Source organism: Saccharopolyspora sp. NPDC045941 (assembly GCF_056431445.1).
In genome coordinates, this window is the sequence record NZ_JBWKKU010000043.1 from 1 (window position 1) to 55,701 (window position 55,701).

The 55,701-nt window shown below is 70.1% G+C and carries 61 protein-coding genes (1 of these 61 only partly in view); 50 read left to right on the plus strand and 11 right to left on the minus strand.

Going from position 1 to position 55,701, the window contains the following annotated elements; genetic code table 11:
- Positions 1-181 precede the first annotated feature (181 nt).
- Complete coding sequence (locus AC07FN_RS29600) at positions 182-2,731, plus strand: DUF4118 domain-containing protein (protein WP_478398560.1); 2,550 nt, start codon at positions 182-184, stop codon at positions 2,729-2,731.
- Complete coding sequence (locus AC07FN_RS29605; RefSeq protein WP_358575767.1) at positions 2,728-3,408, plus strand: response regulator; 681 nt, start codon at positions 2,728-2,730, stop codon at positions 3,406-3,408. Before AC07FN_RS29600 ends, AC07FN_RS29605 begins: the two co-directional genes overlap by 4 nt.
- A 61-nt stretch (positions 3,409-3,469) precedes the next feature.
- Here the strand turns inward: AC07FN_RS29605 and AC07FN_RS29610 are convergent, their stop codons facing one another.
- From AC07FN_RS29610 to AC07FN_RS29630, 5 genes are all read right to left on the minus strand, one after another.
- The gene (locus AC07FN_RS29610) at positions 3,470-3,883 is read right to left on the minus strand and encodes a hypothetical protein (RefSeq protein ID WP_452616520.1); all 414 of its coding nucleotides are present in this window, start codon (positions 3,881-3,883) and stop codon (positions 3,470-3,472) included.
- A gap of 52 nt (positions 3,884-3,935) precedes the next feature.
- Positions 3,936-5,501 carry a putative T7SS-secreted protein gene (locus AC07FN_RS29615; RefSeq protein WP_478398561.1) on the minus strand — a complete coding sequence of 522 codons (1,566 nt, stop codon included), beginning with the start codon at positions 5,499-5,501 and terminating at the stop codon, positions 3,936-3,938.
- Entirely contained in the window at positions 5,501-5,821 is a 321-nt protein-coding gene (locus tag AC07FN_RS29620; protein ID WP_478398562.1) for a hypothetical protein, read from the minus strand. Before AC07FN_RS29620 ends, AC07FN_RS29615 begins: the two co-directional genes overlap by 1 nt.
- A 26-nt stretch (positions 5,822-5,847) precedes the next feature.
- Entirely contained in the window at positions 5,848-6,339 is a 492-nt protein-coding gene (locus tag AC07FN_RS29625; protein ID WP_478398563.1) for an SseB family protein, read from the minus strand.
- Between the two features lie 202 nt (positions 6,340-6,541).
- A complete protein-coding gene (locus AC07FN_RS29630; protein WP_478398564.1) occupies positions 6,542-6,787 on the minus strand; it encodes a hypothetical protein in 246 nt (81 codons plus the stop codon).
- Between the two features lie 185 nt (positions 6,788-6,972).
- On the opposite strand from AC07FN_RS29630, the gene AC07FN_RS29635 reads away from it, so the two are divergent.
- The 12 genes from AC07FN_RS29635 (at position 6,973) to AC07FN_RS29690 (ending at position 14,847) form a co-directional block, all read left to right on the plus strand.
- Positions 6,973-7,767, plus strand: coding sequence for a helix-turn-helix domain-containing protein (locus tag AC07FN_RS29635; RefSeq protein ID WP_478398618.1), 795 nt, complete (start codon positions 6,973-6,975; stop codon positions 7,765-7,767).
- A gap of 45 nt (positions 7,768-7,812) precedes the next feature.
- On the plus strand, positions 7,813-8,010 hold the full coding sequence (locus AC07FN_RS29640; RefSeq protein WP_478398565.1) for a DUF397 domain-containing protein: 198 nt from the start codon (positions 7,813-7,815) through the stop codon (positions 8,008-8,010).
- A 112-nt stretch (positions 8,011-8,122) separates the two neighbouring features.
- A complete protein-coding gene (locus AC07FN_RS29645) occupies positions 8,123-8,494 on the plus strand; it encodes a hypothetical protein (protein ID WP_358575768.1) in 372 nt (123 codons plus the stop codon).
- Between the two features lie 10 nt (positions 8,495-8,504).
- On the plus strand, positions 8,505-9,110 hold the full coding sequence (locus AC07FN_RS29650) for a DUF3558 domain-containing protein (protein ID WP_478398566.1): 606 nt from the start codon (positions 8,505-8,507) through the stop codon (positions 9,108-9,110).
- Between the two features lie 8 nt (positions 9,111-9,118).
- Positions 9,119-10,381, plus strand: a complete 1,263-nt coding sequence (locus AC07FN_RS29655) for a hypothetical protein (protein WP_452616529.1) — start codon at positions 9,119-9,121, stop codon at positions 10,379-10,381.
- Between the two features lie 2 nt (positions 10,382-10,383).
- Positions 10,384-11,187: an ESX secretion-associated protein EspG gene (locus AC07FN_RS29660; RefSeq protein ID WP_478398567.1), complete on the plus strand. Its 804-nt coding sequence runs from the start codon at positions 10,384-10,386 to the stop codon at positions 11,185-11,187.
- Between the two features lie 83 nt (positions 11,188-11,270).
- Complete coding sequence (locus tag AC07FN_RS29665) at positions 11,271-11,963, plus strand: hypothetical protein (protein WP_478398568.1); 693 nt, start codon at positions 11,271-11,273, stop codon at positions 11,961-11,963.
- 37 nt (positions 11,964-12,000) lie between these two features.
- Positions 12,001-12,315 (plus strand): type VII secretion target, encoded by a 315-nt coding sequence (locus AC07FN_RS29670; protein WP_478398569.1) that lies wholly within the window; start codon positions 12,001-12,003, stop codon positions 12,313-12,315.
- A gap of 14 nt (positions 12,316-12,329) precedes the next feature.
- Positions 12,330-13,094 (plus strand): hypothetical protein, encoded by a 765-nt coding sequence (locus AC07FN_RS29675; protein WP_478398570.1) that lies wholly within the window; start codon positions 12,330-12,332, stop codon positions 13,092-13,094.
- Positions 13,091-13,609: a hypothetical protein gene (locus AC07FN_RS29680; RefSeq protein WP_478398571.1), complete on the plus strand. Its 519-nt coding sequence runs from the start codon at positions 13,091-13,093 to the stop codon at positions 13,607-13,609. The genes AC07FN_RS29675 and AC07FN_RS29680 overlap by 4 nt, the downstream gene beginning before the upstream one ends.
- Before the next feature lie 94 nt (positions 13,610-13,703).
- Positions 13,704-14,327, plus strand: coding sequence for a nucleoside/nucleotide kinase family protein (locus AC07FN_RS29685; protein WP_478398572.1), 624 nt, complete (start codon positions 13,704-13,706; stop codon positions 14,325-14,327).
- A gap of 328 nt (positions 14,328-14,655) precedes the next feature.
- A complete protein-coding gene (locus AC07FN_RS29690; RefSeq protein ID WP_478398573.1) occupies positions 14,656-14,847 on the plus strand; it encodes a hypothetical protein in 192 nt (63 codons plus the stop codon).
- Positions 14,848-14,909: 62 nt separating this feature from the next.
- Here AC07FN_RS29690 and AC07FN_RS29695 read toward each other — a convergent pair whose 3' ends face one another.
- Both AC07FN_RS29695 and AC07FN_RS29700 read right to left on the minus strand, forming a co-directional pair.
- Positions 14,910-15,098, minus strand: coding sequence for a hypothetical protein (locus AC07FN_RS29695; protein ID WP_478398574.1), 189 nt, complete (start codon positions 15,096-15,098; stop codon positions 14,910-14,912).
- On the minus strand, positions 15,095-15,574 hold the full coding sequence (locus AC07FN_RS29700; RefSeq protein ID WP_478398575.1) for a hypothetical protein: 480 nt from the start codon (positions 15,572-15,574) through the stop codon (positions 15,095-15,097). The genes AC07FN_RS29695 and AC07FN_RS29700 overlap by 4 nt, the downstream gene beginning before the upstream one ends.
- 145 nt (positions 15,575-15,719) lie before the next feature.
- Here AC07FN_RS29700 and AC07FN_RS29705 point away from each other — a divergent pair, with 145 nt between their 5' ends.
- Positions 15,720-16,013, plus strand: a complete 294-nt coding sequence (locus AC07FN_RS29705; RefSeq protein WP_132484840.1) for an acylphosphatase — start codon at positions 15,720-15,722, stop codon at positions 16,011-16,013.
- 224 nt (positions 16,014-16,237) lie between these two features.
- On the plus strand, positions 16,238-19,960 hold the full coding sequence (gene smc / locus AC07FN_RS29710; protein WP_478398576.1) for a chromosome segregation protein SMC: 3,723 nt from the start codon (positions 16,238-16,240) through the stop codon (positions 19,958-19,960).
- Here the strand turns inward: smc and AC07FN_RS29715 are convergent.
- Positions 19,936-20,229 carry a zf-HC2 domain-containing protein gene (locus AC07FN_RS29715; protein WP_452616540.1) on the minus strand — a complete coding sequence of 98 codons (294 nt, stop codon included), beginning with the start codon at positions 20,227-20,229 and terminating at the stop codon, positions 19,936-19,938. The two genes, smc and AC07FN_RS29715, sit on opposite strands and share 25 nt — an antisense overlap.
- Before the next feature lie 247 nt (positions 20,230-20,476).
- Here AC07FN_RS29715 and AC07FN_RS29720 point away from each other — a divergent pair, with 247 nt between their 5' ends.
- Positions 20,477-21,112 carry a hypothetical protein gene (locus tag AC07FN_RS29720; RefSeq protein ID WP_478398577.1) on the plus strand — a complete coding sequence of 212 codons (636 nt, stop codon included), beginning with the start codon at positions 20,477-20,479 and terminating at the stop codon, positions 21,110-21,112.
- A gap of 334 nt (positions 21,113-21,446) precedes the next feature.
- Here AC07FN_RS29720 and AC07FN_RS29725 read toward each other — a convergent pair whose 3' ends face one another.
- Positions 21,447-22,955 carry a sodium:solute symporter gene (locus AC07FN_RS29725; RefSeq protein ID WP_478398578.1) on the minus strand — a complete coding sequence of 503 codons (1,509 nt, stop codon included), beginning with the start codon at positions 22,953-22,955 and terminating at the stop codon, positions 21,447-21,449.
- Positions 22,937-24,130: an anhydro-N-acetylmuramic acid kinase gene (locus AC07FN_RS29730; RefSeq protein WP_478398579.1), complete on the minus strand. Its 1,194-nt coding sequence runs from the start codon at positions 24,128-24,130 to the stop codon at positions 22,937-22,939. Before AC07FN_RS29730 ends, AC07FN_RS29725 begins: the two co-directional genes overlap by 19 nt.
- 114 nt (positions 24,131-24,244) lie before the next feature.
- On the opposite strand from AC07FN_RS29730, the gene ftsY reads away from it, so the two are divergent.
- The 27 genes from ftsY to whiG all read left to right on the plus strand — a co-directional run bounded on the left by ftsY (position 24,245) and on the right by whiG (position 49,655).
- Positions 24,245-25,666 (plus strand): signal recognition particle-docking protein FtsY, encoded by a 1,422-nt coding sequence (gene ftsY, locus AC07FN_RS29735; protein WP_478398580.1) that lies wholly within the window; start codon positions 24,245-24,247, stop codon positions 25,664-25,666.
- Between the two features lie 195 nt (positions 25,667-25,861).
- Positions 25,862-26,293, plus strand: coding sequence for an SRPBCC domain-containing protein (locus AC07FN_RS29740; RefSeq protein WP_478398581.1), 432 nt, complete (start codon positions 25,862-25,864; stop codon positions 26,291-26,293).
- A 3-nt stretch (positions 26,294-26,296) separates the two neighbouring features.
- A complete protein-coding gene (locus AC07FN_RS29745; protein WP_358306723.1) occupies positions 26,297-26,626 on the plus strand; it encodes an ArsR/SmtB family transcription factor in 330 nt (109 codons plus the stop codon).
- A gap of 53 nt (positions 26,627-26,679) precedes the next feature.
- Positions 26,680-27,321: a DUF899 family protein gene (locus AC07FN_RS29750; RefSeq protein WP_478398582.1), complete on the plus strand. Its 642-nt coding sequence runs from the start codon at positions 26,680-26,682 to the stop codon at positions 27,319-27,321.
- Between the two features lie 218 nt (positions 27,322-27,539).
- On the plus strand, positions 27,540-28,229 hold the full coding sequence (locus AC07FN_RS29755; protein ID WP_478398583.1) for a FadR/GntR family transcriptional regulator: 690 nt from the start codon (positions 27,540-27,542) through the stop codon (positions 28,227-28,229).
- Positions 28,226-29,446, plus strand: coding sequence for a CynX/NimT family MFS transporter (locus tag AC07FN_RS29760; protein ID WP_478398584.1), 1,221 nt, complete (start codon positions 28,226-28,228; stop codon positions 29,444-29,446). Before AC07FN_RS29755 ends, AC07FN_RS29760 begins: the two co-directional genes overlap by 4 nt.
- A 121-nt stretch (positions 29,447-29,567) precedes the next feature.
- Positions 29,568-30,908, plus strand: coding sequence for an ammonium transporter (locus tag AC07FN_RS29765; RefSeq protein ID WP_478398585.1), 1,341 nt, complete (start codon positions 29,568-29,570; stop codon positions 30,906-30,908).
- The gene (locus AC07FN_RS29770; protein WP_132484864.1) at positions 30,905-31,243 is read left to right on the plus strand and encodes a P-II family nitrogen regulator; all 339 of its coding nucleotides are present in this window, start codon (positions 30,905-30,907) and stop codon (positions 31,241-31,243) included. Before AC07FN_RS29765 ends, AC07FN_RS29770 begins: the two co-directional genes overlap by 4 nt.
- Positions 31,244-31,773: 530 nt before the next feature.
- Entirely contained in the window at positions 31,774-32,358 is a 585-nt protein-coding gene (locus AC07FN_RS29775; RefSeq protein ID WP_478398586.1) for an AAA family ATPase, read from the plus strand.
- A 305-nt stretch (positions 32,359-32,663) separates the two neighbouring features.
- On the plus strand, positions 32,664-34,406 hold the full coding sequence (locus AC07FN_RS29780) for a DEAD/DEAH box helicase (protein ID WP_478398587.1): 1,743 nt from the start codon (positions 32,664-32,666) through the stop codon (positions 34,404-34,406).
- Positions 34,407-34,633: 227 nt separating this feature from the next.
- Positions 34,634-36,178, plus strand: a complete 1,545-nt coding sequence (gene ffh, locus AC07FN_RS29785) for a signal recognition particle protein (RefSeq protein ID WP_478398588.1) — start codon at positions 34,634-34,636, stop codon at positions 36,176-36,178.
- Positions 36,175-37,251 (plus strand): metal-dependent hydrolase family protein, encoded by a 1,077-nt coding sequence (locus AC07FN_RS29790; protein ID WP_478398589.1) that lies wholly within the window; start codon positions 36,175-36,177, stop codon positions 37,249-37,251. Before ffh ends, AC07FN_RS29790 begins: the two co-directional genes overlap by 4 nt.
- A gap of 116 nt (positions 37,252-37,367) precedes the next feature.
- Entirely contained in the window at positions 37,368-38,189 is an 822-nt protein-coding gene (locus AC07FN_RS29795) for a CPBP family intramembrane glutamic endopeptidase (protein WP_452616553.1), read from the plus strand.
- Positions 38,190-38,298: 109 nt separating this feature from the next.
- Entirely contained in the window at positions 38,299-39,051 is a 753-nt protein-coding gene (locus AC07FN_RS29800; RefSeq protein WP_452616554.1) for a CPBP family intramembrane glutamic endopeptidase, read from the plus strand.
- 191 nt (positions 39,052-39,242) lie between these two features.
- Positions 39,243-39,683 carry a 30S ribosomal protein S16 gene (gene rpsP / locus AC07FN_RS29805; RefSeq protein WP_132484878.1) on the plus strand — a complete coding sequence of 147 codons (441 nt, stop codon included), beginning with the start codon at positions 39,243-39,245 and terminating at the stop codon, positions 39,681-39,683.
- Positions 39,680-39,919, plus strand: coding sequence for an RNA-binding protein (locus AC07FN_RS29810; RefSeq protein ID WP_010305954.1), 240 nt, complete (start codon positions 39,680-39,682; stop codon positions 39,917-39,919). The genes rpsP and AC07FN_RS29810 overlap by 4 nt, the downstream gene beginning before the upstream one ends.
- 8 nt (positions 39,920-39,927) lie before the next feature.
- The gene (gene rimM, locus AC07FN_RS29815) at positions 39,928-40,467 is read left to right on the plus strand and encodes a ribosome maturation factor RimM (RefSeq protein WP_478398590.1); all 540 of its coding nucleotides are present in this window, start codon (positions 39,928-39,930) and stop codon (positions 40,465-40,467) included.
- A gap of 72 nt (positions 40,468-40,539) precedes the next feature.
- Positions 40,540-41,352 (plus strand): tRNA (guanosine(37)-N1)-methyltransferase TrmD, encoded by an 813-nt coding sequence (trmD, locus tag AC07FN_RS29820; protein WP_478398591.1) that lies wholly within the window; start codon positions 40,540-40,542, stop codon positions 41,350-41,352.
- Positions 41,353-41,544: 192 nt separating this feature from the next.
- On the plus strand, positions 41,545-41,904 hold the full coding sequence (gene rplS / locus AC07FN_RS29825) for a 50S ribosomal protein L19 (RefSeq protein WP_132484884.1): 360 nt from the start codon (positions 41,545-41,547) through the stop codon (positions 41,902-41,904).
- Between the two features lie 271 nt (positions 41,905-42,175).
- On the plus strand, positions 42,176-43,090 hold the full coding sequence (gene lepB / locus AC07FN_RS29830; RefSeq protein ID WP_452616558.1) for a signal peptidase I: 915 nt from the start codon (positions 42,176-42,178) through the stop codon (positions 43,088-43,090).
- 7 nt (positions 43,091-43,097) lie between these two features.
- The gene (locus AC07FN_RS29835) at positions 43,098-43,850 is read left to right on the plus strand and encodes a ribonuclease HII (RefSeq protein WP_478398592.1); all 753 of its coding nucleotides are present in this window, start codon (positions 43,098-43,100) and stop codon (positions 43,848-43,850) included.
- Between the two features lie 33 nt (positions 43,851-43,883).
- Positions 43,884-44,207 carry a DUF2469 domain-containing protein gene (locus AC07FN_RS29840; protein WP_009943624.1) on the plus strand — a complete coding sequence of 108 codons (324 nt, stop codon included), beginning with the start codon at positions 43,884-43,886 and terminating at the stop codon, positions 44,205-44,207.
- 344 nt (positions 44,208-44,551) lie between these two features.
- Complete coding sequence (locus AC07FN_RS29845) at positions 44,552-44,953, plus strand: YraN family protein (protein WP_452616559.1); 402 nt, start codon at positions 44,552-44,554, stop codon at positions 44,951-44,953.
- On the plus strand, positions 44,954-46,474 hold the full coding sequence (locus AC07FN_RS29850) for a YifB family Mg chelatase-like AAA ATPase (protein WP_478398593.1): 1,521 nt from the start codon (positions 44,954-44,956) through the stop codon (positions 46,472-46,474).
- Positions 46,474-47,634, plus strand: a complete 1,161-nt coding sequence (gene dprA / locus AC07FN_RS29855; protein WP_452616620.1) for a DNA-processing protein DprA — start codon at positions 46,474-46,476, stop codon at positions 47,632-47,634. Before AC07FN_RS29850 ends, dprA begins: the two co-directional genes overlap by 1 nt.
- Positions 47,635-47,746: 112 nt before the next feature.
- Positions 47,747-48,721 (plus strand): tyrosine recombinase XerC, encoded by a 975-nt coding sequence (locus tag AC07FN_RS29860; protein ID WP_478398619.1) that lies wholly within the window; start codon positions 47,747-47,749, stop codon positions 48,719-48,721.
- Positions 48,696-49,655 (plus strand): RNA polymerase sigma factor WhiG, encoded by a 960-nt coding sequence (gene whiG, locus AC07FN_RS29865; protein WP_478398594.1) that lies wholly within the window; start codon positions 48,696-48,698, stop codon positions 49,653-49,655. The genes AC07FN_RS29860 and whiG overlap by 26 nt, the downstream gene beginning before the upstream one ends.
- 43 nt (positions 49,656-49,698) lie before the next feature.
- On the opposite strand, the gene AC07FN_RS29870 is transcribed toward whiG, so the two are convergent.
- Positions 49,699-50,265 (minus strand): M23 family metallopeptidase, encoded by a 567-nt coding sequence (locus AC07FN_RS29870; protein WP_478398595.1) that lies wholly within the window; start codon positions 50,263-50,265, stop codon positions 49,699-49,701.
- A gap of 404 nt (positions 50,266-50,669) precedes the next feature.
- Between AC07FN_RS29870 and rpsB the strand changes: the two genes are divergently transcribed.
- The 6 genes from rpsB to AC07FN_RS29900 form a co-directional block, all read left to right on the plus strand.
- On the plus strand, positions 50,670-51,518 hold the full coding sequence (rpsB, locus tag AC07FN_RS29875; RefSeq protein ID WP_478398596.1) for a 30S ribosomal protein S2: 849 nt from the start codon (positions 50,670-50,672) through the stop codon (positions 51,516-51,518).
- A gap of 190 nt (positions 51,519-51,708) precedes the next feature.
- On the plus strand, positions 51,709-52,524 hold the full coding sequence (gene tsf, locus AC07FN_RS29880; protein ID WP_478398597.1) for a translation elongation factor Ts: 816 nt from the start codon (positions 51,709-51,711) through the stop codon (positions 52,522-52,524).
- A 241-nt stretch (positions 52,525-52,765) separates the two neighbouring features.
- Entirely contained in the window at positions 52,766-53,512 is a 747-nt protein-coding gene (gene pyrH / locus AC07FN_RS29885; RefSeq protein WP_093262788.1) for a UMP kinase, read from the plus strand.
- Positions 53,513-53,675: 163 nt separating this feature from the next.
- Positions 53,676-54,233, plus strand: a complete 558-nt coding sequence (gene frr, locus AC07FN_RS29890; protein ID WP_132484902.1) for a ribosome recycling factor — start codon at positions 53,676-53,678, stop codon at positions 54,231-54,233.
- 36 nt (positions 54,234-54,269) lie between these two features.
- Positions 54,270-55,115: a phosphatidate cytidylyltransferase gene (locus AC07FN_RS29895; RefSeq protein ID WP_478398598.1), complete on the plus strand. Its 846-nt coding sequence runs from the start codon at positions 54,270-54,272 to the stop codon at positions 55,113-55,115.
- 422 nt (positions 55,116-55,537) lie between these two features.
- Positions 55,538-55,701: the beginning of a class I SAM-dependent methyltransferase gene (locus AC07FN_RS29900; protein WP_478398599.1), read on the plus strand. Its footprint extends 568 nt past the window's final position; only the first 164 of its 732 coding nucleotides appear in the window; its start codon is at positions 55,538-55,540; its stop codon lies off the right edge, out of view.

Sequence of the window (55,701 nt, forward strand, 5' to 3'; positions counted from 1 at the left end):
CGGCAGCCCCCACACGCCCACCGACGGGATTGCCGATCACCACCAACAACGAAGATCAACAACCCCGCTAGCAAGCACCCACCGGCGGATCCGGGCATAGCGGCACAAAGTACGCACGGGCCGGAGGCGGTACTCGGTGAAGGCAACCGCTAATAACAGCGGTTCGTAGGAGACTGGAAGCGTGGCGGACAAGGGGCGAAGGCGCGGCGAGTTGCGGATCTACCTCGGTGCGGCGCCCGGGGTCGGCAAGACGTACGCGATGCTCAACGAGGCGCAGCGGCGCATGGAGCGCGGCACCGACGTGGTCGTCGGTTTCGTGGAGGACCACGGCCGCGCCAAGACCGCCGCGCTGCTCGACGGCCTGGAGGTCCTGCCGCGGCGGCGGGTCAGCCACCGCGGTGTCGAACTCACCGAGATGGACCTCGACGCGCTGCTGGCCCGGAAGCCGGAGGTCGCCATCGTCGACGAACTCGCGCACACCAACGTTCCCGGCTCCCGCAACGAGAAACGCTGGCAGGACATCGACGAACTCCTCGACGCCGGGATCAACGTGCTGTCCACGGTCAACGTGCAACACCTGGAGACCCTCAACGACGTGGTGGAGACGATCACCGGCGTCCGGCAGCAGGAAACCGTGCCGGACGAAGTGGTGCGCCGCGCCGAGCAGATTGAACTCGCCGACATCACCCCGGAAGCGCTGCGCCGCCGCATGGCGCACGGCAACGTCTACGCGGCGGACCGGGTGGATGCCGCGCTGGGCAACTACTTCCGCACCGGCAACCTGACGGCGCTGCGCGAGCTCGCACTGCTGTGGCTGGCCGACCAGGTCGACGTGGCGCTGCGCCGCTACCGCGCGGAGAAGAAGATCACCGACACCTGGGAGGCCCGCGAACGCGTCGTGGTCGCCGTCACCGGTGGCCGCGAGAGCGAGACGCTGATCCGCAGGGCCCGCCGGATCGCGGCTCGCGCGGGCGCGGAACTCCAGGTGGTGCACGTGCTGCGCGGCGACGGGCTCGCCGGGGCGTCGCCGACCGGCATCGCGCGCGCCCGCAAGCTCGCCGATGCCGTGGGCGCCAGCTTCCACAGCGTCGTCGGCGACGACGTGCCCGAGGCGCTGCTGGAATTCGCCCGGGCGGCCGACGCCACGCAGCTGGTGATCGGCACCTCCCGGCGGTCCCGCTGGGCGCGGCTGTTCGACGAGGGCATCGGCGCCGCCACGGTGCAGAAGTCCGGGCCGATCGACGTGCACATGGTCACCCACGCCGAGGCAGGTGGGCGGCGATTCCTCCGGAAGATCACCAGGAATCCGCTGTCGTCGGCCCGCCAGCTGTGGGGCTGGGCGCTGTCGGTGCTGGTGCCCAGCGCGGTCACCGCGGTGGCCTACTTCTTCGGCGATGTCGCGCTGTCCACTGACGTCGTCGGCTACTTCCTGGCCACCGTCATCGTCGCGCTGGTCGGCGGGATGGCCCCGGCGATAGTCGCCGCACTGCTCTCCGGCGGGCTGCTGAACTTCTTCCTGACGCCGCCGCTGTACACGCTGACCGTGTCCGAGCCGCAGAACCTGGTGACGCTGGTCGCCATGATGATCGTCGGCATGCTGGTGGCGATCATGGTCGACCGGGCCGCGCGGCTGGCGGAGCAGGCCACCAACGCCCGCACCGAAGCCGCGCTGCTCACGTCCTACGCCCGCACCGTGCTCACCCACCCCGATCCGCTGGCGCGGCTGCTGGAGAAGGTGGTGGAGAACTTCGGCCTCACCTCGGCGGCGCTGCTGGAACGCACCAAGGACGGCTGGCACGTGGCGGCCTCCACCGGGGCGCTGCCCTGCACCAGACCCGAGCAGTCCGATGTGGACATCGAGGTCAACCCGGACGTCCACCTGGTGCTGAAGCGCCCCGGCAACAGGCCGCTGCCGGCCGCGGAGCGCACCGTCCTGGAAGGCGCGGCCGGGCAGGCGCTGGTCGCGCTGCGCCAGCAGCGGATGGCCGCGGAAGCGCAGGAAGCCCAGCGGCGAGCGGACGCCACCCAGCTGCGCACCGCGCTGCTGTCGGCGGTCGGCCACGACCTGCGCACCCCGCTGGCGTCCATCAAGGCCTCGGTGAGCAGCCTCCGCGCCGCCGACCTGCAGCTGTCCGAAGAGGACACCGCCGACCTGCTCGCCGGCGTCGAGGAATCCTCGGACCGGCTGACCGGGCTGGTGGACAACCTGCTGGATTCCTCCCGGCTGGCGACCGGGGCGATCGCCCCGAGGCTTCGCCCGGTGAGCTACGACGAGGTCGTCGCGGGCGCGCTGGCCGTGCTGGACGGGCGGCAGCACATCGACGTCGACATCGACGAGAGCCTGCCTCCGGTGCTCGCCGACGTCGGGCTGCTGGAGCGCGTGGTGGCCAACGTGGTGCAGAACGCGCTGAAGTACGGGCGAACGAACGGCGACCGGATCAGGGTGCGGGCGAGCGAGCACGCGGCGCGGGTCGAGCTGCGCGTGGTCGACCACGGGCCGGGGCTGCCCGAAGACGCGGCCGAGTCCGCGTTCGCGCCGTTCGAGCGGCTGGGCGAGCACGGCGAGCGCGGCGACACCGGGGTGGCCGGGGTCGGGCTCGGCCTGAGCGTGGCGCAGGGTTTCATGACGGCGATGCACGGCACGATCCGAGCCGAGGACACCCCCGGCGGCGGGTTGACGATCGTGCTCTCACTCCCGGTGGTCGCCGCTGACGGACAGGGGAAACGATGACGAGGGTCCTGGTTGTCGACGACGAGCCGCAGCTGCTGCGCGCCTTGCGGATCAACCTGACCGCGCGCGGCTACGAGGTGCTGACGGCCACGGACGGGTCGTCCGCGCTGCGCGCGGCCATCGACGGCAAACCCGATGTGGTGATCCTCGACCTCGGCCTTCCGGACATGGACGGCAACGAGGTGATCGCGGGGCTGCGCGGCTGGACGACGGTGCCGATCATCGTGCTGTCCGCGCGCACGGACTCCACGGACAAGGTGCACGCCCTGGACGCCGGGGCGGACGACTACGTGACGAAACCCTTCGGCATGGACGAGCTGCTGGCGCGCCTGCGCGCGGCGGTCCGGCGCGCCAGCACCAGCGAGGCGGCCGACGAACCGGTGGTGGAGACCGCGACGTTCACGGTGGACCTGTCGGCGAAGAAGGTGCTGCGCGAAGGCATCGAGGTGCACCTGACGCCGACCGAGTGGGGCATGCTGGAGGTCCTGGCCCGGAACCGGGGCCGCCTGGTGGGCCAGAAGCAGCTCCTCAAGGAGGTCTGGGGACCCCAGTACGCGAACGAAACCCACTACCTCCGCGTGTACCTGGCCCAACTCCGCCGGAAGCTGGAACTGGACCCGAGCCACCCCCGCCACCTGATCACCGAAGCGGGCATGGGCTACCGCTTCGAACCGTGACCTCCGGACCTCAGGCGCGGAAACAAGCCTGAGGTCCGATCACCAACCTCGCTCGATGGAGCTAGGCGCCGACGGTCTGGCTGTGGTACTTCATCTGCTCGTCGGAGCGGACGACCTTGTTGGAGTCGTGCATCGACGGCGCGAGCAGGTCCACGGTCTCGACGACGCCCCGCCCAGGAACTTCGATCACGCCCCGATCTCCGGGGAAGTACCGGGGATCGAGGGCGTTCGGGGACCAGACGTCGTAGCGGCACCCCTGGGTGAGCAGCATGATCCAGTTCGGTTCCAGGTGGTTGAGCCGAACCATGAACAGCGCGTAGAACAGGTTCGCGCTCTTCTCCGTGTAGGTGTTGGCGCCCACGGTCACCCACACCTGCACGTCGTCGCCGATCACCTGCCAGGTCACCCGCGCGTCCAGCGCGCCTGGCTCGCCGGTCTCGGGATGCTTGGCCCACACCCGGACCAACCGGGACACCGGAGCTCCCCCCTGCGGTGTCGGTTGCATGTTTCCTCCTCTTGGACGTTGGTCAGAGCCTGCTGCGAAGCAGGTTTTCACGTTCGACGAGCCGCGATAGCTCGCTGCGGATCTCAGCCGCCCTCGCGGGCGGTGGCCCCTGGTCCAGGGCTTGGGAGAGCTTTTCCTTGACCCCTTCGATGGACCGCAGTTCTTGCAGAAGATCGGCCTCGGTGCGAGGTAGCGGCTCGGATGGCGGTTCTGGGCGTTGTGGCGCCTCCGGCTCGTGCGGATGGGGATCCGGCGCGTCGTGCGGATCGGGCCGGTGGCCGTCGTCCATCCAGCTGTCGGGCATGTCGTCGTCCCAGTCCGGCCTCGGGCGGCCCGGCGTGTCCGTGCCGGGGCTGTACGACGGTTCCGGCGGTGGTTCGGGTTGGCTGCCCTGCGGGCCGAAGGGCTTGCCGTCGTCCGGGGTGTACCCGTCGTACGGGCTCGGCGGTGCGTCGCGGAAGGGGCGGTCCATGGGGAGCGAGTCGTAGTCGCCCCACGGGGTCGTGGGCGTTTCCGGGGCGTGGCGGGCGGTGTTGCCGAGACGATCCGCCGTTCTTCCCACGTCGGTGGCTTTGCCCAGGTCACCGAGGCCGTCGCCGATCTTGCCTGCGATCTTGGTGGCCCTGGTGGCCACGCCGGCGCCGCCGAAGGCCGAGGCGACCGCGTCCGGGGCCATCGAGCCGAGAGCCTTCGCCGGGTTCTGCTTCCAGCCGTCCACGTCGACGATGGTTTTGGCCGCCTGGTAGGGGTTCTCGACCACGGACATGATCGTGGTCGAGGCGGCCTTGTCGAACGCGGCCTTGCCTTCGGGGTCGATGCCCCACATGCCGGGCTGGCTGTAGAGGAATGCCTCCCCGAGGCCCCACAGGCCCGTGCCCACGCCCACGACGCCCTCGACGGCGCCCGCGCCGAAGTCGTAGAGCAGATCCCCCGCTCCTTGGAAACCGTCGACGAGGTTCGCGCCGATCTGCGCGAGTTTGCTCGGCTTCGCCGGCGCGGCCTGGACCGCTTCCAGGACGATCCGGGTGGCCCGCTCGTCCGCCGCCTGCACGGCAGCCTTGGCCGCGGCGATCTGGGCCTCGGCCCGGGCCCGAACCTCGGCGTTGGGATCGGCGAACGCGCTCGGCGCGACGTCCGAACTCCCGGATTCGTACGCCTTGACCGCCGCGTTGTGCTGCTTCGCCGCGGCCAGGGACGCCTCGTTCGCGCGGTCGAGTTCCTCCTTGGCGCGCGCGGCCTTCTCCTTCTCCTCGGCGAGGACCTTCTGGTAGTCGAGAACGGCCTTGCCCGCGTCGCCGAAAGCGTCGGCCGCCGCCAACCACTCCGCCGGGGCCTTGTCGAGGTAGCTCTCCCGGAAGGCGTCGCCCGCCTGGCCGGTCCAGCCGCCGGAGTCGATCGACTTGATGCCCTGACCGGCGCGGTCGAACGCGCCGCCGAGCTTGGTCAGGTGTTCGCCGACTTCGGCGACCGTAGCCGGATCGCCCGGGATGACGTCCTGCGCGACCACCCCGGCCATCTGGCCGAGCTTGTGCAGCTCGTGCCCGGCCTCCGCGACGTCCTGATCGAAGGTGGTGCTGTTGCTGACCATCAGCCCTCTCGCAACGTCTCGACGAGCTTCTGCTGCGCCTCGGCATCCATCTGCTGGTAGGCGGCGCGTGCCTCGCCGAGCGCGTCCACGGCGGCGTTGCCGTCTTCGACCAGGTACCGGATGCCGAATTCCCAGGCGTCGCCGAAAGCCAGCAGCGCGGCGCCGAGCGAGCCGGGCCCGACGTGCGGGGCCGAGTCCAGCATCTTCTCGCGCACGCCCATGCCCTGCGCCCCAGCGGCTGCGAATCCCCACCCGGCCATCTCGCCGAGCTCGGCCACGGCGTCCCGGATGCCCGATTCGGCGCTCTCCAGGGCGCCCACGTTTACGGTGAAACCGTTGTGCGCCATCACCTTCCGCTTTCAGTCAGTGCGATTTCGTCGGGCACGAGCCCGCGAACCGGCGCGAGCGCGGTGCCGTGCTCGCTGCCCGGATCGAGGACCAGTCCGGTGCCCCTGGGCAGCGCGGGAAGGCACTGGTCGATGAGCTCGGCGCCGGTCAGCTCGCCGTAGCGCACGGTGTCGGCGCCGCGGCCGGCGGCGCGGTAGAACTCGGCCATCCGGCTCAGCGAGGTGAACACCCCGAGCCAGGACAGCTCGCCGTCGCGCCCGGTCGGCAGCGCGAACCCACCGTCCTCATCGGACACCGCTACGTAGAGCACCGTGCCGCGCAAGGCGGCGGCGAGCTGCGCGATGGTCGCCTGGTCGGTGCGGAACAGGCGCAGGGCGTCGAGCAGCTCGGCGGCAGGTTCCGGCTCCGGCTCGTCGAAGATCGAACCGGTCAGCCGAAGTACGCCCTGGCTGGGAAAACCCGTGCCCGGACGGCATTGTGCAAGCGTCATGGAGCCACGCCTCCCCAGCGCGGATCATGGAATCAACGGGGCGGAACAGTACCCAAGCGGACAGGTGCCGAGTGCCCATTTGATCACTACGTACCGTGTCGAGAAGATCACGGTCCGGGTTGCGCCGTTCGGCGGTAAGTGGTCGTGAGTACTTCGGATCGCCATGGCGGACCAAAGCACTCACGACCGGTGACGCGCCTGGTCAGCGGGCCGCGAGGTCGGCCTCGACCTGGGCGATGGCCTCGTCGAAGGCGCGCCGGAACGCCGCTACCTCCCACGGGTGCAGGCGGAACGACTCGGTGTCGTCCGGCCCGCACACCTCCAGCTCGCCCGCCCCGACGCCGATCGAGCACACCGCGAGCTCCCCGCGCGAATCCCGGCACCGCAACAACCACTCCCGCTGCGGCCGCGACTCCTGGACCGGAGACTCCTCAGCGCTGCTGGCCATCTCAACCTCCCGATGTTGAATCCGGTGGACACTAGAAATAATCGGTTGCGTGCATTTCTTCTCTCAAGTACACGATTCAGTGATGGATCATCGGAGGTCACGGCGATACCGTTTTCCATCGATGCAAGGAGGTTTCAGTGGCGCGTCGTGCAGGCCCTTCGGTTCGCTCTCGACGGTTGGCGCAGGTGCTGCGCAAGCAGCGCATCGCTGCGGGGCTGACTGCGGCTGAGCTCGCGAGGGCGACCGGAATGTCGGCGAGCAAGGTCAGTCGTTTCGAGAGCGGAGAGAGTGGGATCTACCTGGACGACCTGGAGAAATTGCTCGACTTCTACCGGTTGCCGAAGAAGCGTCGCGTTGAGCTGATGGATATCGCTCGGCACGCGGAAGAACGCGGCTGGCTGAGGATCAGGAACGCCAACCTCCCCGCCGACTCCCAGACGTGGACAGACTTCGAGGATGAAGCGAGCGGCATTCTCGACTACGAACCGTTCGGGTTGCCTGGCCTGCTGCAGACGCCTGAGTACGCCCGGACGATCATCGGAGCCACAGGTGGTGAGCTGCTGGATGGCGAAGTCGATGCTCTGGTTGCGAACCGAACCGTTCGGCAAGGGCTGCTGACCAGGAAAGATCCAGTTCGCTTGCATGCGATCATTGAGGAATCGGTTCTGGCGCGGCGTTTCGGTGAGGACGGCGCTTGGGAACGACAGATCCGGCACTTGATCGACTCGACATCGCGCCCCAATGTGACGCTCCAAGTGCTTGGCAGTGACGTTGGTCTCCATCCTGGTTTGAACGGGCCGTTCATTGTTCTCGTCTACGACGCCGAGCCGAGCTTGGTTTGGCTTGAGAACCGGATTTCAAGCCTGGTCTTGGACGAGGATGAGCAGATCGACGTCTTCGCAGGAATCTGGGATGAGCTTGCAAAACTTGCTATGACGCCAGCTCGGTCCGTTGAGCGATTGGGCGAGCTACTTGACTGAGCTCCGCCTCTGTTAGAAGGCTTTGCGGAGTGCGATCATGACCTCATGGCCAACTACGACTTCTCGCGTGTGACCTGGCGGAAGTCCAGCCGTAGCTCTACGACCGCCAACTGCGTCGAGATCGCCAGGCGAGACGCTGTTGTCGGGGTTCGGGACTCGAAGGATCCAGGTGGCGGTGTGCTGGTCTTTTCCGCCGCTCGGTGGGCCGACTTCGTCGATGGGCTCATGCGGATCCGCGCATAGGGGCGTTGGGTTGGTGTGAAGTTTCCGAGAGTTGGTGCGGGGCGGGAAGTCGCGCTGCTAGGGTCGGCCTTCGACCGGGTGATCAGACGCCGCGACCTGGGGGTTTCCCGCGATGACGACGCCAGCACCACCTCCGCCGCCGGTTCCGGGGGGCGCCGGTCAGACCATCACCGTCAACAAGGACAACGTCCTCGAAGTGCGCAAGGTCATCCTCGCGGCGGCCGAGGACGCGCAGTTCAAGCTGTTCAGCCTCGCGCACAACTTGGCTGTCAACGCTCCGGCCGACGACGAGATCAGCTCGACCTCCGCAGCGGTTTGGTCGGCGAACCTGCTGGGAAATCCGGACTCTCACTACGCGCGCCTCATGCAGTACGTGGACAACGTCTTTGAACTGGGAAGGCAACTCGAAGAAGCCGCCAAGCAGTACGGCTTCACCGACGATGAGATCGCTGCGTCCTTCCAGCTGCAGCAGAACCAGGTGTGAGGGGAGTCCCGTGCGGTTGCGCTTCGGGCATGGCTTGATCGGGCTGGCCGCTGTTTTCGCGCTTGCCGGGTGCACCGTGAATGGCCCGGATCCGGAGCCGCCGAGCTCGGCTCCGACTTCGGAGGCCGCGTCATCTTCTTCGCTGGACCTTCCGCAACGCCCGAAAGAGCTCGCGATCGCGGGCAAGCAGGACGCGGAGATCTGCACCTGGCTGTCTCCCGGGCAGAAGGCACCGCTCCAGGTGGGTGGTGGTCGCCCAGTGGTCAAGAACGGAAACAACTACAACGGGTGTTCTTTCGCCGGAGCCGCAGGCAAGGTCAACTTCGGGATCTCGCTCCGGGTGGTGCCCGAGGGTTTGGACGCCTTCGCGCCGAAGATCGCAGCCGTGAAGGCGAAGACCGCGAAGACGTATGAGGTCAACGGTTTCGGCGCAGTGCAAGCGCAGGTTCCGGGCGCTGAGAGCCTCGGTTGTGCGGTGTTCGTCGACGCAGCCGGAGGGCAGACGCTCTACGTCGACCTGAGCCTCACCACTCCCGGCGGCATGAACAACGACCAGATGTGCGAGCGGGCGAAGCAGGCCGCCGAGGCGGCCGTGACGACCTTGCAGGGTAGCTAGGGGGAGTCGTGACCAGCATCGATCCGATCCGGGACATCCGGTTCGAGGGGATGGACATCCCCCAGCTCCAAGAATGGATCACCCAGATCAAGCAGGGGCGCGGCGCGGAGTCGATGCAGGGCGCGGTGCGCGCGCTGGACGAGTGCGTGCAGGTGGTCGTCGATCTCGACGAGACGCTGCGGCGCGAGCTCGGCAAGCTGCAGATCGCGTGGGAGGGCAACGCCGGGAGCCTCGCGGCGGCGGCGACCCAGCAGCAGTCCGTCTTCATGGCCGACGCCCCGGATCCGCTGAAGGCGTCCGCGGACAGCGTCGACGCGCAGGGCCGGGGCTACGAGTCCGCCCGCAACGGGCTGCCGAACAACGACGAGCTCAAGCACAAGCAGTCGGAGAACGCGCTCGAATGGGCCGGCGGTGCCTTCGGCTACGAGAGCGACTACGACGAAGAAGCCAAGAACATCGAGGGCCAGAAGCAGGCCGCGCAGGCCGCGCTCAGCTCGTACCGCAACACCTCGGTCAGCCAGGCCGATTCGTACCAGCCGCTGCCCGAGATGCCGCCCGCCACGGTGTCCGCGCAGTCGGCGTCCGGGACGAGCATGCCGAGCGTCGGCGTGGGTTCGGTCGGCGGCGGCTACTACGGCGGCGGCTCGGCGGTCGACGGGGGCACGCCCGGTGTCGTGGGCGGCGGGAACGTCGGTAGCGGCAACATCGGCGGCGGAATCAAGCGCGGCGACGGCGTGGGTGCGCAGGATCCTGGTGACCGCAGCGGCACGGGTCGGCACCCGGACGAGCGCGAGACCGGCGGCGAGGCGGACCAGACGCCGGAGGCCGCCGCGACGAGCAGCGGCATCAACCCCGGCACGGTGCTGGGCATCGCCGCAGGTGGTGCGGCGGTCGCGGGTATCGGTGCCTACGCCGCGAGCAGGATGCTCGGCGGCCGGGGCCCGGCCGCGGCATCGGCCGGCGGTGGCTCGGCTTCCGGGCTGAGCCGAGGCGGTTCGTCCGGCATCGGCGGCGGTCCCGGCGACACGATGGCCGGGCGCTCCGCGGGCAACACGCCGGGCAGCCGCCCGGCGGCCGGTTCGATGATGGGACCGGCGGCGACCCGCGGCGAGAAGCGCAGCGAAGACGCGGAGCACGAGAACAAGTACGTCGCCGACGAAACCCCGTTCGACGACGAACGACTGGTCGCGCCGCCGGTGCTCGGGCACTTCGAGCCCGACGACGAAGCCGACGACGAATCCCCGGACGACGAGCCGAAGAAGCGGGACTGACGTTGCGCCCTGGAGCAGAAGCCGATCCGATCGTGCTGTCCGCATTGGAATTCGATGTGGTCTGCGAGGCGGAGAAGCTCACCGAGCGTCGGCACATCATCCTCAACGTGCCGAGCCCGGGAGCGACCTACTCGGAGCGCGCGCAGCTCGTCGCGGACGTGTGGGCCGGGCTCCGCGAGCGCCGCCTGGCGGAGCCCCACCGCGACCGGGTCGACGTCGACTTCGCGGACCTGCTGGGCCTGCTGGACCGGCCGCAGCGCAGCATCGACGTGCGGATCTGGGCGGACCGGTCGATTCGCGCCCTGGCGTCGGCGAACGGCGGCATGGGCCTGCTGACCATTGTGGACGGCGACATCGTCGAGCTGACCCCGATCCGGGCGAGCTCGCTGGTGGAGGCGGCGGTGTCGGTGGCGGGCGACGTGCCACCGGGACCGGGACGAGCGGTGAGCCTGCCCAACGAGGTCCTCCGCGAAGCCAGCGACTACGCGGGCCCGAACAACCCGCTGCTGCTCACCGATGAACTCCGGGCCCTGGGCATCGCCCCGGACGACGCGGCGGACGTGGCGAACATGGCGGACGGAATGGGAATCCGGGGCCAGTTCGGCGTGGAGGTCTGCCCGAACCGAGGCGGCAGGCCGGAGCGGGCGAACCGGGTGGTGGGGTTCCACGACACGGACAAGGGCCGCTACAGCCACGTGGTCCGCCCCAGCGGAGACGGCCGCCGCTGGAGCACGATAGCCCCTGCGGACAACGCGAGGATCGCGGAGTACGCCCGAGAACTCCTCGCCGAGGTCTGGGACGACTGAGAAAACCGGCTCGCCGATCGGGCACGGGCGGGAACCATCGGCGGCTTGGAACCGTCGTACCCAAGAACGGGAGGTACTGCGGGATGAGTTTTGGTCGGCATCAACCCGACGACTGGGAATACGACGACACCGATTGGCTGGCTCAGGCCGAACCGACCCGGGCATCGACGGCCGTCGACACCGTGGTGGGGCAGGACCCGTCCGGCGTCGTCTCCGTCAGCTCGACATTCGACGCCGAGGTCGTGTCGGTGGCGCTGGCGGACAACTGGCGACAGGTCGTCGACCCCCGGCAACTGCACGTCTGCGTCGTCGCGGCCGCGAACGCGGCAACGATGCTGGCGCTGGGCAAGAAGCTGGAGTCGGCGGACCTCGAAGGGACCGATCAACCCCAAGCCGCACCCGGTTACGACGATTCGCCGCTGAGCTCGCAGGACATCACCAGGCTGCTCGACGAGGTCACGGCGGATCTGAACGCTTTCACGCAACAGCTCACCGCCATCGCCGACCAGACCGTCACCGCGGAAAGCCCCGGCCGCAACGTCAGCGGCACGGCCCAGCGAGGTCAGATCCTGCAACTGTCGCTCGACCCGAACTGGGCCTCCGCGGCGCGGAACTCGGAGATCGAGACCGAGCTCGCATCGTTGCTCGCAACGCTGCAGAGCAAGTCGACGCCGACGGATCTGGCGGGCGGGCCGCGCAGTCGCGCGATCGACGAGTTGAACGATTTGGCGTCCAATCCGCAGCTGCTTCTCCGGCGACTCGGGCTCGGTTCCTGACCGGTCGATGTCGTCGCACGCATGGAGGTGAAAAACGATGACCAGTGCTGGAATCGGCGTGGCGTTGGAGGCTATGCGCTCCGACGCCAAGACCTGGGACACGGCCGCCGGGGACCTCGACGGCCCGCTGAACACGATCGGAACGTTGCAGATCGACCCGGCCTCCTTTTCGATGTGGGCGGTCGACCGGGGGGTCGACACGACCTATGACGAGGCGCGAAGCGCGCTGGAGGACATGCTGAAGCAGGCTGCCGACTACTTCCGCGAGATCAGCTCGGACCTGACCGAAGCGGCCGCGCAGTACGAGCGCGACGACGAGCAGGGCAAGCACGGAATCCAGAACGCGTACTGAAGCCGGGGATGGCAATGACGAACACCCTCGTCGCGCAGGCAAGCGACAAGTCCAACGACCTCAACGAGAAGATCCAGGACTTCTTCAACAAGGTCAACGACCTGATGAGCTGGGTGCCGGACTTCCTCTCGCACCTCATCGAGCCCATCAAGCAGGGCATGCAGGCGCTGGCCCAGAAGGTCCAGGAGTTCTGGGACCGGATCACCCAGCTCTTCGAGCAGCCCGGCGACTCGGACAAGCTGCGGGAAACCAGCGACAAGTGGGCCACCGAGGTCGGCGACAAGGCCGGGGAGATCGCCGGCGACATCAACCTGCAGAAGCTGAAGGCCAACGTCGAGTGGACCGGCAAGGCGGCCGAGGCTTACAAGGCGCTGGTTCCGGCGCAGGGCGACGGGCTTTCGTCGGTCAAGCTGATGGCGATGCAGATCCGCAATTCGCTGAACAGCCTGGCGAACGCGCTGGATGCGTTCTGGCTCGCGATCGGCGTCGCCCTGGGCGTGTTCGTCGTCGGTGCCGTGGGCGCGATCGCGGCGGCCTGCACCGTCGTGGGCATCCCGGCGGCGATCGGCGCGATCGCGACCGCGGCGGGCGTGTCCATCGGGTTGGTGACGACCGCGATCATGTCGATGAACAGCTTCACCACCACCATCGAGACCGAGCAGACCGCGATCAAGCAGAAGATCACCGACCTCGGCGACAAGTGGTCGCGCTCGGACCAGGACCTGTCCGACGGGAGTGTGAGCGACGGCGACGGATCGGACTGGAAGGTCACCCAGTGACCGTCCACCGGCCGTACTGGGAGCACGTCCCCGTGCCGGACGACGTCGCGCGCAGGATCAGATCAGGCGCGGTGCGGTTCGGTGCGGGTTCGCTGGTGCTCAGCTTGGTGGCGGGGATCGCGATCCTCGTGCTGGGGTTCGGCCTGCCGACCGCGCACCACCCGATTTCCGGCATCGCCGTCATGCTCGGCGGTATCTCGGCGTTCTTCCACTTCTTCTCCAGCATCACGGTCATTTCCGGGCGGTCCTACGTCAAGAACGGTCAGCTCAACAAGACGGCTGCCGGTAAGGCATGCCGGCTGCTGGCGGTCTTCTGGGGCGGGACCATCGCGACGTCGCTGGGCAGCTGCGGCCTGCTGGCCATGGTCATTCGCTCGTCCGGACGCTCGTCGGTCCTCCCGGAGGTGCAGTACACGCCGGCGATCATCGGCTACCTGCTGCTCCTGCTGGTGCCATGCGTGCTGTCCGCGGTCAACTTCTTCATCGGCCGCCACCTGCTGCGCCCCGCCGCGTAGCACCGGGCACCGGCGCAGGAGATCGCTCGGGAATTTGCCGCGGCCGCGGGTTCGGGCCCGCGTAGCCTGGGCGACGGCTGTGCGGAGGTGCGAGTTGGTCGGGTATTCGGAGTTGGTCGAGCGGGCTCGGGCGCTGGCCGGCAGCGGGCAGCGGCGGATCCTGGGGATCGCCGGGGCTCCCGCGGCCGGGAAGGGGTTCGTCGCCCGGCGGGTCGTCCGGGAGCTCGGCGGTTCCGCCGTTCTCGTGCCGATGGACGGTTTCCACCTGGCCAACTGCCAGCTGCGGCGGCTCGGGCGGGCCGACCGGAAAGGCGCTCCCGACACCTTCGACGCCGCCGGGTACGTCGCGCTGCTCCGGCGGATCCGGGAAGGCGGGCCCGGCGCCGTATACGCGCCCGAGTTCCACCGGGAGATCGAGGAGTCCTACGCCGGGGCCATCGCCGTCGATCCCGATGTGCCGCTGGTGATCACCGAGGGCAATTACCTGCTGCTGGATTCGCCGCCGTGGTCGGCGGTCCGGGAACTGCTCGACGAGGCGTGGTTCCTCGCGCCCGATGACGATGTCCGGGTGCGGCGGCTCATCGATCGGCACATCGGTTACGGGCGGACTCCCGAGGAGGCCGAGGAATGGGTGCACCGCAGCGATGAGCGCAATGCCGCCATCATCTCGGCCAGTCGGGACCGGGCCGATCTGGTCGTCGTCGGCGACCCCGAATGATTTCCTGAATTGCATCTGAATAAGTTTCAGAAATGCGGTACGATGTTGTCTACCGGCCTGCGGGGCGAGCTGGACGGCTCGTCGCCAATGTGCGGGAGATCTGCTGGGCAACTCGCTGACCTGCAAGAACATTGATCATTGACCGCTGGTCAATCGGTTAATTCGTTCGCTCATTGTTGGCCGGAAAACCTGCCGGAATGCTGGCTATGTTGGTTCCAGTCCGATTCCGGACGGCATTTCGAAAACCCGAGGAGAGGCGATTTCGCTCGGCGGAGAAGCCGAATCGCGAAACTCCCGGGTGAACGGTCTCAGCGAGGAGTGAACAATCATGACCAGCAAGCTGGCTCGCGTTTTCGCAATCGGCGCTTCGGGTGCTGTGCTGTTGGGCGGGATGCTCGTCGTCGCGCCGGTCGCTTCTGCGAGTGCGCAGGGATGCACGGGCACCAATCTGCGCACCGATCCGGCTCTCTTGTGCACCACCGTCGACGGTGAGAGCGCGACCCGTGCGCTGGTGTTCTGACCGCCACCCGGCATTTACTAGCACGATTCCGTGACGATGGGTGCACGGGTGGGCGCGCAGCGTCAGTGCTCGGCGAGTTCCGCCCGCACGTCGTCGGGGATCCGGCCGGTGTGGTCGATGGGCGTCCACGGCTCGCTGCGGATCCACTGGGAGCCGCAGCCGCGGCAGGCCAGCAGCGGAAACCCGTTGAGCTCCTTGGGCGTCCGATGCCACGAGCACAGCGACCGGCAGGCGTGGACGGCCAGCGTCACGCGTCTTCCCCGGACGTTTCCCATTCGGTGGTGTCCGTCGGCACCGGGTCCTCGGTGGGGGTCGTCGTCGGGGTGGTCGGCTTGCTCGTCGTCGGCAGCTCGGTGGGGGGCGTCGTCGGTCGCGTCGGCGGCGAGGGCTGCTCCGGCGGCGGCGGAACCGGGAAGTCACCGGGGTTTTCGGTGCTCGTCAGCGTGGTCGACGACGTGGTCCAGCTGGCGGTCGTGGACGTCTCCGAGGTAGCGCTGCTGCTCAGCGTCGGCGGGGGCAGCAGCGGCGGCGTGGTCCACGTCTCCGCCGGCCGCGACGTGGCGGTCGGCTTCAGGGTGAAGTCCGGCGTCGCCTCGTCGTGCTGCTGCGCGCCGGCGACCATCGCGGCGGTCGTCGCGAAGACGGTGGCCACCGCGATGCCGGACGCGGCCAGCATCACCAGCTGCTTCGGCCGGGCATCCGGGTCTTCCGGCAACATCGGGTCCATTGCGTGCCCCACTCGTCGGGCGGCCTGCGCCGGGTGCCCCGAAACCCCAGGCTCCCAGCCGAATCGGGCGGATCATACCGGCAGCCCGAGCAAGCGCGGTCGTGGATGCGAGCCAACACCGCGCGTGCGGCGGCCGTGCGGCATCATGCCGGGCGTGACCGATTCGCAACAGGCACGACTGACCGCTTGGGTGCACGGGCGGGTGCAGGGCGTGGGTTTCCGCTGGTGGACGCGTTCCCGGGCGCTGGAGCTCGGCCTGGTGGGCAGCGCGACCAACCGGCCGGGGAGCCGGGTCGAGGTGGTCGCCGAAGGGTCCCGCGAGGCCTGCGCGAAGCTCCTGGCGGCGCTGCGCTCCGGCGAAACCCCGGGGCACGTCGACCACGTCGCCGAGCAGTGGTCCGAGCCCAAGGGCGGGCTGACCGGTTTCGTCGAGCGCTAGCAGGAGTTTCGCCTGGTCCGAAGCCGTGCGCGCGTTGTGTCGCTATAACAACCAAAAGTGCGCACGGGTCCGGGCGCGCCGGGCGTTGATCTCCAAGTGCCCGGTGCGCGGGGAAAATCGCCGCAACCAGCGGTTCTGCGCAGTCGCGAGTGGCCGCAGCGGTAGGCTTCACCGGATGTGACCGCCGGTGAACCGGACGAAACACGGGAAGGTCGATCGCAGCCGTGCACCTTAAGAGCCTGACGCTGAAGGGGTTCAAGTCCTTCGCCTCGGCCACCACGCTGCGCTTCGAACCCGGCATCACCTGCGTCGTCGGCCCCAACGGCTCGGGCAAGTCCAACGTGCTCGACGCGCTGCGCTGGGTGATGGGCGAGCAGGGCGCCAAGGACCTGCGCGGCGGCAAGATGGAGGACGTGATCTTCGCGGGCACCGCGGGCCGCGCCCCGCTGGGCCGTGCCGAGGTCACGCTGACCATCGACAACTCCGACGGCGCGCTGCCGATCGAGTACACCGAGGTCTCCATCACCCGCCGGATGTTCCGCGACGGCGCCAGCGAGTACGAGATCAACGGCAACACGTGCCGGCTGATGGACGTGCAGGAACTGCTATCGGACTCCGGCATCGGCCGCGAGATGCACGTCATCGTCGGGCAGGGCCAGCTGGCCAGCATCCTGCAGGCCAAGCCGGATGAGAACCGCAGGCTCATCGAAGAGGCCGCGGGCGTGCTCAAACACCGCAAGCGCAAAGAGAAGGCGCTGCGCAAGCTCGACGCGATGCAGGCCAACCTGACCCGGTTGACCGACCTGACCAGCGAGCTGCGCCGCCAGCTCAAACCGCTCGGCAAGCAGGCCGAGATCGCCCGCAAGGCGGCGACCGTGCAGGCCGACCTGCGGGACTCCCGGCTGCGCCTCATCGCCGACGACCTGATCACCGCGCGCGCCGACCTGGCCCGCGACGAAGCGGACCAGGAAACCGCGCGCGCCAAGCGCACCGAGGTCGAGCGCGCCCTGCAGTTCGCGCAGTCCGAGGAGAAGACCCTCGAAGAGCAGGTCGCCGCGGACGCGCCGAGGCTGACTCGCGCGCAGGAGACCTGGTACCGGCTGTCGGCGCTGGAGGAGCGGCTGCACGGCACGCTGCGGCTGGCCGCCGAGCGCCACCGGCATCTGACGGCGCAGACCGAGGAGCACCGCCCCGGCCGCGACCCGGATCAGCTCGACGCCGAGGCGGAAGAGGCCGCGGAGCAGGAGATCGAGCTCCGCGAGCAGGTCGAAGAGGCCCGCGAGGTGCTCAACGAGGTCGTGCTGCGCCGCTCGGAGCTGGAATCCGCGCTGAAGCAGGCCGAACAGGCGCACCTCGCCGCGGTGCGGGCGATCGCCGACCGCCGCGAGGGCGCTGCCCGGCTGTCCGGTCAGGTCGAATCGCTGCGCAGCAAGGTCAGCGACACGGCCGACGAGATCGAGCGGCTGTCGGATTCGCTGGAAGAAGCCACCGGTCGGGCCGAGGAAGCGGAGCGCGCGCAGGCCGACGCGGAGGAGGAGAGCGGCGGCTACGACTCCGACGACGCCGGACTGCAGGAACGCCGCGAAGGCGCAGCCGAAGCGCGCGATGCGGCGCGCGCCCGCGTCGAGGAGCTCGTGAAGGCCGAGCGGACGGCGGAGCGGGAGATCGCGTCCTGGAAGGCGCGAGTCGAAGCGCTGTCGATGGGCTTGCAGCGCAAGGACGGCGCCGGCGCGCTGATGTCGGCGGGGGACCGGGTGCCGGGCCTGCTCGGCACGGTCGCGGCGCTGCTCAGCGTCGAGCCGGGCGCGGAGGCCGCACTCGCCGCGGCGCTGGGCGCGGTCGCCGACGCCGTCGCCGTTCGCGGTGTCGCGGATGCGGTGACGGCCCTGGAACTGCTCAAGGCGGACGAGGCGGGCCGCGCCGGACTGCTCATCGGTTCCGCCGTGGACGTCGACCGATCGGGCTGGCCGCAGCTGACCGGCTCGGCGCGCTGGGCGGTCGACCTGGTCACCGCGCCCGACGGGCTGCGCGGGGCCGTGGCCACGGCGCTCGACAAGGTCGCGGTCGTCGACGAGCTGACCGACGCCCGGGAACTCGTGCAGCGCCACCCCGAAGTCCGTGCCGTGACGGCGAACGGCGACGTGCTCGGCGTGCACTGGGCGATCGGTGGTTCCGAAGACCGGCAGAGCACCATCGAGGTGCAGGCCGCCGTCGACGAAGCCGAACGCGAACTCGCCGCCGCCGGGCGACGCCTGGAGCAGCACTCAGCGGCGCTTGAAGGCGCGCGAGCCGAAGAAGAAGCGCGGCGCGCCGAAGTGCGGGCCGTGCAGGAGCAGATCAACGACGCCAAGGTGCGGCGAGCCCGCAGCACCGAACGGCTTTCCAGCCTGCAACGCGCCGCCCGCGCCGCCGGCGCCGACGTCGACCGGATCCGGCAGCAGCGGGTGAAGGTCGAGCAAGCCCGCGAACAAGCCCTGGTCAAGCTCGCCGAACTCGAAGAGCGGCTGAGCGTCGCCAAGTCCGAACAGGACGAGGCAGCGGAGCCGGACACCGGCGAACGCGACCGGCTGGGCACCGAGCTCAACGCCGTGCGGCAGCAGGAAATGGACGCCCGCCTCGGACAGCGCACCGCCGAGGAGCGCGCCCGGGCCGTGCAAGGGCGCGCCGACCAGCTGCGCCGCGCAGCGCGCCACGAGCGCGAAGCGCGTGCTCGCGCGGAAGCGGCGCGCAAGGCCCGGGAACGCGCAGCGCGCGTGACCCAGGCCGTGGTCACCGGGGCCGAGACGGCTCTGGAGCGCATCGCGCGATCGCTGAGCGCCGCGACGGAGGAGCGGGACGTCGCGCAGGCGAAGCAGAGCGAGCACGAGCAGGCGCTCGGCGCCTTGCGAGCGCGCGTGCGCGAGCTCAGCGGGGAGCTGGAGAAGCTGACCGATGCGGTGCACCGCGACGAAGTCGTGCGTGCGGAGCAGCGGTTGCGCATCGAGCAGCTGGAAACCAAGATCATCGAGGATTTCGGGATCGGCCTGGACGACCTGGTCGACGAGTACGGGCCCACCGTGGCGATTCCGCCCGGCCCCGCCGAGATCGCCGAGTACGAGGCGGCCAAGGAGCGCGGCGAGGACGTCAGCCCGCCGCCGCCGATGCCGTTCGACCGGGCCACCCAGGAGCGCCGCGCCAAGCGCGCCGAGAAGGACCTCTCCTTGCTGGGCAAGGTGAATCCGCTGGCGCTGGAGGAGTTCGCCGCGTTGGAGGAGCGCTACAAGTTCCTCTCCACCCAGCTGGAAGACCTCAAGGACAGCCGCCGCGACCTGCTCAGCGTGGTCAAGGAGGTCGACGACAAGATCCTGGAGGTGTTCGCGTCCGCCTTCTACGACGTGGCCGCGGAGTTCGAGACCGTCTTCAAGGTCCTGTTCCCCGGCGGCGACGGGCGGCTGACGCTCACCGACCCCGAGGACATGCTGACCACCGGCGTCGAGGTCGAGGCCCGGCCGCCGGGCAAGAAGGTCAAGCGGCTGTCGCTGCTCTCCGGTGGGGAGAAGTCGCTGACCGCGGTGGCCATGCTGGTGTCCATCTTCCGCGCCCGGCCCTCGCCGTTCTACGTGATGGACGAGGTCGAGGCGGCGCTGGACGACACCAACCTGCGGCGCCTGATCACGCTGCTGGACCAGCTCCGCGAGACCTCGCAGCTGATCATCATCACGCACCAGAAGCCGACCATGGAGATCGCCGACGCCCTGTACGGCGTGACGATGCGCGGCGACGGCATCACGCAGGTGATTTCCCAGCGCCTGCGCGGCGATTCCGGCAAACGGCGCAAGGACGACGCACCCGACGCGCCGCCCGAAGGCGACGTCGCCGCGGTGCTGGACGGCTCGGCGGCGCCGGAAAGCGTTGCGGGAGAGCCGGATCCGGCGCCCGAGGATCAGGCCGACGTGCCGAGGGCGTAGCCGACGCCGAAGGCGACGAGCGCCGCCACCAGCGCGAAGCCGAACACCACCGACCAGCCCGGCCGGACCGGCGCCCCGCGGGCCGGCTTCGGATCCCGCGGTGAAATCCACTGCGGCGCAGCACGATTCCACAACTCCGGCCGCCCCAGCTCGGTCCGGCACGCCGCGCACTCCGACAGGTGGGTGCGCACCGTCAGCCATTCGACGTCGCTGAGCACGCCCGCCGAATAGGCGTTGAGCTTCGCCCGCAGATCCGCATGATCCTGCACCGCAGCCCCCATCCGCAGCCTCGGTGATCGCTTGGGTAGATCATCGACCCGTGGCGACTCCCGCTGAAGCCCCGGGGGTCGGGCAATGGTGTCGTCGGCCACCTCGGTTCAACCTCCGGAACGGTATGCGGGACGATGTTTCCGCGGTCCGGCGTCGATCCTCGGGGGCAGACGCCGACCGGACACCGGGCGCGGAGTTCCCGCATCACCCCGAGTGCGGGGTCCCACCAGGTACAGGAGGCTTTCCATGACCAACCCGTACGGCCCCCCACCGGGGCAGCAGCCGTACCCGCAGCAGGGCCCGCCGATGGCGCCGCCCGGCGGCTACGGCCCGCCGTCCGGCCCGATGCCACAACAGCCGATGCCACAACAGCCGATGCCGCAGCAGCCGATGCCGCAGCAGATGCAGCCGGGAATGCCGCAGCAGGGCTACCCGCAGCCGCCGGCCCCGGCCGCGCCGCAGGGCCAGCCGATGGCGCCGCCCGCGCCCGGCATGGGACGCATCATGATCGACTGCTCGTACTTCTGGCTGGCGTTCATGCTGATGTTCTTCAAGCCCCAGCTCACCATCAACGGGCAGCCGGGCCCGATCCTGACCTGGGGCAAGACCCCGGTCGACCTGCCGCCCGGCCAGTACCAGATCGGCATCCACGTCAACTACCTGTGGCAGGTCGGCCTCGCGACCGCGGTGATCCCGGTCAACGCCGGTCAGCAGGTCGACGTCCACTACGCGGCGCCGGTGATCGTCTTCCTGAACGGCGCCATCGGCCCGACCCCGCAGAAGGCGCCCGGCATGGGCCTGGCCATCGGGATCATGGCCGGCAGCGTCGCGCTGTGCTTCCTGATCATCCTGCTGTCGGTCATCTCGACCGCCATGAGCTGAGCCGCCCGCCCGCGGCCGATCGCCCGCCGTGACCGCAGTTTCAATTGATGTTTTTCCAACCTCGTTTTGCGTGGCGGTGCGGGTGGCGGAACCTCAGAGGCTTCCTGGTCTGTGGGTGCCCTGACTTATGTATGTCCAATACACGGCGTCAGGGCCGTCCTCGCCAGGAAGCCTCTGAGAACCCGCGGCGGTGCAGGTGTCGTAGGTGGGCTATGCGCCTGCGGCGCATGCGACAGCCCGTCGACGTGCAGCTTTGCGACCCGCGACTGCGGGTTGACCAGGATGAAGAACGCTCAATTGAAACTGCGGTCACGACAGCAAGAACCGCGTGCGGTCAGGCGTTGTCGGCCTGCTCGACGGCGGCTTCGGGAGCCGGCCGCGGGTGGCGCAGCGACAACAGCCCGCCCACCACGAGCGTCACGACGACGCCCAGCGGCGTGTACCAGGGGAACGCGAGCGACTTCTCGCCGCCTTCGCCGTCCGGGAAGGTCACCCAGAACACGAAGAACAGCACCACCACGAGCGTCGCCACGAACGCGATCACCGCGTCCGCCTGGCGGGCCCGCTTCACCAGCAGCCCCAGCAGGAAAGCGCCCAGCAGCGCGCCGTAGGTGTAGCTGGCGATGCTCAGGCCGACCTCGACCACCGGGTTGTCGGTGCTGCTGAACATCGACGCGAACACCACGAACACCACGGCCCAGACCAGGGTCCAGCCCTTGCCCATCCGCAGGACGGTCGCGTCGTCGAGCTTGCGCTTCGAGATCCGCTGGTAGAGATCGCTCACCGTGGACGTGGACAGCGAGTTCAGCGACGACGCCAGGGTGCTCATCGCCGCGGCCAGGATGCCGGCGATCAGCAGGCCGGACAGCCCGGGCGGCAGGTCGTTGACGATGAACTGCGGGAACAACTCGTCCTTGCTGGCCATGCCCAGGTCCGCCGGTTGGGCGCCCTTGAAGAACGACCACAGCATCGTGCCGATGAACAGGAACAGCGCGAACTGCAGGAACACCACGACGCCGCTGGCGATCAGCGCCCGCTGGCTGTCCCGGAGGTCCCGGCAGGCGAGGAGCCGCTGCACCATCAGCTGGTCCGCGCCGTGCGAGGCCATCGCGAACACCGCGCCGCCGATCACGGCGGTGAAGAACGCGTACTGGTCGGTGATGATCGACGAACCGAAGTCGAAGAGCTGGAACTTGCCCTCGGCGACCGCGGTCGCCATCCAGTCCCCGGGCAGCCTGCCGAACAGCACCACCGCGGCGCAGATCGCGCCGCCGACGTAGACCGCCATCTGGATCGCGTCGACCCACACCACGGCCTTGATGCCGCCGAAGTAGGTGTAGATCACCGTCATGACCGACAGGATCAGCACGATCTGCCAGTACGACATGGTCACGCCGAAGGCCGCCAGCATCACCTTCACCGGGATCGCGGTGGCGAACAGCCGCAGGCCGTCGGCCAGCAGCCGGGTCACCAGGAACGTCACCGACGCGGTGCCCTGCAGGCCGGAACCGAACCGCTGCCCCAGGAACGCGTAGGCGCTGACCAGGTTCCCGGCGTAGTACTTGGGCAGCAGCACGAACGCCACCACGATCCGGCCGATCAGGTAGCCGATCGCGAGCTGGAGGTAGGTGAAGCTGCCGAGGTAGGCCACCGTCGGCACGCTGATCACCGTCAGCGTGGACGTCTCGGTGGCGACCACCGAGAAGCACACCGCCCACCAGGGCAGCTGGCGGCTGCCGACGAAGTAGTCCTGCGAGCTGCGTTGCCGGCCGCTGAGCAGCATCCCGAGCACCGGCATAGCGATCAGGTACAACCCGATCACGACTAGGTCGAGAGATCGCATAGCGCCTCCTGTGCGGTGTGGCCGGGCTGCATTCGCAGCCGCCTCGGCTGCTCGATGGCGGGCTCGGGCAGCCGGAGCGGGCCGGCTCCCGGGGTGATGCTGCCCAACAAGCGGGGCCCGTTGGCTCCGGTGGTGCCCGGCGCGTTGCCGCTGACGCCGTGCCAGGTGAGGAATCCGAGCAGCGCTGTCAGGTACGCCTCCTTGCCGTCCGCGGGCATGCCGAGGTCGTCGCTGACGACCAGCGGCGCGTCCAGCAGGCGGCGCAGGGCGGCGAGCAGGACAGGATTGCGCACCCCGCCGCCGGACGCAACGACCTTCGCGGCCTGCTCGTTGCGGCATGCGTCGGCGATGGTGCGCGCGGTGAGCTCGGTCAGCGTCGCCAGCAGGTCGCCGTCGTCGACCTGGGCGGGCAGCTTGTCCAGCGCCCGGGCCAGGTAGTCGGCGTTGAAGTGCTCCTTGCCGGTGGATTTCGGCGCCGGCCGCCGGTAGTAGCCGTCGGCGAGCAGCACTTCGAGCAGTTCGGGGTGGACGGTGCCGGTCGCGGCGATGCTCCCGTCGGTGTCCTGCGGCGTGCCGGTGATCCGGCCGGCCGCGAGGTCGATCAGCGCGTTCCCGGGGCCGGTGTCGTAGGCCAGCGCCCGCCGCCCGCCGACCACGGTGATGTTGGCGATGCCGCCGATGTTCAGCGCGATGGTCGTGCCGGGCTCGTCGGCCAGCCACAGCGCGTCGAACACGCCCGCCAGCGGGGCGCCCTGACCGCCGGCGGCGACGTCGCGGGCCCGCAGGTCGGACACCACCGGCAGGCCGGTGGCCTCGGCGATCCACGCGGGCTGCCCGATCTGCAGGGTGCCGCGCGCCCGCCCGCTGCCCTGGACCCAGTGGTAGATCGTCTGCCCGAGCGATGCCACGAGGTCGGCGCGGCCGCCCGCGAGCTCGACCCCGAGCCGGGCCGCGGCGGCGAACTGCTGCCCGACGTAGGTGTCGAGCCGGCACAGGTCTTCGGCGCTGCAACCGGCCGGGGGGAGCACGGCGCGCAGCTTCTCGTGCAGCGCGTCCGGGTAGGGGAGCACGGTGGCGCCCAGCGGCCGGAGCTGCACGGTGTCGCCGTCCAGCCGCAGCTCGGCCACGGCGACGTCGACGCCGTCCATCGACGTGCCGGAGAGCAGACCGATCACGCGCCACCAACCCACATGTGTGGTCTATTGCACAGCGCATGGTAAATGCAAGCGTCTCGCGCTCATTGTTGGTGATTTGCTCACTTGGTGTGCCGGGCGCGTTCCGAGGCCGGTATGACCAGGTGGGAGGATGGGCGAGTGACCACCGAGAACCTGATTCTGATCATCGTCGCCGTCGTGGTGGTGCTGGCGATCGCCGTGGTCGCCGGCGTCGTGCTGAACCGCCGGCGGCGGATCAGCCTGAGCGAACGGGACGAGACCGCGGGCCAGGCCGAGTCCGTCAAGGGCGGCGGGTATCGCGCCGACAACGGGATCAGCCTGTCCAGCGGCGGCACCACAACGGCGGCCCCGCCGGAGCATCCGGCGGGCGAGCGCACCGAGGTGGAGGGCCAGCCCGGGGTCGGCGACGACGCGGCGGTGCCCCGCGACACCGAGCGGCGCGGCATCGTGGACGTGCCCCTGCCGGACGGCGGCACGGTGACCGAGGAGCCGCCGGTCAAGGAGCCGCCGGTCGAAGCGCCGGCCGAGATTCCGGAGCAGGAGCGCGCCGAGCCGGTGCCGGAGCCAGCGCCCGCGGTGCCGGAGGAGATCGAGGAGATCGAGCCGACCTCGGGTCGGCTGGAGCGGCTGCGCGGCCGGCTCTCCCGCTCCCGGTCGACGTTCGGCCAGGGCTTGCTGGGCCTGCTCGGCGCCGGCGACCTGGACGAGGACTCCTGGGAGGAGATCGAGGACACCCTCCTGCTGGCCGACCTGGGCGCGGCGACAACCACGGAGATCACCGAGCGGCTGCGCACCGAGATCGCCACGCGCGGCATCCGCACGCCGGACGAGGCGCGCGCGCTGTTGCGCGAGGTGCTGGTGGACGCCCTCGGCCCGGACATGGAGCGCGCGGTGCGCGCGCTGCCGCACGGCAACCCGGCCGACGGCGGCAAGCCGGCCGTGGTGCTGGTCGTCGGCGTCAACGGCACCGGCAAGACCACGACCACCGGCAAGCTGGCGCGGGTGCTCGTCGCGGACGGCCGGACGGTCCTGCTCGGCGCGGCCGACACCTTCCGCGCCGCGGCCGTCGAGCAGCTCGCCACCTGGGGCAGCCGGGTGGGCGCCGAGGTGGTGCGCGGCAAGGAAGGCGCCGACCCGGCGAGCGTGGCGTTCGAGGCGGTCAGCCGCGGCAGCGACACGGCCGTGGACGCGGTGCTGGTCGACACGGCCGGCCGCCTGCACACCAAGACGGGCCTGATGGACGAGCTGGGCAAGGTCAAGCGCGTCGTGGAGAAGAAGGCCCAGGTCGACGAGGTCCTGCTGGTGCTGGACGCGACGACGGGCCAGAACGGCCTGACGCAGGCGCGGGTGTTCTCCGACGTGGTGGACGTGACGGGCATCGTGCTCACCAAGCTCGACGGCACGGCCAAGGGCGGCATCGTCTTCCAGGTCCAGCGGGAACTGGGCGTCCCGGTGAAGCTGGTGGGCCTCGGCGAAGGCCCGGACGACCTGGCCCCCTTCGAGCCGGGAGCCTTCGTGGACGCCCTCCTCGGCTGAGAAGTCCGACAACAGCCCCCCGCGCTCCAGGCGCGGGGGGCTGTTCGTTTCTCGCGCCTTCCGATCCGCGGCGGCCGGAACTTTCCCCGGGCAGGTGTTCTGCTCGCGTGAGCGACATCAAGGCATTGACGCAACTGGTTGGTTGCCATATTGTCGCAACCAACGAGTTGCGATAAGGCTCTGCCGGAGGACGCCATGGGATTTCCCGACCGGATCGAACGGACCACGGATCTGGCCCATCCGCCGAGCAAGGTATGGGCGGCGCTGACCACGCCCGAAGGGCTCAGCGGATGGTTCGGCAACGACGCCGCCATCGACCTGCGCCCGGGTGGGGCCGCACGGATGAGCTGGCCGGAGGGTCCGGTCGCCGACATTCGCATCGAGCGGGTCGAGGAGCCCCGCGTTCTCGGTTTCACCTGGCGAGTCGACGGCATGCCCGAGGGCGATCCGCGGCGGACGTACGTGGAATTCACGCTCGAACCGACGCTGCAAGGCACTCGGTTGACCGTGGTGGAGACCGGCTTCGCGCAGCTGCCGGAAGGCAACTACCGCACCGGGTACGACTCTCACGCCGAGGGGTGGGCGCGCGAGCTGGGTGAACTGGTCGGCTACCTCGACGCCGCCTAGGTCATGCCGCCCGACAACGAAGCGATCGCCGAGCAGGTCTTCGTCGCGCTCGCCGACCCGACCCGGCGCGGGATCCTCGCCGAACTGGCCTCGGGTGGCCCGGCCACCGCCACGGACCTGGCCGTCCGCCTGCCGATCACCCGGCAGGCGATCGCCAAGCACCTGGTGCTGCTCGCCGAAGCGGGCCTGGTGACGGCGGAGCCCGGTGAGCGACGGCGAGTGCGTTACCGGCTCCGCTCCGAACCGATGCGCGTGGCACAACAGTTCCTAGCCGCGCTGGCCCGCGACTGGGACGGCCCGCTCGACGCGCTGAAGAAACACCTCGACCAGTGAGCCGGCACCCCGAAAGCGCAGGAACGGAAAACCGGAAAACGGAGGGCGGCACGATGAACGAGTCGACGAACGCGGCGCTACCGAAGGTGGTCGACCGTGCCACCTGGCAGGTCGAACTGGATGAGCTGCGGATACGGGAGAAGGCCCACACCCGCGAAGGTGACGCGATCGCCGCGGCCCGCCGCCGGCTGCCGATGGTGGAGGTGGACGCCACGATCCAGCTGATCGGCCCGGACGGCGCGGTCAGCCTGCTGGAGGCGTTCGAGGGCCGTCGGCAGCTGATCGCGTACTTCCACATGTGGCACGACGACCACCCCGCGGCCGAGCAGTGCTCGGGTTGCACGTTCTACAACGGGCAGGTCCGCGAGCGCTCCTACCTGCACACCTGCGGTGTGACCTACGCCACCTTCTGTTACGGCCCGTACGAGCAAAGCGTGCGCTACCGCGACGTCATGGGCTGGGACATGCCGTGGTACTCGGTGCGGGACAGCGCCGAGGCACTGCTGGCCGGTCGTCGGGTCGGGGTGTTCTACCTGGTGTGCTACTTGCGCGAGGGCGATCGGGTATTCGAGACCTACTGGACCACCGGCCGCGGCGTCGAGGCGCTCGACAACAACTACGCGCTGCTGGACCGCACCGTCTACGGCCGCCAGGAGCCCTGGGAGGACTCGCCCGCCGGCTGGCCGCAGCACTAACTAGGAGCAGGGCGCTCCGACGACCTCGGCGGGGGGAGCTGAGCACCCCGAGTGGATCGGCTGCACCAGACGGGGCAGCCATGGCGCGCCAGGCGATGTTTCCGGTCCGGTTGATCGGCCAGAATGACGGCAAATCTGGCCGATCGGCCGGACCTTTTGATCATGAGAATTTGTCTGACGACTGATGTCTGGCCTATGGTTCACCCGGAGGTGTTGGCATGCGGGTTGTGGGGCGCCGGTCCTCGGTGGACGAGGTCATCGCCGCGCTCAACGAGCAGCTCTCCGCCGGGGCCTGGGCTCCCGGTGAGCGGATTCCGACCGAGCTGGAGCTGGTCGCCGAGCTGGGGGTCAGCCGGACCGTCGTCCGGGAGGCCGTGCGGGCGCTCGTGCACCTCGGCCGGCTGGAATCCCGGCAGGGCGCCGGGACGTTCGTCGTGTCCACCGCCGATCCGGCGCCGATGCTGCGGCAGTTGCGGCTCGCCGGGGTCCGGGACGTCTTCGAGGTGCAGCTCGCCTACGACGTGCAGGCCGCCCGGTTGGCCGCGATGCGTCGCGACGACACCGACATCCAGCGGCTGCGCGAGCTGCTCGACCTCCGCGACCGCGTGGAATCGCCCGAGACCTTCGCCGCCGCCGACGTCGACTTCCACGTCGCGGTCGTGGCGGCGGCGCGCAACCCGGTTCTCTCGGAGATGTACCGCTACCTCAGCGAACGTCTCCAGGAGAGCCTGGAAACGCTCCGCGCGGACGCCGCGCTGTCCGAAGGCGGGCCGGTCACCCACCGGGCGCTGCTGGAGGCCATCGTCGACGGTGACCCGGAGGCCGCCGCGGCGGCCGCGCACGCCGTGATCAAGCCGAGCCTGACGTCCCTCGGGGGCGTTCTCGACGAGAGGGGAAACGCGCAGTGAGCACCCGAGTCCAGCAGGCATCGGCGTCCCCGGTGGGCACCGCCGTGGCCGCCACCCTGGTGCTGGTCGTGCTGGTGGCGCTGGCGCTGCGGCCGCCGTTCACCGCTGTCGCGCCGCTGCTGGAGCAGATCCAGCAGGACCTGGGCGTGTCGAACACCTTCGGCGGCGTGCTGACGACGCTGCCCGTGGTGTGCCTGGGGGTGTTCGCGTTCGTCGCGCCGAAGCTCCGGCAGCGCTTCGGCGACGAGAAGGTGCTGGTCGGCTGCCTGATCGTGCTGCTGATCGGCAATTCGCTGCGTGCGCTGGGGTCGATCTGGACGCTGCTGGCCGGGACCGTCGTGGTCGGCGCCGGGATCGCGGTGGCCAACGTGGCGCTGCCGGGCCTGATCAAGCGGGACTTCCCGCACAAGGTGCCGGTGATCACGGCGGTCTACACGATGTGCCTGACGCTGGGCGGCGCGATCGCGGCGAGCGTGGTCGTGCCGCTGGGCGCCGCGCTGTCGTCCGCCTGGCGCGCCCCGCTCGGGCTCCTCGCGGTTCCCGTCCTGCTGGCCCTGGTGATCAGCCTCTTCGCACTGCGGCGCAGCTCCGGCACGCCGCCGCAGCCGTCCAGCGGCGGCCGGTTGTGGCGGAACCCGCTGGCCTGGCAGGTCACCGTCTTCATGGGCGTGCAGTCGGCGATGGCCTACGTCACGTTCGGCTGGCTGCCGACGATGCTGCAGAGCCGGGGCATGAGCGCCGGGCTCGCCGGCCTGGCGCTGGGCATCCAGGCCGCGGTGCAGGCCGTCGGCTCGATGAGCGTGCCCGTGCTGTGCCACCGGCTGCGCGACCAGCGCCTGATCGCCGTGGTGCTGGCGGTGCTGCTCATGCTCGGCTTCACCGGGATCCTCGTCGGCCCGGCCGCCGGGCTGTGGCCGGCGGTGGTCGTGCTCGGCCTGGCGCAGGGCGCGGCGTTCGGCTTGGCGCTGACGCTGTTCGGGCTGCGCTCGCCGGACAGCGACACCACGACGGCGCTGTCCGGGATGGCGCAGGGCGGCGGGTACCTCATCGCCGCGGCCGGTCCGCTGCTGATCGGGCTGCTGCACGACGTGACCGGCGGCTGGATCGCGCCGCTGGTGCTGCTGCTGGGTTGCTCGACGATCTGGCTCTGCACGGGCCTGCTGGCCGGGCGGCCCGTCCAGGTGCCTTCGGTGATCGACGGCGAAACGCGGCGGTGACCTCACAACACCGCTGTAACCGTCGGTGAGCCGGATTTCACGGCCGCGTAACAGCGGAACGGGCCGCCGGAAACAGGCATTCCTCAGGATGCGGGCCAACTCGGTCGCATCGGGAGGCAATGTGAATTCAGGCGACACCGCATGGGTGCTCGTGAGCGCGGCGTTGGTCCTGCTCATGACCCCGGGTCTGGCGTTCTTCTACGGCGGCATGGTGCGCTCCCGCGGCGTGCTCAACATGTTGATGATGAGCCTCGGCAGCATCGGCGTGGTGGGCGTGCTGTGGGTGCTCATCGGCTACTCCACCGCGTTCGGCTCCGACATCGGCGGGGTCGGCCTGCTCGGCAACCCGGCCGAGTTCTTCGGGCTGAGCTCGCTGCTGGCCGGGGACCAGGTCTCCGGCAGCATCCCGACGCTGGCGTTCGCCGGCTTCCAGGCGATGTTCGCGATCATCACCGTGGCGCTGATCTCCGGCGCGATCGCCGACCGGGCCCGCTTCGGCCCGTGGCTGCTGTTCGCCGGGTTGTGGGCCGTGGTGGTGTACTTCCCGGTCGCGCACTGGGTGTTCGCCTTCGACACCGAGGACGACGCGGGCAACGTGATCGCCGTCGGCGGCTGGATCGCCAACCGGCTGGCCGCGATCGACTTCGCCGGCGGCACCGCGGTGCACATCAACGCGGGCGCCGCCGCGCTGGCCCTGGTGCTGGTGCTCGGCAAGCGCAGGGGCTGGCCGAAGGACCCGGGCAAGCCGCACAACCTGCCGTTCGTGGTGCTCGGCGCGGGCCTGCTGTGGTTCGGCTGGTTCGGGTTCAACGCCGGTTCGGCACTGGCGGCCAACACCACCGCCGCGGTCGCGCTGGTGAACACCCTGGTGGCGACCAGCGCCGCGATGCTCGGCTGGCTGCTGGTCGAGCGCATCCGCGACGGCCACGCGACCACGCTCGGCGCCGCGTCCGGCATCGTCGCGGGCCTCGTGGCGATCACCCCGGCCTGCTCCTCGGTGACGCCGCTGGGCGCGATCGCGGTCGGCGCGATCACCGGCGCGGTGTGCGCGCTCGCGGTGAGCCTGAAGTACCGGTTCGGCTACGACGACTCGCTGGACGTCGTCGGCGTGCACCTGGTCGGCGGCCTGCTGGGCACGCTGCTGATCGGCCTGTTCGCCTCGTCGGCCGCCCCGGCCGGGGTGGACGGCCTGTTCTACGGCGGCGGGCTCGACCAGTTGTGGCGGCAGGCGGTCGGCGCGCTCGCGGTGCTCGCCTACTCCTTCGTGCTCAGCCTGGTGCTGGCGCTGCTGGTCAAGGCGGTCGTAGGGTTCCGGCTGAGCGCCGAGGACGAGGCCGTGGGCATCGACGAGACCGAGCACGCCGAGACCGCTTACCACTTCGGCGACGACCGCTCCGCGCGACGCCGGTCCGCGGCGCCTGCCGACGAGGTCGAACGCAAGCTGGAGGGCAGCCGCGCATGAAGTTGGTGACCGCGATCGTCCAACCGTCCAAGTTGGACGATCTGAAGGAGGCGCTCGGTCGGCTCGGGGTGCTGGGCATGACCGTCAGCGAGGCGCAGGGCTACGGGCGCCAGAAGGGCCACACGGAGGTCTACCGGGGCGCCGAGTACGCCGTGGACTTCATCGAGAAGCTGCGCGTCGAGGTCCTCGTCGACGACTCCGATGTGGACAAGGCCGTGGACGGGATCGTGACCGCCGCGCGCACCGGCCGGGTCGGCGACGGCAAGGTCTGGGTCACCTCGGTGGAAACCGTGGTCCGGGTGCGCACCGGGGAGACCGGGGTGGAGGCGATCTGACCCCGTTGCCCGACCGAGCCGGAGGGCGCCGCCGATCGAACGATCGGCGGCGCCCTCCGCGTTCCGCGGCTCCTGGCTCGTGAGCGTTTTGGAGTGCCATGGCGATCCAGAACGCTCACGAGTCCCCGCGTGCGACCGGTGTGCCTGAGTGGATTTCGCCGGACTGCTCGTGGCGAGTGCGTAACACTACGCAGCCGTACTCAGGGGGCTTCACGGTCTCGCCGGGCCCGCTCGGACGGCAGACTCCTAAGTGCGACGCGGTGACAAGGGGGAACCGGAGGGGGCCCCGCCCGTACTGGGGGTCGGGCGGGAAACACCGGGCTTCGCGTTCGCGACGGGGGAGCCGCGTGGGTGGCCGGGGGGACACGGTCGCCCACGCGGATCGGGTGCGGTATCTCGTGGCGCCCCAGGGGGATGGTGGGGAAGGCGGTTCGTTCGGGGGGAGCGAGCCGCCTTCCGCTTTTGTGTTCGGTGGCGTTGCGCACTCGGCCCGTCCGCCAAGATCGATCGCGCGTAACCTGGACGCCGTCGTGGACATATCGGACGTACTCCCCTCGGCCACCAGCCCGCCGCCGACGGTGCGCATCGGGCGGCGTTCGCTCGTCGTCCTGGCCGGCCTGCCGGGCGCGGGCAAGAGCACGGTGCTCGGAAAGCTCCGCGGTGGCGCGGACATCTCGACGCTGGACTCCGACCAGGTCCGCGCCGTCCTGCGCAAGGTTCTGCCGAGCCGCCTGCCCTACCGCTACTACCGCCCGCTGGTGCACCTGGTGCACCGCAGCCGCATCGCCTGGCGGTGCGCGCGCACGTCCGGGCCGGTCGTCGCGCACGAGCCCGCGACCCGCGCCACCACCCGCGCGTTGCTGCTCACCTTCGCCTGGCTCACCGGACGGCAGCGGGTGCTGGTGTGGCTGCACGTGGACCCGCGCGAGGCGCTGGCCGGGCAGCGGGCGCGCGGCCGGCTGATCCGGGCCGGATCGTTCCTCCGGCACGTGCACCGGGCCGACCGGATGCACCAGCAGCTGCGCGACGGCGCGACCCCGCGGGGCTGGCACCGGGTGCACCTGTTCACCCGGAATCAGGTCGCCGACGGCCTCCGGCTGGACGTCGTAGCGTGACTTGCGTCCCGTTGTGCCGGGCCACCGCCCCGCTCCCCGATGACGATCGCTAGGCTGGATGTTCGGCGCAGCGGCAGGATGCCGCGGCGCCAGGCTGAGAATGATCGAGCTGCGGGTGACTGGCAACAGGGTGTGCGTCCAGCTGAGCGCGCGGTTCGAAATGCGCAAGCGGCGCCCCGCGGCGATCTAGGGCTCACGAGCCGACGCCTCGCCGATCACCCCGGACCCCGGGCGGGTAGTTGCAGGGCCGTTTCCGCAGACCATCAGCCCCCCTGCCGAGTCCACCGAGGAGATCCGCTTCCAGCATGTCGACATTCGACGAACTTGACCTCGACCCGCGCGTCCGCCAGACCCTCACCGAGATCGGCTACGAGACCCCGTCGCCGATCCAGGAGAAGACCATCCCGCTGCTGCTGGAGGGTCGCGACGTGCTGGGCCTGGCCCAGACCGGCACCGGCAAGACCGCCGCGTTCGCCCTGCCGATCCTGTCCCGCCTCGACCTCGACGCCACCGGCCCGCAGGCCCTGGTGCTCGCGCCCACCCGCGAGCTGGCGATCCAGGTCTCCGAGGCGTTCCAGCGCTACGCCGCGCACATCCCCGGCTTCCACGTGCTGCCGATCTACGGCGGCACCAGCTACGGCCCGCAGCTCGCCGGCCTGCGCCGTGGCGCGCACGTCGTCGTCGGCACCCCCGGCCGGTTGATCGACCACCTGGAGAAGGGCTCGCTCGACCTGACCGGGCTCAAGAACCTGGTGCTCGACGAGGCCGACGAGATGCTGCGGATGGGCTTCATCGAGGACGTGGAGAAGATCCTGCAGTCCGTGCCTGCCAGCCGGCAGGTGGCGCTGTTCTCCGCGACCATGCCCGGCGCGATCCGCAAGATCAGCCAGAACTACCTCAACGAGCCGGTCGAGATCTCGGTCAAGACCAAGACCAGCACCGCGACCAACATCAACCAGCGGCACGTCCCGGTGCGCGCGGCGAGCAAGCTGGACGCGCTGACCCGGATCCTCGAGGTCGAGTCGTTCGACGCGATGATCGTGTTCGTCCGCACCAAGCAGCTGACCGAGGAGCTCGCCGAGAAGCTGCAGGCACGCGGCTTCAGCGCGGCGGCGATCAACGGCGACATCGCGCAGGCGCAGCGCGAGCGCACCATCGGCCACCTCCGGGACGGCAAGATCGACATCCTGGTGGCCACCGACGTCGCCGCCCGCGGCCTCGACGTCGAGCGCATCTCGCACGTGCTCAACTACGACATCCCGCACGACACCGAGTCCTACGTGCACCGCGTCGGCCGCACCGGCCGGGCCGGGCGCAGCGGGGAGGCGATCCTGTTCGTCTCGCCGCGCGAGCGGCACCTGCTGCGGTCGATCGAGCGGGCCACCCGCCAGCAGATCCAGCAGATGGAGCTGCCCACCATCGACGCGGTCAACGACCGCCGGCTGGCCAAGTTCGCGCAGAGCATCAGCGACACCCTCGCCAAGGGCGGCCTGGAGGTCTTCCAGGAGCTGGTGGCGGAGTACGAGCGGACCCACGACGTGCCGGCCGTGGAGATCGCCGCCGCGCTGGCCGCCATGGCCCAGGGCGACCGGCCGCTGCTGCTGGACCCGGAGCCCGTCGAGCCGCCGGCCCGCCGCGACGGCTCGTCGTTCCACCCGGGCAACTCGGACACCGAGACCTACCGGGTCGAGGTCGGCCGCCGCAACCGGGTCACCCCGCGGGCCCTGGTCGGGGCGCTGGCCAACGAGGGCGGCCTGCCCAGCAAGCACATCGGGCACATCGACATCCGCAACGAGCACACCCTGATCGAACTGCCCGCCGACCTGCCGGACGAGCTGCTCAGCAAGCTGCGCAACACCCAGGTGGCCGGGCGGGGCCTGCGGATCAGCCGCGCCGACGGCGAGTTCATCAACCGCCGCCCGCGCCGCCCCGGCCGGGACGGCGCCCGGGACCGCGACCGCGACAAGCCGCGCCCGCACCGCAAGGGCCAGCGTTCGCCGCAGCCCCGCGCGACCGGCAAGCGCCGCGAGGACTACTCGCACAGCTGAGCGGAAGGGGGCCGGTTTCCCGGGAAACCGGCCCCCACCGGGTGACGGCGCCGCCGGGTTCGCGGCCCTCGATCACGCTGGGTCCCCGCACCTGGCGGCAGGTCACCCGGTGGCCGCGCCATTTCTCATGAAATTGCGCTTCCTAGCCCACGCCGGGCCGGTGACCCGGCCGGTTACCCTCGCATAGGTACCCAGGTACATCCCTCGACTCTGGAGCCCGTGAACCCGTGTTCGACACTCTCTCCGACCGGCTCACCTCGGTCCTGACGAACCTGCGCGGCAAGGGGCGGCTGTCCGACGCGGACATCGACGCCACCGCGCGGGAGATCCGCATCGCCCTGCTCGAAGCCGACGTGGCGCTCCCCGTGGTGCGCAGCTTCATCAAGGGAGTCAAGGAGCGCGCCAAGGGTGCCGAGGTCTCGCAGGCGCTGAACCCCGCCCAGCAGGTCATCAAGATCGTCAACGAGGAGCTCGTCACCGTCCTCGGCGGCGAGACCCGGCGGCTGGAGTTCGCGAAGACGCCGCCGACCGTGATCATGCTGGCCGGTCTGCAGGGTTCCGGTAAGACGACGCTGGCGGGCAAGCTCGCCAAGTGGCTCGCCGGGCAGGGCCACACGCCGCTGCTGGTGGCCTGCGACCTGCAGCGCCCGAACGCGGTGAACCAGCTGCAGGTGGTCGGGGAGCGCGCCGGGGTGCCGGTGTACGCACCGGAGCCCGGCAACGGCGTCGGTGACCCGGTCGAGGTGTCCCGCCGCAGCATCGACGAGGCCCGCCGGGCGCAGCACGACATCGTCATCGTCGACACCGCCGGCCGGCTGGGCATCGACGAAGAGATGATGAAGCAGGCCTCCGACATCCGGGACGCGATCACCCCGGACGAGACCCTGTTCGTGCTGGACGCGATGATCGGTCAGGACGCGGTGAACACCGCGCAGGCCTTCCGCGACGGCGTCGGGTTCTCCGGCGTGGTGCTGACCAAGCTCGACGGCGACGCCCGCGGTGGTGCCGCGCTGTCGGTCCGCGAGGTCACCGGCCAGCCGATCATGTTCGCCTCCAGCGGCGAGAAGCTGGAGGACTTCGACGTCTTCCACCCGGACCGGATGGCCAACCGGATCCTGGGCATGGGCGACCTGCTCACCCTCATCGAGCAGGCCGAGCAGGCCTTCGACCAGGAGCAGGCCGAGCAGGCCGCGGCGAAGCTCGGCACCGGCCAGCTGACCCTGGAGGACTTCCTGGAGCAGATGCAGGCGGTCCGCCGGATGGGCCCGCTGCAGAACCTGCTGGGCATGCTGCCGGGCGCGGGCCAGATGAAGGAGCAGCTGGCCAACTTCGACGAGAAGAGCCTGGACCGCATCCAGGCGATCATCCGCGGCATGACGCCCGCCGAGCGGGCCGATCCGAAGATCATCAACGCGTCCCGCCGCCAGCGCATCGCGCGCGGTTCCGGCGTGGCCATCAGCGAGATCAACGACCTGGTCAACCGGTTCTTCGAAGCCCGCAAAATGATGCAGCAGATGGCGGGCGGCTTCGGCTTCGGCGGTGGCGGGGGCAGCAAGAACCGCAAGGGCAAGAAGGGGAAGAAGGGCAAGAAGGGGCGCGGCCCGACTCAGCCCAAGGGCATGCGCGGCCTGCCCGGTGGTTTCCCCGGCCTCCCGCCGGGCGGCATGGGCATGCCGGGCGCGGCCCCGGACCTGTCCAAGCTGGAGGGCGGCATGAACGACCTGCCCGCCGGTTTCGACCCGTCGAAGCTGAACTTCGGCAAGAAGAAGTGACCTCCCTGCACCTGCGCGCCGTCGTGCTCCCCGACGGCGCGCAGCGGGAGCTGTGGGTGCAGGACGGCCGGATCAGCCTGGACCCGGTGCCCGGCGCCGAGACCGTGTTCGACGGCGGCTTCGTGCTGCCCGGCATGGTCGACGCGCACTGCCACGTCGGCATCGGCCCCCAAGGGCCGGTGGAGCTCGACGAGGCCGTGGCGCAGGCGGAGGCCGACCGCGACGCCGGAACGCTGCTGATCCGCGACTGCGGCGCGCCGCTCGACACCCGGCCGCTGCAGGAACGCGAGGACCTGCCCAGGATCATCCGGGCCGGGAAGCACCTGGCCCGCCCCAAGCGCTACATCCCGTACCTGGCCGATCAGCTGGAGCACGAGGAGCAGCTGCCCGCGGCGGTCGCCGAGCAGGTCGCGTACGGCGACGGGTGGATCAAGCTCGTCGGCGACTGGATCGACCGGTCGGTGGGCGACCTCGCGCCGCTGTGGAGCGACGAGGTGCTGGCCGAGGCGATCTCTACGGCGCACCGGCTGGGCGCGCGGGTCACCGCGCACGTGTTCGGCGAGGACGCGCTGCCCGGCCTGATCAACGCCGGGATCGACTGCATCGAGCACGGCACCGGGCTCACCGACGACACGATCGAGCTGATGGCCCGCAACGGCACGGCGCTCGTCCCGACGCTGATCAACATCGAGAACTTCCCGTCGTTCGCGTCGGCCGCGACCAAGTACCCGGCCTACGCGGCGCACATGACCGACCTCTACGAGCGGGCCGACCGGACGGTCGCGAAGGCGATCGAGGCGGGCCTCCCGGTGTACGCGGGAACCGACGCCGGCGGCGGCATCGCGCACGGCCTGCTGGCCGACGAGGTGCGCGCGCTGCACCGGGTCGGGATGTCCACCGAGCAGGCGCTCGGTGCGGCGTCGTGGGCCGCGCGCGAGTGGCTGGGCTGGTCCGGGCTGCAGCACGGTGCCGCGGCCGACCTGGTCTGCTACGACGCGGACCCGCGCAAGGACCTGTCGGTCCTGGACCACCCGGCGCGGATCGTGCTGTGCGGCAACGTCGTCGGCGGCTGATTCCCGACCGCGCTCCCCGATGTGATCTTCCTCGGCGAAGCCGCAGGTGGTGGCGCCGGAGACGACGTGGGCTCCTGGTGGATGCTTAGGGTGAGCCCGGCAGAGGGGAGCGCAGCGTGGGGGAACAGCCCGAGCGGGAGCCGCGGGAGTTCCCGAAGCACCCCGGGGAACCGATGCGCCCGGTGGAGGACACCACCGACGCCGACCTGCACCCCCGCTTCTGGGAGGCGCAGCTGGAGGCGGCGCGCCGCGGCTCGCTGGCGTGGGGGTTCGCGGCGTTCTTCATCGGCTACGGCGGCTACTACCTGACCGTGCTGATCCTCAACGCCGCCAGGCCGTCCCGGGCCGGCGGGTTCGATCCGACGACGCCGCCCAACACCGGCCCGCTGCTGTTGCTGGCCTTCGCCCCGAACATCCTGCTCGGCCTGGTGCCCGCGGTGTTCTCCTGGTGGCGCGGCAGGGGACTGCGCTCGGATTTCGGCATCCTGCCGAAGCGCCGCGACTTCAAGGTGGGCCTGGCCTGCGGGGGCATCGCGCTGTTCGGCTCCTGGGCGCTGACGCTGGTGATCATCGCCATCTCCGGCCCGCCCCCGGAAACCGACCTGGCGCGGCTGATGCAGGGCGAGCGGACCGTCTGGCTGTTCCTGTTCGCGCTGTTCGCCTTCCTCGGCGCGCCGCTGACCGAGGAACTGCTGATGCGCGGCGCGCTCTGGGGCGCTCTGGAGCACTACCGCATCCCGCGGTACGCGATCCTGGTGCTAACCGCCTTGATCTTCGCCCTGATTCACCAGGAGGTGTGGCGCACGCCGGTGTTGTTCTTCGGCGGCCTCGCGATCGGCGCGGCGCGGATGATCACCGGCCGGGTGGCTGCGAGCATGATCGCGCACGCGACGAACAACTTCCTGCCCGCACTGCTGCTGTTCGCCATCGCCGGATGAATATCGCTGCCGTTCGCCGTGCCGCCGGGGGTAACCTGGCGGCTTCGCCGGCGTCCGCACGCCGACACGGCCAGGAAAATGGCCGCCGACCGGCACCACGGAGGCGCCCATGAACACCCCGAACCAGTCGGATCCCGCCGCGAACGCGCCGCTCGAGCCCGCCGGGCCGGAGGCCGCACCGACCCGGACCCACCGCTGGGGGCTCGGCGCGTTCTTCTTCGCGCAGGCGATCTTCGTGCTGGTCTCGGTGACGCTCGCGGCCGCGCTGGGCAGCCCGGACGGCATGGCGCTGGTCCTGATGCTGGTGCTGCCGACCGTGCTCGCCGGGGCGGTGGCGGTCCTGATCACCGTCGTGCGCGGCAACGGCCCGCGACTGGACTTCGGCCTCGAATGGCGCTGGTCGGACGTCACAACCGGGCTGGCCATCGGCGGCATCGGCCTGGTCACGACGACCATCGCCACGATGCTGTGGGCGCAGTGGATGGGGCCGGACGCGCAGTCCACGGTGAGCAGCCTGCTCGACGGGGTGCAGCTGCCCCCGGCGCTGGCGGTGGTGATCTTCCTGCACGTCTGGCTGGTCGCACCGCTGTGCGAGGAGCTGCTCTACCGCGGGCTGCTCTGGGGCGCGATGGAACGGCTGCGGTGGAGCCAGCTGAACGTGTTCGTGCTCAGCACGGCCGTCTTCGCCATCGGCCACCTGGAGCCGGAGCGCACCGCGTTGCTGCTGGTCATCGCGATCCCGATCGGCGTCGCCAGGATGGTCACCGGGAGGCTGACGGCGAGCGTCGTCGCGCACCAGGTGAACAACTTCCTGCCCGCGCTCGGCCTCCTGCTGCTCTCGCTGGGTCTGCTCCCGGCCTAGCGCGACGGCCGCCGGACGGGTCCGGAGTCATGGCGGCGGCGGTATCTGGCACAATGGGATGCTGTTCGCCGCGAGGGGTCCCTCTCACCGCTTGTGGCCGCTTTTGACTAAGAGCATTCCACTCCGCTGCCCCACGCGGCTTGGCATGCTCAACCGGAGCACCAACGAGAGTCTGAGGAGCACCAGCACCCGTGGCTGTGAAGATCAAGCTCGCGCGGATCGGCAAGATCCGCGAGCCGCACTACCGCATCGTCGTCGCCGACGCCCGCACCCGCCGCAACGGCCGGGCCATCGAGACGATCGGGCAGTACCACCCGAAGCAGAACCCGAGCGGCATCATCGTCAACTCGGAGCGGGTGCAGTACTGGCTGGGTGTCGGCGCGCAGCCGACCGAGCCGGTGCAGAACATCCTGGAGATCACCGGCGACTGGCAGAAGTTCAAGGGCCTGCCGGGCGCCGAGGGTCGGCTGAAGGTCGCCGAGCCGAAGCCGAGCAAGCAGGAGCTGTTCGAGGCCGCGCTGGCCGCCGCCGGCGAGGAGCCCACCACCGAGGCCACCACCCCGAAGAAGAAGGGTGCGAAGAAGGCCGAGGACAAGGCCGAAGAGCAGAAGTCCGAGGAAGGTCAGGCGTGACGGTCCTCGCGGACGCGCTTGAACACCTGGTGCGCGGCATCGTCGACAACCCCGACGATGTCCGCGTCCAGCTGCTCACGACCCGACGCGGTCGCACCCTCGAGGTGCACGTGAACCCGGACGACCTGGGCAAGGTCATCGGTCGCGGTGGTCGCACCGCGACCGCGCTGCGGACCGTGATGTCCGGCATCGGCGGCCGCGGCATCCGGGTCGACGTGGTCGACACCGACCGCTGAGCACGAACATGAGCGAGCCCGAGCTGCAAACCCTGGCCGTCGGCCGCATCGTCCGGCCGCACGGCGTGCGGGGAGAGCTTGTCGTCGAGGTGCTCACCGACAGCCCGGAGCTGCGCTTCGCTCCCGGCTCGGTGCTCGGGATGCAGCGTCGCGGGGTGGTCCGCGCGCAGAACCTTACGGTGACAGCCGCCCGGCAGCACGCCGGGCGGCTGCTCGTGCGCGCGGAGGGCGTCGAGGGCCGGGAGGCCGCCGAGGACCTGCGCGGCGTGCTGCTGACCGTCAGCTCCGACGTCCTCGAACCGATCGACGACCCGGACGAGTTCCACGACCACGAGCTGATCGGCCTGCGGGTCGAGCGGGTCTCCGGCGAAGAGGTGGGCGAGGTGCGGGAAGTCCTGCACACGCCGGCCGGTGAGCTGCTGTCCGTGCGCACCGCCGACGGCCGCGAGGTCCTGGTGCCGTTCGTCGCCGAGATCGTCCCCGAGGTCGATCTCGCCGCCGGTCGCGTCGTCGTGGATCCGCCGGAGGGCCTGCTCGAAGCCGAGTGACGCCGGACCGGCAACAGCAAGATCAAACCGCCCCCGCCGCCGGAGCGGGGGTTTTCCTTTTCCGAGGGCCACATGCGCATCGACGTCATCACGATCTTCCCCGACTACCTGGCCCCGCTGCGGGAAGCGCTGCTCGGCAAGGCCATCGAGCGCGAGCGGATCGCGGTCGGCGTGCACGACCTGCGGGACTGGACGCACGACGTGCACCGGGCGGTCGACGACAGCCCCTACGGCGGCGGCCCCGGCATGGTGATGAAGCCGGACGTCTGGGGCGAGGCGCTGGACGGCGTTTGCGGTGCTGCTGAGGGCTCCGCCGACTCCACCGCCCCGGTGCCCCGGCTGATCGTGCCGACCCCGGCCGGGCGGCCGTTCGACCAGCGCACCGCGATCCGCTGGTCCGCCGAGCCGTGGCTGGTGTTCGCCTGCGGCCGCTACGAGGGAATCGACCAGCGGGTGATCGACGACGCCGCCACCCGGATGCCGGTGGAGGAGGTGTCCATCGGCGACTACGTGCTGGTGGGCGGCGAGGTCGCCGCGCTGGTCATGATCGAGGCGGTGGCCCGCCTGCTGCCCGGCGTGCTGGGCAACCCGCTGTCGGCCGAGCAGGACTCGTTCTCCGACGGGCTGCTGGAAGGCCCCTGCTACACCCGCCCCGAGGTGTGGCGCGGGCGCGCGGTGCCGGATGTGCTGCGCTCCGGCAACCACGCCGCGATCGCCCGCTGGCGCCGCGATCAGGCGCTGGCCAAGACCTACCTGCGGCGCCCGGATCTGCTGGCCGAGCTGCCGGAGGGGACCCTGAACGCGGCCGACCGAGCGCAACTCGATAAACTGCGGGAGTCGGAGCATTCCGACGAGTCCCGGGATGCCGGAGACGCGCAGCGCTGACCCCGCGTCGGCGGGGGCGGTTCAGACGCCGAAATGCGGATCTGGCACACTGGAACGGTTGATGCAGCCGAATGACGAGTTCGGCGAGCTCACATGCAAGTTCACCCCGTGTCAGGCGGTGCCCACCAGTAGGTCGGGTCATCGACGTTGGAGAACACGGGTGCCTTCGACACGGATGAGGACGGACCACCGATGAACACCCTGGACGCGCTGGACGCCCAGTCGTTGCGTTCCGACATTCCGGCCTTCCGGCCTGGCGACACGCTGAAGGTCCACGTCCGCGTCATCGAGGGTTCGCGCGAGCGGATCCAGGTCTTCCAGGGCGTGGTCATCCGCCGCCACGGCGATGGCATCCGGGAGACCTTCACCGTGCGCAAGATTTCCTTCGGTGTCGGTGTGGAGCGGACGTTCCCGGTGCACACCCCGAACATCGCGCAGATCGAGGTCGCGGCGCGCGGTGACGTTCGGCGGGCGAAGCTGTACTACCTGCGCGAGCTGCGCGGCAAGAAGGCGAAGATCAAGGAGAAGCGCGAGACCGCGCCGGCTTCCTGATCGAAAGCCATTCGGAACCACGACAACGGCCCAGGTGCACGCACCTGGGCCGTTTCGCGTGTCCGGGTGCGCTCGTTTTGCCCGGTGGCCGGGGGAACCGGATGTTCCACCTTTGAGTGATCGCCGGGGGTGCTGAGCCCCGCCGCGGTGCCGGCGCGAATCGGATGTACCGGAAAAGAGCACGTCACAGCGGCGCCGCGAGGCGGTGGAACGGGCCACCGGAGCCGGGGGAGCGCGGCGGCGCCCACCGCGGTTCCAGTAGCCTGGCCGGGTGGCCGACGTCGTGCGCAGCGGATCAGCGGAAGACCCCCAGGGTGCGGAGCACTCCAGCGGTGCCCCGGACGCGCCGGGTGGCGCTTCCCGCCGCCGCAAGCCCAAGGACAAGAAGAAGGGCTCGTTCTGGCGCGAGCTGCCGATCCTGATCGTCACCGCACTCGTGCTGACGGTGCTCATCCAGGCCTTCCTGGCCAGGGTGTACGTGATCCCGTCGCAGTCGATGGAGCAGACCCTGCACGGGTGCACCGGCTGCAACAACGACCGGGTGCTGGTGGACAAGATCACCTACCGGTTCAGCGATCCGGAGCCGGGTGACGTGGTGGTGTTCCGCGGCCCGCAGCCCTGGGTGCAGAACGAGTTCGAGGCGGACGAGCCGTCCAACCCCGTAGCCGGTTTCTTCCAGGGCGCGGCTTCGCTGCTGGGCTTCGGCGCCCCGGACGAGAAGGACTTCGTCAAGCGGGTGGTCGCCGTCGGCGGTCAGACCGTGGAGTGCTGCGACGCGCAGAACCGGGTGCTGGTCGACGGCAAGCCGCTCAACGAGCCGTACCTGTACTGGGAGCCCGGCCGCGGGGTCGGCCAGGACGAGTTCAAGGCCGTGACGGTCCCGCCGGGTCACCTGTGGGTGATGGGCGACAACCGCAACGACTCGGCGGACTCGCGGGTGCAGGGCGGTGGCGGCACCAACGGTGCGGTGCCGGTCGACAACGTGATCGGCAAGGCTCAGCTGATCGTCCTGCCGCCGACCCGCTGGCAGAGCATCCCGGAGCCGAACCCGCAGACCACCGCGCTGGGCGCGCCCGCCTGGCAGACCGGGGTGCCGTTGGGCGTCGGTTTCGCCGCGGCGTTCCCGACGCTCTGGCTGGGTCGTAGGCTCGTCGGTGTGGTGAAACAGCGACGGTCGTCGGAGTGACGTCGACGTGACGGTGGCGGCGTTCCGGCCGCCGAGGTCGGTGATCCGGCGCAGCAGCGGTAATTGGGCCCTTCAGAGCGCGTTGGACCGCCGGGGTCTCGGGCCGGTGGCAGGTGTGGACGAGGCCGGGCGTGGTGCGTGTGCCGGCCCGCTCGTGGTGGCGGCGTGCGCGCTCCGCCCGGGCGACGCGCGGCGGTTCGACGGGCTGACGGACTCGAAGGTGCTCTCGGAGGCCGACCGGGAGCGCCTGTACGGCCGCATCACCGAGCGTGCCCTGAGTTGGTCGACCATCGTGATCTCGGCCGAGGACGTCGATGCGCTCGGTATCCACGTGGCGAATCTGGAGGGCATGCGGCGGGCGGTCGCGCAGCTGACCCCGCATCCCGGCTACGTGCTGACCGACGGCTTCCGGGTGTCGGGGCTCGCGACGCCCAGCGTGGCCGTGGTGAAGGGCGACCTGGTCGCGGCCTGCGTGGCCGCGGCGTCGGTGCTGGCGAAGGTGACCCGGGACCGGATGATGACCGCGCAGCTGCACACCGAGTTCCCGGACTACGGGTTCGACGAGCACAAGGGGTACAGCACGCCGGTGCACTCGGCCCGGCTGAAGCAGTTCGGCCCCTGCGTCGAGCACCGGTGGTCCTATGCGAACGTGGTGGCCGCGGCGCAGTGGCACGGGATGCGCTCGCCGCGAACCGTGACGAGCAAGCCCGGGTTGTTCGATGCTTCCGACAGGGATGTGGTGGACAATGAGGCGTTGTAGTCCGAACGGCAATGCAGAAGGGCTCGCACAGCGATGAGCGCCGAGGATCTCGAGAAGTACGAGACCGAGATGGAGCTGCAGCTCTACAAGGAGTACCGCGACATCGTCGGGCAGTTCACCTATGTCGTGGAGACGGAACGGCGCTTCTACCTGGCCAACGCGGTGGACGTGCAGGTGCGAAACTCCGACTCGGAGGTCTACTTCGAGGTGGCGATGTCGGACGCGTGGGTGTGGGACATGTACCGCCCGGCGCGGTTCGTCAAGAACGTGCGGGTGATCACGTTCAAGGACGTCAATGTGGAGGAGCTGGACAAACCGGACCTGCGGCTGCCGGAGAGCGGCCCGTTCGGTTCCTGATCCCGGTCTCGAGGAAGCTCGGGCGGCCTGAAATCCGGCCGCCCGAGCTTTTTCATGCGCGCAGGCCGGCCGGTCGTGGCGGCGCTACTGATTTTGCAAATTGCGCAGTGTGCAAAGCGTTTTTGGTTCGGAAGTGGGTCGTCCCCACTCGTCGGGGTGAGCCGAGTTGTCCACAGGGGATTGATTAGTCCACAGATTCCGGAATATCACTGGATATCGACTTCGCTTCCGGGCACGTTGGATTCATCGACGTGCCCGGAACCGTTGGCGCAGTTGGCGAAACTCGCTCACATGCGCCCGGGATACCGGCACGGGAACCTGAATCCCGAACCGAGGAGGAAGCCGTGCGCCGGAAGAAGGTCGTGGGCCGGCTGTCGGATGACGACACCAGGGGCCGCAGACACGCGCTGGGAATCGAAGGGGAGCGGCTGGCGGCAGTGCTCCTGGAACGCCGCGGTCTGACCGTGCTGGACCGGAATTGGCAGTGCCCGCAAGGAGAACTCGACATCGTCGCCACCGACGGCGACACGGTGGTGTGCTGCGAGGTCAAGGCCCGCTCCGGCGTGGACTACGGCGGACCGGAGTACGCGCTCGTGCCGGAGAAGATCAACCGGATCAGGAGCGCGGCCCGGTCCTGGCTGGCCGCGCGCCGATTGGTGGGTTGCCGGGTGCGGTTCGACGTCGTGTCGGTGCTGTGGCCACCGGGCAAGCGCCCCCGCATCAAGCATCTCGAGGGGGTGTTCTAGATGGCGCTGCGGAAGACGTGGGCGGTCGCGCTTTTCGGAGTGGACGGCGCGCTCGTCGAGATCGAAGCCGACGTGCGCAAGGGAGGACTGCCATCGGTGCAGCTCCTCGGGCTGCCCGACACGGCCCTGCAGGAATCGAAGAACCGGGTGCGCGCGGCGATCCAGAACTGCAAGGAGGACTGGCCGGCCAGCTGCGTGACGCTGGCGTTGTCCCCGGCCGCGATGCCCAAGACCGGCACGTCGTACGACCTGGCACTGGCCTGCGCGGTGCTGGCCGGGGCGGAACTGGTCCCGCCACACCGGCTGGCGGGCACGGTGCTGTTCGGCGAGCTGGCCCTGGACGGGCGGATCCGGCCGGTCCGCGGGCTGCTGCCGGCGTTGCTGACGGCTCGGCGGGAGGGCATGCGCCGCGCAGTGGTGCCGGCCGACGGGTTGGCCGAGGCGCACCTCGTGGAGGGCATCGATGTGCTCGGCGCCGGACACCTGCGGGACGTGGTGGCCTGGCTGCGCGACCTCGGCGAGCTCGACCGCCGCCCGCCACCGGACGCCGAGCCGCCGGCCGAGGACGATGCGCCGGACCTCTCCGACGTGCTCGGCCAGCCGGAGGCGAGGTGGGCCCTGGAGGTCGCCGCGGCGGGCGGCCACCATCTGCTGATGGTCGGGCCGCCGGGCACCGGCAAGACGATGCTGGCCAAGCGCCTGAGCGGGCTGCTGCCGAGCCTGACCGTGCCGGAGGCGCTGGAGGTCACCGCGATCCGCTCGATCGCTGGTGACCTGTCCGAGTCGGCGACGCTGATCCGGACGCCGCCGTTCGTCGCGCCGCACCCCTCGCTGTCGATCCCGGCCCTCATCGGCGGCGGTACCGGGTTGGCGAGGCCGGGTGCGGTCAGCAGGGCGCATCGCGGCGTGCTGCTGCTGGACGAGGCCTGCGAGTTGGGCGCGAAGCGGTTGGAGGCGTTGCGCACGGCGCTGGAGGAAGGCGAGGTCCGGCTGGCCCGGCGCGACGGCACGCTGCGCTACCCGGCTCGGTTCCAGCTGGTCCTGGCGACGAACCCGTGCCCGTGCGCGCCGGCTCGGGACCTCGACTGCCAGTGTCCGCCGCAGGTCCGGCGGCGCTACCTCGGCAAGCTGTCCGGGCCGCTGCTGGATCGGGTCGACCTGCGGGTCCGGATGCGCCCGATCACCGCGATGACCGTGCAGGCGGGTGCCGAGCCGGAGGGCAGCGCGGTGGTGCGCAAGCGGGTGGAGAACGCGCGATCGGCGGCCCGGCAGCGGTGGTCCGCGCACGGGTGGCAAACCAACACGGAGGTGCCGGGGCCGGTGCTGCGGCGCGAGTTCGCGCTGCCCGCGGCGGCGACGGCGTTGCTGGACCGCGGGCTGGAGGTCGGCGCGATCACGGCGCGCGGCGCGGATCGGTGCCTGCGCGTCGCCTGGACGCTGGCGGACCTGGACGGCCGGGATCGACCGGATGCGGAGCACGTGGCTGCGGCCTTGGAGTTCCGGGACAGGAGGGCGGCGTGATGGCTCGATGGGCGTCGATGGGGGAGAGGTCGAAGCGGGAACTGCTGGTAGCCAGGGCCTTCCTGGGCGCCGTCGCCGAACCGCCGGCTCCGGCGCTGGCCAGGTTCGTCACAGAGTACGGCCCTTGCCGCGCGGTCGGCCTGATCCAGCGCGAGAAGGCACCGGCGGATGTCACGGCGGAGGTCGAGGCGCGGCGATGGCACGTTTCGGGTGAACAGCTGCTGGTGGCCGCCGAGGCCGCCGGTGTCCGGCTGGTCGTGCCGGAGGCCCCGGAGTGGCCGCGCGAGGCGTTCGATGGCCTGTTCGGGGCGAGATCGGTCGACCTGCCGGGGATCGCCGAGCCGATCGCGCTGTGGGTCCGCGGCAAGGCGGCGCTGGCCGAGGCGGCGGAGCAAGCGGTGGCCATCGTCGGCGCCAGAGCCGCCACCGGCTACGGAGAGCACGTGGCGGCGGAGTTCGGCCACGGGCTGGCGACGGCGGGGTTCACGGTGGCTTCCGGGGCGGCGTACGGCATCGACGGCGCCGCGCATCGGGGCGCGCTCGCCGCAGGCGGCCTGACGGTGGCGTTCCTCGCCTGCGGCGTCGACGTCGACTACCCGGCCGGGCACGGCAGGTTGCTGCGCGCCATCGCCGAACAGGGCGCCGTCGTGAGCGAGTATCCGCTCGGCACGCCGCCGCGGAAGCACCGCTTCCTGGTGCGCAACAGGCTGATCGCGTCGTTCGGCAGCGCGACGGTGGTGGTCGAGGCGGGCGCGCGCAGCGGCGCCGCCAACACCGCGCACACAGCGGATGCCTTGGGAAGGCCCGTGCTGGCCGTGCCCGGGCCGGTGACCTCGAAGAATTCCGTTGGTTGCCATGGGATGGTGCGGTCCGGCCAGGCCGTGCTGGTCACCCGAACACAGGAGGTCCTGGAAGCGCTGAGCCCGCTCGGCGCGCAACTGCCGGTGGAAATCCCCGCCCAGCCGCGCCGGACCGATGCGCTGCATCCGGATGCGCGGCGCCTGCACGATGCGCTGACCGGCATCGATTGCGCCAGCGCGGACGAGCTGGCACGGGATTCGGGGCTGCCGTTGGGCAAAGTCCGGGCGCTGTTGCCGGAGCTGGAGCTGGCCGGGTTCGTGGCGCGATCCGAACGGGGGTGGTCGATGACGGGGTCATGACGTCGAGGCAGATGGCCTCCCGCCACGCAAGATGATTCGCATACCGGTCAAGTGATCATGATCCGGCGTGGCGATGCTTGACCGGCGCCGGTGGAACGGCCAGCTTCGATACATGGCCCGCACACGTTCCGCCGAACCGCGAAGACCGGATCTTCGCGCGGCTCGGGCGAAATTGCCCGAGCCGCTCGGAACCGCGGTCGACGCGTTCGAAAGGCACCTCGCCGCGGAACGCGGGCTATCCGCGCACACCGTTCGCGGATACATCGGCGACATCGTCTCGTTGCTGGGGCACCTCGCCGGCTCGGCCGACGATGCAACCCTTGCTGTGCTGGACGTTTCCGTCCTGCGGGAATGGCTTTCGGCGCAACACGCGCATGGCGTGAGCCGGGCGACGCTCGCCCGGCGGACCGCGTCAGCTCGCACCTTCACCGGGTGGGCGTTCCGCGCCGGGCTGCTGCCCGTCGACCCGGGCCCGCGGCTCGCGGTTCCGTCGAAGCAGCGGAAACTGCCCGCCGTGCTGCGCGTTGACCAGGCAGGTTCGGCGATGCAGGCTTCGGCGGTGGGCGCGGAACAGGGGGACCCGGTGGCCTTGCGGGACCACGCGGTGCTCGAACTGCTGTATGGCACCGGAATCCGCGTCGCCGAGCTCTGCGGGCTGGACGTCGACGACGTCGATCGCGAGCGCCGGCTGGTCCGCGTGATCGGCAAGGGTGACAAAGAACGCGCCGTGCCGTTCGGCGTACCGGCGGATCAGGCGCTCGGCCGCTGGCTTTCCGCTGGTCGGCCGAGCCTGGTCCGGGAATCGTCGGGCGCCGCGTTGTTCCTGGGTGTCCGAGGTGGACGGCTCGACCCGCGTGCGGTGCGCCGCACCGTTCACGATGCGGTCGGCGTGGTTTCCGGTGCCCCGGACGTCGGTCCGCATGGGCTACGTCACTCGGCTGCGACCCATTTGTTGGAGGGCGGTGCGGACCTCCGTAGCGTTCAGGAGTTGCTTGGTCACGCTACGCTCGCAACGACCCAGCTTTACACCCACGTGACCGTTGAACGGCTGAAGGCGATCCATGACCGAACCCACCCCCGTTCCTGACCACACCGGGGGCGGCGCCGACACGGTGGCCGCGAGATCGACCTCGGTACCGGTGACTGCCCGTGACCAAGGCGGTGGAACCAACGGCCACGTCGGTGACCGCCTCGCGCGTCGGCTGTCCGTGGCGACCACCGCGCCTGCCGGGCCGGCCGCGGGCAGGGACCAGCGCAGCGGAGACGAGGTCGAGGCCGGGATAGTCGCGCTGTGGCAGGCATTCGGCCAGCGCCGCGACCAGGAACTGCGCGACCGGCTGGTGCTGCACTACGCGCCGCTGGTCAAGTACGTGGCGGGCCGCGTCGGAACCGGGCTGCCGTCGCACGTCGAGGTCTCCGACCTGATCCAGTCCGGGATCTTCGGGCTGGTCGACGCGATCGAGAAGTTCGAACCGGAACGCGGCCTGAAGTTCGAGACGTACGCCATGCAGCGCATCCGCGGCGCCATCCTCGACGACCTGCGGGCCCAGGACTGGGTGCCGAGGTCGGTGCGCAGCCGCGCCCGCGACGTGGAGCGGGCGCTGGAGCGCCTGGAGGCGAAGCTGCAGCGCACCGCGACCGATGCGGAACTGGCCGGCGAGCTCGAACTATCGCTCGACGAGCTGCGCGAGCTGTTCGCGCAGCTGCAGATGACCAGCGTGATCGCGCTCGACGACCTGATCGGCGCGGGAACGGCGCAGGCGTCGCTGGCCGAAACGCTGCCCGACGACCGGGCCGAAGACCCGGTCGCGGCCCTGGTGGACCGGGACAGCCGGCGCCAGCTGGCCGAGGCGGTGGAGCGGCTCAGCGAGCGGGACCGCGTGGTGGTGACCCTCTACTACTTCGAGAACCTGACGCTGGCCGAGATCGGGAAGGTGCTCGGCGTCACCGAATCGCGTGTCTGCCAGCTGCACACCCGCGCGGTCCTGCGCCTGCGCACCAAGCTCACCGAACAGGCCTGATCGGCGACCCGGCGGGGACCGACGTGCCGGTCCCCGTCGAAGATCACCGCCACGGTTTGAGCCGGACGTGGCCGAACCCGAGCAGGCGCAGCGGGTCGAGGTAGTTCAGGCGTTGCCGAGCACCCCAGTGCAGGCAGGTCGGCGGCTCGGCGGAGCACTCCGAATGTCCCGGTTCCAGGTGGCCGATCGGCTGCCCGCGGGCGACCTGGTCGCCGACCGCGACGCCCGGCGCCACCGGCTCGTAGGTGGTGCGCAGGCCGCCGGTGTGTTCGATGGAGACCAGGTTCCGGTCCACCATCCAGCCCGCGTAGACGACCACGCCGTCTCCGGCGGCCAGCACCGGTTGGCCGACCTCACCTGCGACGTCGACGCCCCGGTGACCTGGGCCGAAGGCGTGTGCCGGGGCCTCGAAGGGGCGAACGACGGCAGGGGGCGGCGCCAGCGGCCAGCCGAACAACGCGTCCGCCGAAGGCGAGGCGCGCAGGGGTGCGCCAGGCATCGGCAGTGCCGGCTCCGCGGCAGGCAACCCGCGGGGCGGTTCGAGTTCTGCGGGGAGGCCGAGGGATGCGGCGGCACCGCAGCAGATGAGTGTGGAGATCAACAAGCGCATGGTGCAACGGTGGCCGCCTGCGGTCCAGGTGAACAGAGGGAAAACCAGATCTGTGGACAAACCAGGCCGCTGTGGACAACTCGCAGTCCACGATCGGGTCGGCCGGGACGTCCAGTACACTGTCAACGCGGTTTCGTGTCCGCACGGACCGACTTCGCGTGCCCGCACGCCATGCCTGCGCAAGTGGCCCGACCTCGCGGTCGGCCGCCGAGCGGAACAGTACCGAGTTCAACGCCTCGGATGCTGCTGCTCTCGCAGGGTGCCGGTGCTCCCGCGGTCCCGAGCTCGTCGAGCGAGGGTGGGGGCGACCGGGCGGGCACCAGGGCGACGGACCACCCGGTCTGTCGCGGCAACCGAATCGCGCGCCAACCGGCGCGCCCGACTCAAGAGGTGCGAACCAGGCCATGGCCGTCGTCACCATGAAGCAGCTGCTCGACAGCGGCGTGCACTTCGGGCATCAGACCCGGCGCTGGAACCCGAAGATGAAGCGCTACATCTTCACCGAGCGCAACGGCATCTACATCATCGACCTGCAGCAGACGCTGACCTACATCGACGGGGCGTTCGACTTCGTCAAGCAGACGGTCGCGCACGGCGGGACGATCCTGTTCGTCGGCACCAAGAAGCAGGCGCAGGAAGCGATCGCCGAGCAGGCCCTGCGGGTCGGCATGCCGTTCGTGAACCAGCGCTGGCTGGGTGGCATGCTCACCAACTTCCAGACCGTCCACAAGCGTCTGCAGCGTCTCAAGGAACTCGAGACCATGGAGCAGACCGGGGGCTTCGAGGGCCGCACCAAGAAGGAAATCTTGATGCTGACCCGCGAGAAGGACAAGCTCGAGAAGACCCTCGGCGGTATCCGCGACATGAGCAAGGTGCCCAGCGCCGTGTGGATCGTGGACACCAAGAAGGAGCACATCGCCGTCGGTGAAGCCCGGAAGCTGGGCATCCCGGTCGTCGCGATCCTGGACACCAACTGCGACCCGGACGAGGTCGACTACCCGATCCCGGGCAACGACGACGCGATCCGCTCCGCCGCCCTGCTGACCCGCGTGGTCGCCGACGGTGTCGCCCAGGGCCTGATGGCCCGCAGCGGCCGCGCCAACGGTGCCCCGGAGGGCGAGGAGAAGCCGGCCGGCGGCGAGCCGCTGGCCGAGTGGGAGAAGGAGCTGCTGGCTGGCTCCGCCGAAGGCGCCCAGCCGCCCGCTCAGCCCGCTCAGCCCGCCGAGGGCGGCGAGCAGGCCGCGCAGTCCTGAGTCCGCTTGCCGCGCGCCGGTCGTGAAGGTCGGCGCGCGGCGCGGTCCGGCTACCCGTCAGACGCTCTGACGGGTGCCACCCGGGCCGGGTTCGCATCCCCGCTGAGCTGGTTGAACGCCACGGGACGCGGCCCGGCCGATGTCTGCAAGACCTTCGAAGCTGCGTACTAAGAGGGACGGATAACGCACGATGGCGAACTTCAGTGCGGCCGACGTCAAGCGTCTTCGCGAGCTGACCGGCGCCGGCATGATGGACTGCAAGAAGGCTCTTGAGCAGGCCGACGGCGACTTCGACAAGGCCGTCGAGAGCCTGCGCATCAAGGGCGCCAAGGACGTCGGCAAGCGCGCCGAGCGCGCCACCGCCGAGGGCCTGGTCGCCGCCGACGGCGGTGTGCTGATCGAGCTGAACAGCGAGACCGACTTCGTCGCCAAGAACGACGAGTTCATCGAGCTGGCCAACAAGATCGTCGCCGCGGTCAAGGCCGCCGGTGCCGGTGACCTGGAAGCCGCCCTGGCGGCCCCGCTGGACGGCAAGACCGTCTCCGAGGTCATCCAGGAGCTGTCGGCAAAGATCGGCGAGAAGATCGAGCTGCGCCGCGTCGCCAAGTTCGACGGCGAGGTGGCCACCTACCTGCACCGCCGTTCCGCGGACCTGCCCCCGGCGGTCGGCGTGCTGGTCGAGTTCACCGGTGGCAACGCGGACGCCGCGCGCGGTGCCGCGATGCAGGTCGCCGCGCTCAAGCCGAAGTACCTGAGCCGCGACGACGTCCCGGCGGACATCGTCGCCAACGAGCGGCGCATCGCCGAGGAGACCGCGAAGGCCGAGGGCAAGCCGGAGCAGGCGCTGCCGAAGATCGTCGAGGGTCGCCTGAACGGGTTCTTCAAGGAGAACGCGCTGCTGGACCAGCCGTCCGTGCAGGAGAACAAGAAGACCGTCAAGGCCCTGCTCGACGAGGCCGGCGTCACCGTCACCGGTTTCGTCCGGTTCGAGGTCGGCCAGGCCTGACCGGTCGCTGTTCGGCGGCACGCCGGGCGGCACCCCGATCAGGTGGTGCGCCGCCGGTTCACCGGGTGAGGTGAAACCGGTGGGGACCCGGCGGCCGCGACTCACGGCATCAGCGCCCCGCCTTCGTTCGCAAGGCGGGGCGCTTTCGCAAGATCACGGCGCCGGAACCCGGTGCCGCTGTCGGCGAGCGGAGCGATCCGCGCAAACTTAGAGCGAAACCGAACTTCGCGGGAGGAATCCAGTGACCGACGGCCCAGCGCACCGCGGCTACAGCCGGGTGCTGCTCAAATTGGGCGGCGAGATGTTCGGCGGGGGCAGCGTCGGGATCGACCCGAACGTGGTCGGCGCGGTGGCCCGGCAGATCGCCGAGATCGTCGCCGATGGCGTCGAGGTCGCCATCGTGATCGGCGGCGGCAACTTCTTCCGCGGTGCCGAACTGCAGCAGCGCGGCATGGAACGCGCGCGCGGTGACTACATGGCGATGCTGGGCACCGTGATGAACTGCCTGGCACTGCAGGACTTCCTGGAGCGCGAGCACGGCATCGACACCCGGGTGATGACCGCGATCACCATGGGACAGGTCGCCGAGCCCTACATCCCGCGGCGCGCGATGCGGCACATGGAGAAGGGCCGCGTGGTCATCTTCGGCGCCGGCACCGGCATGCCGTACTTCTCCACCGACACCACCGCGGCGCAGCGGGCGCTGGAGATCGGCTGCGAGGTGGTGCTGATGGCCAAGGCGGTCGACGGCGTCTACACGGCCGACCCGAAGACCACCCCGGACGCGCAGCTGTTCGACAGGATCACGCACCGCGAGGTGCTGGAGCGCGGGCTGAAGGTCGCCGACGCGACCGCCTTCAGCCTGTGCATGGACAACCACATGCCGATCCTGGTGTTCAACCTGCTGGAAGAAGGCAACATCGCCCGCGCCGTCGGCGGTGAGAAGATCGGCACGCTGGTCAGCACCCCGGCCGAGCAGCAGGCCTGAGCGACGCGCATTCGAGGTCGTGCCGGGTGACCACCTGAGCGACCCGGCACGTCGCCCCACCAGGGGTGCTGGAATCCTGATCTGGGGTGGCCCGCCCTGGGGCGGCGCTGCGCAGCAGGCGACACTACGAATGTCCACCGGTCGGCAGACTTAAGGAGCAGCCGTGATCGACGAAGCTCTTCTCGAAGGCGAGGAGAAGATGCAAAAGGCGGTGGAGGTGGCCAAGGACGACCTGGCCACCGTCCGCACCGGCCGTGCGAACCCCGCGATGTTCTCCAGCATCGTCGTCGACTACTACGGTTCGCCGACGCCGTTGAACCAGCTCGCCAGCGTCTCCGTGCCGGAGGCGCGGCTGGTGGTCATCAAGCCGTACGACGCCAGCCAGCTGGCGGCGATGGAGAAGGCCATCCGCGACTCCGACCTCGGCGTGAACCCGTCCAACGACGGCCAGCTCATCCGGGTCGCGATTCCGCAGATGACGGAGGAGCGCCGCAAGGAGATGGTCAAGCTCGCCAAGCACAAGGGCGAGGAAGGCAAGATCACCATCCGGGGCATCCGCCGCAAGGTCAAGGAAGAGATCGACCGGATCGTCAAGGACGGCGAGGCCGGCGAGGACGAGGGCACCCGCGCCGAGAAGGAGCTGGAGAACCTCACGCACCGCTTCACCGGCCAGATCGACGAGCTGGTCAAGCACAAGGAAGCAGAACTTCTCGAGGTCTGAGTGGTGACGGCCGGCCAATGCGAAGGTGAGTCCGGAATGTCCGCAGACAGCCCGGACCCGCCTTCGCGTCCTTCCCGGGCCGGACGCGATCTCCGTGCCGCCATCGGCGTCGGGGTAGTGCTCGGTGCCGCGATCATCCTTTCGCTGCTGATGGTGCGGTTCGTATTCATCGGCATCGTCGCCGCCGCGGTGGCGGTGTCCACCGTCGAGCTGGCGAACGCGCTCAAGCGCGGTGCCGACATCCGCATCTCGCTGATCCCCGTGCTGGTGGGCGGGCAGGCGATGTTGTGGCTGTCCTGGCCGTTCGGCCTGCGCGGAACGCTGGTGGCGTTCGTCATCACCGTGCTGGCGTGCCTGGCGTGGCGGTTCCGGCACGGCGTCGACGGCTACGTGCGGGACGTGACCGCATCGGTGTTCACCGCGGCCTACGTGCCGCTGTTCGCCGCGTTCGCGGCGATGCTGGTACGGCCGGAGGACGGTGCCTTCCGGGCGCTGTGCTTCATGATCGGCGTCGTCGCCTCGGACACCGGCGGCTACGCGTTCGGCGTGCTGTTCGGCAAGCATCCGATGGCGCCGAAGATCAGCCCGAAGAAGTCCTGGGAGGGCTTCGGCGGGTCGATGCTGGTCGGCGTGGTGGCCGGGGTCCTCTCGGTGACCCTGATGCTCGACGGCCAGTGGTGGCAGGGCGCGCTGTTCGGGGCTGCGCTGGTGTGCACCTCGACGCTGGGCGACCTGATGGAGTCGCTGATCAAGCGCGACCTCGGCATCAAGGACATGGGCAACCTGCTGCCCGGGCACGGCGGCCTGATGGACCGGATGGATTCCCTGCTGCCGTCGGCCGCGGCCGCCTGGATGATGCTCTTCTGGCTCGTCCCAGGCTGAGGCCCCCGGCCCGGGGGCGCGCAATTTCAATGAGGTTGTTCCAACCGCGTTTTGCGTGGCGGTGCGGGTAGCGGAACCTCAGAGGCTCCCTGGACTGTGGGTGCCCCTCCTGATGTATGTCCAATACACGGCGGAGGGGCCGTCCTCGCCCAGGAGTGCCCCAGGGGCACGGGCGCAGTGAACCCGCGGCGGTGCGAGTGTCGTAGGTGGGTTATGCGCCTGCGGCGCATGCGACACCTCATCGACGTGTGGCTTTGCGGGCCGCGACTGCGGGCTGACCAGGATGAAAAAGGCTCAATGGAAGCTGCGGACCACCAGAGTGTCGGGGCCCGACACGCCGACTCCTGTGGACAACTTCCGCAATTTCAATGGAAATCGGACCTTCGATTTCCATTGAAATCGCGTCGGAGAGAGGACTGTGAATGCGTACTTGGCGGAAGCAGGCGCGGCCGCAGGTGACGCCGAGCCCGAACATCTGGCACTGGCCCGAGCTCTTCGAACTGGAGAACCGCGCGCAGGATTCCACCGGCGCGTTGTGGCAGGCGCTGCGGGAGCGCTGTGACTGGGCCGGGCTGGACGTCGTCGA

Bases quoted from the DNA above. Each gene is read 5' to 3' on its own strand.
- AC07FN_RS29605 (WP_358575767.1), top strand. From the start codon at position 2,728: ATGACGAGGGTCCTGGTTGTCGACGACGAGCCGCAGCTGCTGCGCGCC.
- AC07FN_RS29615 (WP_478398561.1), bottom strand. From the start codon at position 5,501: ATGGTCAGCAACAGCACCACCTTCGATCAGGACGTCGCGGAGGCCGGG.
- AC07FN_RS29625 (WP_478398563.1), bottom strand. From the start codon at position 6,339: ATGACGCTTGCACAATGCCGTCCGGGCACGGGTTTTCCCAGCCAGGGC.
- AC07FN_RS29630 (WP_478398564.1), bottom strand. From the start codon at position 6,787: ATGGCCAGCAGCGCTGAGGAGTCTCCGGTCCAGGAGTCGCGGCCGCAG.
- AC07FN_RS29640 (WP_478398565.1), top strand. From the start codon at position 7,813: ATGGCCAACTACGACTTCTCGCGTGTGACCTGGCGGAAGTCCAGCCGT.
- AC07FN_RS29645 (WP_358575768.1), top strand. From the start codon at position 8,123: ATGACGACGCCAGCACCACCTCCGCCGCCGGTTCCGGGGGGCGCCGGT.
- AC07FN_RS29665 (WP_478398568.1), top strand. From the start codon at position 11,271: ATGAGTTTTGGTCGGCATCAACCCGACGACTGGGAATACGACGACACC.
- AC07FN_RS29670 (WP_478398569.1), top strand. From the start codon at position 12,001: ATGACCAGTGCTGGAATCGGCGTGGCGTTGGAGGCTATGCGCTCCGAC.
- AC07FN_RS29675 (WP_478398570.1), top strand. From the start codon at position 12,330: ATGACGAACACCCTCGTCGCGCAGGCAAGCGACAAGTCCAACGACCTC.
- AC07FN_RS29690 (WP_478398573.1), top strand. From the start codon at position 14,656: ATGACCAGCAAGCTGGCTCGCGTTTTCGCAATCGGCGCTTCGGGTGCT.
- AC07FN_RS29700 (WP_478398575.1), bottom strand. From the start codon at position 15,574: ATGGACCCGATGTTGCCGGAAGACCCGGATGCCCGGCCGAAGCAGCTG.
- AC07FN_RS29705 (WP_132484840.1), top strand. From the start codon at position 15,720: ATGCCGGGCGTGACCGATTCGCAACAGGCACGACTGACCGCTTGGGTG.
- AC07FN_RS29720 (WP_478398577.1), top strand. From the start codon at position 20,477: ATGACCAACCCGTACGGCCCCCCACCGGGGCAGCAGCCGTACCCGCAG.
- AC07FN_RS29725 (WP_478398578.1), bottom strand. From the start codon at position 22,955: ATGCGATCTCTCGACCTAGTCGTGATCGGGTTGTACCTGATCGCTATG.
- ftsY (WP_478398580.1), top strand. From the start codon at position 24,245: ATGACCAGGTGGGAGGATGGGCGAGTGACCACCGAGAACCTGATTCTG.
- AC07FN_RS29740 (WP_478398581.1), top strand. From the start codon at position 25,862: ATGGGATTTCCCGACCGGATCGAACGGACCACGGATCTGGCCCATCCG.
- AC07FN_RS29745 (WP_358306723.1), top strand. From the start codon at position 26,297: ATGCCGCCCGACAACGAAGCGATCGCCGAGCAGGTCTTCGTCGCGCTC.
- AC07FN_RS29750 (WP_478398582.1), top strand. From the start codon at position 26,680: ATGAACGAGTCGACGAACGCGGCGCTACCGAAGGTGGTCGACCGTGCC.
- AC07FN_RS29755 (WP_478398583.1), top strand. From the start codon at position 27,540: ATGCGGGTTGTGGGGCGCCGGTCCTCGGTGGACGAGGTCATCGCCGCG.
- AC07FN_RS29770 (WP_132484864.1), top strand. From the start codon at position 30,905: ATGAAGTTGGTGACCGCGATCGTCCAACCGTCCAAGTTGGACGATCTG.
- AC07FN_RS29780 (WP_478398587.1), top strand. From the start codon at position 32,664: ATGTCGACATTCGACGAACTTGACCTCGACCCGCGCGTCCGCCAGACC.
- AC07FN_RS29800 (WP_452616554.1), top strand. From the start codon at position 38,299: ATGAACACCCCGAACCAGTCGGATCCCGCCGCGAACGCGCCGCTCGAG.
- rimM (WP_478398590.1), top strand. From the start codon at position 39,928: ATGAGCGAGCCCGAGCTGCAAACCCTGGCCGTCGGCCGCATCGTCCGG.
- trmD (WP_478398591.1), top strand. From the start codon at position 40,540: ATGCGCATCGACGTCATCACGATCTTCCCCGACTACCTGGCCCCGCTG.
- rplS (WP_132484884.1), top strand. From the start codon at position 41,545: ATGAACACCCTGGACGCGCTGGACGCCCAGTCGTTGCGTTCCGACATT.
- AC07FN_RS29840 (WP_009943624.1), top strand. From the start codon at position 43,884: ATGAGCGCCGAGGATCTCGAGAAGTACGAGACCGAGATGGAGCTGCAG.
- AC07FN_RS29850 (WP_478398593.1), top strand. From the start codon at position 44,954: ATGGCGCTGCGGAAGACGTGGGCGGTCGCGCTTTTCGGAGTGGACGGC.
- dprA (WP_452616620.1), top strand. From the start codon at position 46,474: ATGGCTCGATGGGCGTCGATGGGGGAGAGGTCGAAGCGGGAACTGCTG.
- AC07FN_RS29860 (WP_478398619.1), top strand. From the start codon at position 47,747: ATGGCCCGCACACGTTCCGCCGAACCGCGAAGACCGGATCTTCGCGCG.
- whiG (WP_478398594.1), top strand. From the start codon at position 48,696: ATGACCGAACCCACCCCCGTTCCTGACCACACCGGGGGCGGCGCCGAC.
- AC07FN_RS29870 (WP_478398595.1), bottom strand. From the start codon at position 50,265: ATGCGCTTGTTGATCTCCACACTCATCTGCTGCGGTGCCGCCGCATCC.
- rpsB (WP_478398596.1), top strand. From the start codon at position 50,670: ATGGCCGTCGTCACCATGAAGCAGCTGCTCGACAGCGGCGTGCACTTC.
- tsf (WP_478398597.1), top strand. From the start codon at position 51,709: ATGGCGAACTTCAGTGCGGCCGACGTCAAGCGTCTTCGCGAGCTGACC.
- AC07FN_RS29895 (WP_478398598.1), top strand. From the start codon at position 54,270: ATGTCCGCAGACAGCCCGGACCCGCCTTCGCGTCCTTCCCGGGCCGGA.